Source organism: Sphingomonas sp. JUb134 (assembly GCF_004341505.2).
Taxonomy (GTDB): domain Bacteria; phylum Pseudomonadota; class Alphaproteobacteria; order Sphingomonadales; family Sphingomonadaceae; genus Sphingomonas.
Map to the genome: position 1 here is coordinate 866,220 of NZ_SLYP02000001.1, position 57,052 is coordinate 923,271.

At 66.5% G+C, this 57,052-nt stretch carries 47 protein-coding genes, 1 tRNA gene and 7 pseudogenes (2 of these 55 only partly in view); 21 read left to right on the top strand and 34 right to left on the bottom strand.

The annotated features are described in order from the left end of the window. The 4 genes and pseudogenes from EDF69_RS04050 to EDF69_RS04065 form a co-directional block, all read right to left on the bottom strand. A protein-coding gene (locus EDF69_RS04050; protein ID WP_204991309.1) for an IS110 family transposase crosses the window boundary here: on the bottom strand, nucleotides 1–1,183 show its 5' portion. The gene continues 419 nt to the left of window position 1, outside the view; 1,183 of the gene's 1,602 nt are visible here — the first part of the coding sequence; the start codon lies at nucleotides 1,181–1,183; the stop codon falls past the left edge of the window. A 67-nt stretch (nucleotides 1,184–1,250) separates the two neighbouring features. Continuing rightward, a pseudogene (locus EDF69_RS04055) lies at nucleotides 1,251–1,762 on the bottom strand (transposase); the annotation flags it as partial. 60 nt (nucleotides 1,763–1,822) lie between these two features. After that, the gene (locus EDF69_RS04060) at nucleotides 1,823–2,221 is read right to left on the bottom strand and encodes a hypothetical protein (protein ID WP_204991310.1); all 399 of its coding nucleotides are present in this window, start codon (nucleotides 2,219–2,221) and stop codon (nucleotides 1,823–1,825) included. Nucleotides 2,222–2,339: 118 nt separating this feature from the next. Continuing rightward, nucleotides 2,340–2,678: pseudogene (locus EDF69_RS04065) on the bottom strand (integrase core domain-containing protein); the annotation flags it as partial. 154 nt (nucleotides 2,679–2,832) lie between these two features. On the opposite strand from EDF69_RS04065, the pseudogene EDF69_RS04070 reads away from it, so the two are divergent. Beyond that, nucleotides 2,833–4,129, top strand: a pseudogene (locus tag EDF69_RS04070) (IS110 family transposase). 214 nt (nucleotides 4,130–4,343) lie between these two features. Here EDF69_RS04070 and EDF69_RS04075 read toward each other — a convergent pair. From EDF69_RS04075 to istA, 12 genes and pseudogenes are all read right to left on the bottom strand, one after another. Then, nucleotides 4,344–4,670: pseudogene (locus EDF69_RS04075) on the bottom strand (DDE-type integrase/transposase/recombinase); the annotation flags it as partial. Between the two features lie 204 nt (nucleotides 4,671–4,874). Further along, the gene (locus EDF69_RS04080; RefSeq protein ID WP_204991311.1) at nucleotides 4,875–5,903 is read right to left on the bottom strand and encodes an IS110 family transposase; all 1,029 of its coding nucleotides are present in this window, start codon (nucleotides 5,901–5,903) and stop codon (nucleotides 4,875–4,877) included. A gap of 67 nt (nucleotides 5,904–5,970) precedes the next feature. Then, nucleotides 5,971–6,482: pseudogene (locus EDF69_RS04085) on the bottom strand (transposase); the annotation flags it as partial. Nucleotides 6,483–6,797: 315 nt separating this feature from the next. Next, on the bottom strand, nucleotides 6,798–8,168 hold the full coding sequence (locus EDF69_RS04090) for a carbohydrate porin (protein ID WP_132884592.1): 1,371 nt from the start codon (nucleotides 8,166–8,168) through the stop codon (nucleotides 6,798–6,800). A 65-nt stretch (nucleotides 8,169–8,233) separates the two neighbouring features. Continuing rightward, on the bottom strand, nucleotides 8,234–9,199 hold the full coding sequence (locus EDF69_RS04095; RefSeq protein WP_132884593.1) for a D-2-hydroxyacid dehydrogenase: 966 nt from the start codon (nucleotides 9,197–9,199) through the stop codon (nucleotides 8,234–8,236). Nucleotides 9,200–9,213: 14 nt separating this feature from the next. Next, nucleotides 9,214–10,827 carry a GMC family oxidoreductase gene (locus tag EDF69_RS04100; protein ID WP_132884594.1) on the bottom strand — a complete coding sequence of 538 codons (1,614 nt, stop codon included), beginning with the start codon at nucleotides 10,825–10,827 and terminating at the stop codon, nucleotides 9,214–9,216. Beyond that, nucleotides 10,824–12,059: a CaiB/BaiF CoA transferase family protein gene (locus EDF69_RS04105; RefSeq protein WP_132884595.1), complete on the bottom strand. Its 1,236-nt coding sequence runs from the start codon at nucleotides 12,057–12,059 to the stop codon at nucleotides 10,824–10,826. Before EDF69_RS04105 ends, EDF69_RS04100 begins: the two co-directional genes overlap by 4 nt. A 24-nt stretch (nucleotides 12,060–12,083) precedes the next feature. Beyond that, nucleotides 12,084–13,937, bottom strand: a complete 1,854-nt coding sequence (locus EDF69_RS04110; RefSeq protein ID WP_204991312.1) for an FAD-binding protein — start codon at nucleotides 13,935–13,937, stop codon at nucleotides 12,084–12,086. Then, nucleotides 13,826–14,995 carry an acyl-CoA dehydrogenase family protein gene (locus EDF69_RS04115; protein WP_132884596.1) on the bottom strand — a complete coding sequence of 390 codons (1,170 nt, stop codon included), beginning with the start codon at nucleotides 14,993–14,995 and terminating at the stop codon, nucleotides 13,826–13,828. Before EDF69_RS04115 ends, EDF69_RS04110 begins: the two co-directional genes overlap by 112 nt. Nucleotides 14,996–15,019: 24 nt before the next feature. Continuing rightward, the gene (locus tag EDF69_RS04120) at nucleotides 15,020–15,685 is read right to left on the bottom strand and encodes an enoyl-CoA hydratase-related protein (protein ID WP_132884597.1); all 666 of its coding nucleotides are present in this window, start codon (nucleotides 15,683–15,685) and stop codon (nucleotides 15,020–15,022) included. Nucleotides 15,686–15,762: 77 nt separating this feature from the next. Next, nucleotides 15,763–16,596, bottom strand: a complete 834-nt coding sequence (gene istB / locus EDF69_RS04125) for an IS21-like element helper ATPase IstB (RefSeq protein WP_204991410.1) — start codon at nucleotides 16,594–16,596, stop codon at nucleotides 15,763–15,765. 14 nt (nucleotides 16,597–16,610) lie between these two features. Beyond that, the gene (gene istA / locus EDF69_RS04130) at nucleotides 16,611–18,098 is read right to left on the bottom strand and encodes an IS21 family transposase (RefSeq protein WP_132884630.1); all 1,488 of its coding nucleotides are present in this window, start codon (nucleotides 18,096–18,098) and stop codon (nucleotides 16,611–16,613) included. A 64-nt stretch (nucleotides 18,099–18,162) separates the two neighbouring features. On the opposite strand from istA, the pseudogene EDF69_RS04135 reads away from it, so the two are divergent. Continuing rightward, nucleotides 18,163–18,498 (top strand): annotated as a pseudogene (locus EDF69_RS04135) (transposase); the annotation flags it as partial. 240 nt (nucleotides 18,499–18,738) lie between these two features. On the opposite strand, the gene EDF69_RS04140 reads toward EDF69_RS04135, so the two are convergent. Then, nucleotides 18,739–19,764, bottom strand: a complete 1,026-nt coding sequence (locus EDF69_RS04140; RefSeq protein ID WP_132884636.1) for an IS110 family transposase — start codon at nucleotides 19,762–19,764, stop codon at nucleotides 18,739–18,741. Nucleotides 19,765–19,814: 50 nt separating this feature from the next. Here EDF69_RS04140 and EDF69_RS04145 point away from each other — a divergent pair. Both EDF69_RS04145 and EDF69_RS04150 read left to right on the top strand, forming a co-directional pair. Continuing rightward, nucleotides 19,815–20,270, top strand: a pseudogene (locus EDF69_RS04145) (IS5 family transposase); the annotation flags it as partial. 78 nt (nucleotides 20,271–20,348) lie between these two features. Next, nucleotides 20,349–21,452 carry an IS630 family transposase gene (locus EDF69_RS04150; RefSeq protein ID WP_132884640.1) on the top strand — a complete coding sequence of 368 codons (1,104 nt, stop codon included), beginning with the start codon at nucleotides 20,349–20,351 and terminating at the stop codon, nucleotides 21,450–21,452. On the opposite strand, the gene EDF69_RS04155 is transcribed toward EDF69_RS04150, so the two are convergent. From EDF69_RS04155 to EDF69_RS04165, 3 genes are read right to left on the bottom strand one after another with little or no spacing between them, the layout of a single operon-like run. Beyond that, nucleotides 21,435–22,103: a tetratricopeptide repeat protein gene (locus EDF69_RS04155; RefSeq protein WP_132882312.1), complete on the bottom strand. Its 669-nt coding sequence runs from the start codon at nucleotides 22,101–22,103 to the stop codon at nucleotides 21,435–21,437. The genes EDF69_RS04150 and EDF69_RS04155 overlap by 18 nt on opposite strands. Then, a complete protein-coding gene (locus EDF69_RS04160) occupies nucleotides 22,104–24,152 on the bottom strand; it encodes an HNH endonuclease signature motif containing protein (protein ID WP_132882313.1) in 2,049 nt (682 codons plus the stop codon). 18 nt (nucleotides 24,153–24,170) lie between these two features. Continuing rightward, complete coding sequence (locus tag EDF69_RS04165) at nucleotides 24,171–24,428, bottom strand: hypothetical protein (protein ID WP_132882314.1); 258 nt, start codon at nucleotides 24,426–24,428, stop codon at nucleotides 24,171–24,173. Nucleotides 24,429–24,653: 225 nt separating this feature from the next. Between EDF69_RS04165 and EDF69_RS04170 the strand changes: the two genes are divergently transcribed. After that, nucleotides 24,654–25,400, top strand: a complete 747-nt coding sequence (locus EDF69_RS04170) for a type IV toxin-antitoxin system AbiEi family antitoxin domain-containing protein (RefSeq protein ID WP_239555284.1) — start codon at nucleotides 24,654–24,656, stop codon at nucleotides 25,398–25,400. Further along, nucleotides 25,393–26,313, top strand: coding sequence for a nucleotidyl transferase AbiEii/AbiGii toxin family protein (locus tag EDF69_RS04175; RefSeq protein ID WP_239555286.1), 921 nt, complete (start codon nucleotides 25,393–25,395; stop codon nucleotides 26,311–26,313). The genes EDF69_RS04170 and EDF69_RS04175 overlap by 8 nt, the downstream gene beginning before the upstream one ends. A gap of 302 nt (nucleotides 26,314–26,615) precedes the next feature. Here the strand turns inward: EDF69_RS04175 and EDF69_RS04180 are convergent, their stop codons facing one another. Beyond that, entirely contained in the window at nucleotides 26,616–27,455 is an 840-nt protein-coding gene (locus EDF69_RS04180; protein ID WP_132882316.1) for a transporter, read from the bottom strand. 329 nt (nucleotides 27,456–27,784) lie between these two features. Here EDF69_RS04180 and EDF69_RS04185 point away from each other — a divergent pair, with 329 nt between their 5' ends. From EDF69_RS04185 to EDF69_RS04210, 6 genes are all read left to right on the top strand, one after another. Then, the gene (locus EDF69_RS04185; protein ID WP_132882317.1) at nucleotides 27,785–29,461 is read left to right on the top strand and encodes a sulfatase-like hydrolase/transferase; all 1,677 of its coding nucleotides are present in this window, start codon (nucleotides 27,785–27,787) and stop codon (nucleotides 29,459–29,461) included. A 100-nt stretch (nucleotides 29,462–29,561) separates the two neighbouring features. Further along, nucleotides 29,562–30,059, top strand: a complete 498-nt coding sequence (locus tag EDF69_RS04190; RefSeq protein WP_132882318.1) for a DUF892 family protein — start codon at nucleotides 29,562–29,564, stop codon at nucleotides 30,057–30,059. A gap of 87 nt (nucleotides 30,060–30,146) precedes the next feature. Continuing rightward, nucleotides 30,147–30,614, top strand: coding sequence for a (2Fe-2S)-binding protein (locus tag EDF69_RS04195; protein WP_125961247.1), 468 nt, complete (start codon nucleotides 30,147–30,149; stop codon nucleotides 30,612–30,614). Then, the gene (locus tag EDF69_RS04200; RefSeq protein ID WP_132882319.1) at nucleotides 30,614–32,953 is read left to right on the top strand and encodes a xanthine dehydrogenase family protein molybdopterin-binding subunit; all 2,340 of its coding nucleotides are present in this window, start codon (nucleotides 30,614–30,616) and stop codon (nucleotides 32,951–32,953) included. Before EDF69_RS04195 ends, EDF69_RS04200 begins: the two co-directional genes overlap by 1 nt. Further along, a complete protein-coding gene (locus tag EDF69_RS04205) occupies nucleotides 32,950–34,272 on the top strand; it encodes a c-type cytochrome (RefSeq protein WP_132882320.1) in 1,323 nt (440 codons plus the stop codon). The genes EDF69_RS04200 and EDF69_RS04205 overlap by 4 nt, the downstream gene beginning before the upstream one ends. 207 nt (nucleotides 34,273–34,479) lie before the next feature. Continuing rightward, a complete protein-coding gene (locus tag EDF69_RS04210; protein ID WP_125961241.1) occupies nucleotides 34,480–34,908 on the top strand; it encodes a hypothetical protein in 429 nt (142 codons plus the stop codon). Between the two features lie 132 nt (nucleotides 34,909–35,040). Here the strand turns inward: EDF69_RS04210 and EDF69_RS04215 are convergent, their stop codons facing one another. From EDF69_RS04215 to EDF69_RS04240, 6 genes are all read right to left on the bottom strand, one after another. Beyond that, nucleotides 35,041–35,346 carry a hypothetical protein gene (locus EDF69_RS04215; protein WP_125961239.1) on the bottom strand — a complete coding sequence of 102 codons (306 nt, stop codon included), beginning with the start codon at nucleotides 35,344–35,346 and terminating at the stop codon, nucleotides 35,041–35,043. 81 nt (nucleotides 35,347–35,427) lie between these two features. Continuing rightward, nucleotides 35,428–35,967, bottom strand: coding sequence for a hypothetical protein (locus tag EDF69_RS04220; RefSeq protein ID WP_132882321.1), 540 nt, complete (start codon nucleotides 35,965–35,967; stop codon nucleotides 35,428–35,430). Between the two features lie 13 nt (nucleotides 35,968–35,980). Beyond that, entirely contained in the window at nucleotides 35,981–36,778 is a 798-nt protein-coding gene (locus tag EDF69_RS04225) for an SDR family NAD(P)-dependent oxidoreductase (RefSeq protein WP_132882322.1), read from the bottom strand. A 76-nt stretch (nucleotides 36,779–36,854) separates the two neighbouring features. Then, nucleotides 36,855–37,031, bottom strand: a complete 177-nt coding sequence (locus tag EDF69_RS04230; RefSeq protein ID WP_165284571.1) for a hypothetical protein — start codon at nucleotides 37,029–37,031, stop codon at nucleotides 36,855–36,857. An 82-nt stretch (nucleotides 37,032–37,113) separates the two neighbouring features. Next, a tRNA-Val gene (locus tag EDF69_RS04235) sits at nucleotides 37,114–37,189 on the bottom strand. 42 nt (nucleotides 37,190–37,231) lie between these two features. Next, nucleotides 37,232–38,230 carry an LLM class flavin-dependent oxidoreductase gene (locus EDF69_RS04240; protein WP_125961342.1) on the bottom strand — a complete coding sequence of 333 codons (999 nt, stop codon included), beginning with the start codon at nucleotides 38,228–38,230 and terminating at the stop codon, nucleotides 37,232–37,234. 95 nt (nucleotides 38,231–38,325) lie between these two features. Here EDF69_RS04240 and EDF69_RS04245 point away from each other — a divergent pair, with 95 nt between their 5' ends. Both EDF69_RS04245 and dapD read left to right on the top strand, forming a co-directional pair. Next, nucleotides 38,326–38,991, top strand: coding sequence for a pyrimidine 5'-nucleotidase (locus tag EDF69_RS04245; RefSeq protein WP_132882324.1), 666 nt, complete (start codon nucleotides 38,326–38,328; stop codon nucleotides 38,989–38,991). Beyond that, nucleotides 38,988–39,809, top strand: coding sequence for a 2,3,4,5-tetrahydropyridine-2,6-dicarboxylate N-succinyltransferase (dapD, locus tag EDF69_RS04250; protein WP_132882325.1), 822 nt, complete (start codon nucleotides 38,988–38,990; stop codon nucleotides 39,807–39,809). The genes EDF69_RS04245 and dapD overlap by 4 nt, the downstream gene beginning before the upstream one ends. A gap of 99 nt (nucleotides 39,810–39,908) precedes the next feature. On the opposite strand, the gene EDF69_RS04255 is transcribed toward dapD, so the two are convergent. Continuing rightward, nucleotides 39,909–40,337, bottom strand: coding sequence for a CoA-binding protein (locus tag EDF69_RS04255; protein WP_132882326.1), 429 nt, complete (start codon nucleotides 40,335–40,337; stop codon nucleotides 39,909–39,911). A 4-nt stretch (nucleotides 40,338–40,341) separates the two neighbouring features. Continuing rightward, nucleotides 40,342–41,307 (bottom strand): Mrp/NBP35 family ATP-binding protein, encoded by a 966-nt coding sequence (locus tag EDF69_RS04260; RefSeq protein WP_125961229.1) that lies wholly within the window; start codon nucleotides 41,305–41,307, stop codon nucleotides 40,342–40,344. A gap of 70 nt (nucleotides 41,308–41,377) precedes the next feature. Here EDF69_RS04260 and hflK point away from each other — a divergent pair, with 70 nt between their 5' ends. The 3 genes from hflK (at nucleotide 41,378) to EDF69_RS04275 (ending at nucleotide 44,980) form a co-directional block, all read left to right on the top strand. Then, entirely contained in the window at nucleotides 41,378–42,517 is a 1,140-nt protein-coding gene (gene hflK / locus EDF69_RS04265; RefSeq protein WP_132882327.1) for a protease modulator HflK, read from the top strand. Then, the gene (hflC, locus tag EDF69_RS04270; RefSeq protein WP_125961841.1) at nucleotides 42,514–43,371 is read left to right on the top strand and encodes a protease modulator HflC; all 858 of its coding nucleotides are present in this window, start codon (nucleotides 42,514–42,516) and stop codon (nucleotides 43,369–43,371) included. The genes hflK and hflC overlap by 4 nt, the downstream gene beginning before the upstream one ends. A 94-nt stretch (nucleotides 43,372–43,465) precedes the next feature. Then, nucleotides 43,466–44,980 carry a Do family serine endopeptidase gene (locus EDF69_RS04275; RefSeq protein ID WP_132882328.1) on the top strand — a complete coding sequence of 505 codons (1,515 nt, stop codon included), beginning with the start codon at nucleotides 43,466–43,468 and terminating at the stop codon, nucleotides 44,978–44,980. 333 nt (nucleotides 44,981–45,313) lie between these two features. Here the strand turns inward: EDF69_RS04275 and EDF69_RS04280 are convergent, their stop codons facing one another. From EDF69_RS04280 to queF, 3 genes are all read right to left on the bottom strand, one after another. Further along, nucleotides 45,314–46,594 (bottom strand): glycoside hydrolase family 130 protein, encoded by a 1,281-nt coding sequence (locus EDF69_RS04280; RefSeq protein ID WP_132882329.1) that lies wholly within the window; start codon nucleotides 46,592–46,594, stop codon nucleotides 45,314–45,316. A gap of 43 nt (nucleotides 46,595–46,637) precedes the next feature. Then, entirely contained in the window at nucleotides 46,638–48,905 is a 2,268-nt protein-coding gene (locus tag EDF69_RS04285; protein ID WP_132882330.1) for a glycosyltransferase family 4 protein, read from the bottom strand. Nucleotides 48,906–49,065: 160 nt separating this feature from the next. Beyond that, nucleotides 49,066–49,512 carry a preQ(1) synthase gene (gene queF, locus EDF69_RS04290; protein ID WP_125961835.1) on the bottom strand — a complete coding sequence of 149 codons (447 nt, stop codon included), beginning with the start codon at nucleotides 49,510–49,512 and terminating at the stop codon, nucleotides 49,066–49,068. Nucleotides 49,513–49,628: 116 nt separating this feature from the next. Between queF and EDF69_RS04295 the strand changes: the two genes are divergently transcribed. From EDF69_RS04295 to EDF69_RS04310, 4 genes are all read left to right on the top strand, one after another. Next, the gene (locus EDF69_RS04295; protein ID WP_132882331.1) at nucleotides 49,629–50,453 is read left to right on the top strand and encodes a sulfurtransferase; all 825 of its coding nucleotides are present in this window, start codon (nucleotides 49,629–49,631) and stop codon (nucleotides 50,451–50,453) included. Beyond that, the gene (gene metC / locus EDF69_RS04300; RefSeq protein ID WP_132882332.1) at nucleotides 50,450–51,658 is read left to right on the top strand and encodes a cystathionine beta-lyase; all 1,209 of its coding nucleotides are present in this window, start codon (nucleotides 50,450–50,452) and stop codon (nucleotides 51,656–51,658) included. The genes EDF69_RS04295 and metC overlap by 4 nt, the downstream gene beginning before the upstream one ends. A 4-nt stretch (nucleotides 51,659–51,662) precedes the next feature. Further along, nucleotides 51,663–52,997: a mechanosensitive ion channel family protein gene (locus EDF69_RS04305; protein WP_425336585.1), complete on the top strand. Its 1,335-nt coding sequence runs from the start codon at nucleotides 51,663–51,665 to the stop codon at nucleotides 52,995–52,997. Nucleotides 52,998–53,059: 62 nt separating this feature from the next. Then, nucleotides 53,060–54,193, top strand: coding sequence for a GNAT family N-acetyltransferase (locus EDF69_RS04310; RefSeq protein ID WP_132882333.1), 1,134 nt, complete (start codon nucleotides 53,060–53,062; stop codon nucleotides 54,191–54,193). 92 nt (nucleotides 54,194–54,285) lie between these two features. On the opposite strand, the gene EDF69_RS04315 is transcribed toward EDF69_RS04310, so the two are convergent. After that, nucleotides 54,286–55,899 (bottom strand): hypothetical protein, encoded by a 1,614-nt coding sequence (locus EDF69_RS04315; protein ID WP_239555663.1) that lies wholly within the window; start codon nucleotides 55,897–55,899, stop codon nucleotides 54,286–54,288. A 146-nt stretch (nucleotides 55,900–56,045) separates the two neighbouring features. Then, nucleotides 56,046–57,052: the 3' portion of an argininosuccinate synthase gene (locus tag EDF69_RS04320; protein ID WP_132882334.1), read on the bottom strand. It continues 211 nt past the right edge of the window; the window shows 1,007 of its 1,218 coding nt (coding positions 212–1,218); the start codon falls outside the window, past its right edge; it ends in the stop codon at nucleotides 56,046–56,048.

The following is a 57,052-nucleotide window of genomic DNA, read 5'->3' on the forward strand; positions in this document are numbered from 1 at the left end:
CGTGAGGGACGCCGAACACCTGCCCGTTGGCGGCGATGAGCGTCGCCGGGTTGGCATAATCCTGCCGATAGTCGGGCCCGCCGAATGCGCGCAGGTCCTCGGTCGCATAAGCGCGGTCGGCCGAGCCAAGCCGGCCCCGGCGATAATATTCGTAGGCAGCGATGAGCCGGCCGCCGGTCCAGTGGAAGCCGGCGAGCTGGCTCGCCTGGACCTCGTCGAGCCCGTCGGCGAAGCCATAGCGCAACCGCGTCTCCGCGCCGTCGAGGTCGCGGCGCAGGCGGACGTTGACCACGCCCGCGACCGCGTCGGACCCGTAGATCGCCGAAGCGCCGTCGGCGAGCACTTCGATCCGCTCGATCACGCTCGAAGGAATCAGCGTCAGGTCGACGAAGCTGATGTCGACCTCGCCCGACTGGTAGCGACGCGGAGTGAGACCGAGATAGGCGCCGACATCCTGCGAGCGTCGGAACCGGTGAGGATCCTCGATGGTGGTCATGAAGCTGACGGCCGTCAGCGGTCCGACGCCGGGCATCGTCATCATCAAGCGGCAGGCGCCGCTTTGCCGGGCAACCCGGCCGAGCTGCTTGGCAATGGCAAGCTGTTGCTCCCGCAATGTGCTCAGCATCGCCAGTAGGCTCTCGAACAGTGCGGCGACCACCGGATCGTCCGGCAGCGTTGCCCGGACCTGACGTTCGAAGGTGCCACCCTTTCCGGGTCCGACCAGAATGCCGAAAGTCTTCGCCAGGCCGCGTATCTTGTTGATGAGCGCGGTGCTCATGCCGACCAGCTGGTCTCGCGTGATCAGGAGCGCACGCAACCGGTGCGTATCCATCGAGCGAACAGCGACCGGCCGGTACCAGCCCGAGCGGACCAGCCGTGCCAACCCAAACGCGTCGTTGCGGTCCGTCTTGTTCATCTGCAGCTTCAGCGCTGCCGCAGCATGCCTGGCATGAAGACACACCACCGGCAGCTCTCGCTCGGTCAATGCGTGCCACAACCACACGGTCATCGGGCCCGTCTCGATACCGATCCTCACGGCTCCTGCGGCCCTCCGCGCCAGCACGGCCGCAATAGCGTCCGGGTCCGTTCGCGACTTACCGTCCCATATGCGATCGCCCGTTTCGTCCACGACGCAGATCGCGGTCTCCTTCATCGACACATCTAGGCCAACATAGCAGGTCATCTTCCGTCCTCCTCTTCAGGGGACGACAGGCTATCCCAACGAGCACCGCTCCTGATTACGCCATGTGGTTCACCGACCAACCCGCCGCATGCAGCAGCGCCGTCACCCGGCGATAGCCGTAGCGCCCGTACTGCCTGGCAAGGGCGATGATATCCTCGGTGAGAGCCAGCTCGTCATCTGCCCCGAACGGCACCTTGCGCTGCGTCGACCGGTGCTGGCCGAGCACGCGGCACACCCGGCGCTCGGATACATCCAGCACCTCCCGGACCTGGTCGATGCAGCGCCGACGCCGTGCGGGGCTCAGAAGTTTCCCTTGGCTGCCTCCTGCAGGATGAGCTTGTCCAGCGTCAGGTCCGAGATTGCCCGGCGCAGCCGCAGGTTCTCCTTTTCCAGATCCTTCATCCGCCGAGCCTGATCGGTCTTCAGGCCACCATATTCCTTGCGCCAGCGGTAGTAGGTCTGCTCGCTGACCGCGATCCGCCGGCACGCCTCGGCGGTCGTGCCGCCCTGGCCCAGCATGATCTCAACCTCGCGCAGCTTCCCGATGATCTCCTCGGGCTTGTGCTTCTTCGCAGGCATTCGTCGTCCCTTCCTTGGTCCAGACTGTCATAGTCGATGGACCACTCAGAAGGGGGCAGCTCAAGGCCGAGCCCAGCCTTCAGCGAGCTTCTCGATCACTTTCTCGAACCAGCCTTCATACCAGTACCAGGTGTTGGCGATGGCGACGCCATAGCCCTTCGCCGGGGCTCGCGCCTCCAGCTGCTGTGCGAGCTTGGTGTGATCGTACATATTGAAGTGCGGATAGCCCGCTTCTCGCACCTTGGCGACGATCTGCGAGGGCAGGTACTTCTGCCGCTCGACCTCCTTGAGCAGGACGCGCTCGACCGCCTGCGCCTCGGGCGATCCGGGCCGGACGAAGTCGATCGCGAGGTCGGCATTTGTGGCCCGGCCTGTAACCTTGGGAACGAAGGCGACGCGATAGCGAAAGCGCGGATCCTTTTGCTCGTCCTCAGTTAGCGCGTTGTGGAAGTTGTCCATTGCGGTCGCAATGTGCGCTGGTAGGCTCTCGCCGGCGAGGAGCGCACGCTGCCTCCCGTCGAACGTCACGAACTGCAACGCGATTGAGCAGCCCCCATCGGGTGGTCCGGATTGTTAGTTAGTGCATTGTCGTCTCCGCCGCCATTGCCGGTCGGAGGTGGAGCGAAGCGGAGCCGGAGACCGGCAATGGCGGTGTCGCCGCTTCCGGAGCCGGTGGTCGGTAGCCGAGGCTGCTGTGCGGCCGGACGGTGTTGTAGTGGCGCCGCCAAGCCTCGATCAGGACCTTGGCCTCGGCGAGGCTGTAGAAGATTTCGCCATTTAGGAGCTCGTCTCGCAGGGAGCCGTTGAAGCTCTCGTTGTAGCCGTTCTCCCATGGTGAGCCCGGTGCGATGTAGAGCGTCTTCACGCCGATCTGCCCGAGCCAGGCCTGGACGGCGGTAGCGATGAACTCGCTGCCATAGCACATTGGGAAGCGCTGGTTTGGGAGCCGCTATGGCCCTGATGAAGACAAGGCCGCGTAGCGGCCGCAGGCTTCATCAGGGCAAGCCATGACCGGTCAGCAGGTATCTAAAGTGAGGTTGTCGAGACAACACTTTGGAGGCTGACCGACCATGACCAAGCTCACCTCTACGCCTGCCGGCGCCGTGCTGGTAGCTATCGATATGTCCAAGAGCCGGCAGGAGGTTCTCATCGAGCGACCGGAAGGCGGCCGGCGCCGGCGGATGACCGTCATGGCAACCAGGCAGGACTATGACGGCTTTGCCGAAAAACTCGCTGCCATCGGGCGCCCTATCATTGTCGGGTTCGAGGCGACGGGTAATTACCATCGCACGCTGGCACATCGGCTGCTGACGGCAGGGTTCGAGCTGCGCCTCATCTCGTCGGTCGCGCTCGCCAGAACGCGCGAGGCGCTGCACAATGGCTGGGACAAGAACGACCCCAAGGACGCGCAGGTCATCCTGCACATGCTGCGGATCGGTGCGACGCAGCGCTACGTCGATCCTCTCGCCGCGGGCATCAATGACCTGCAGGAACTCTCGAAGACCCACGAAACGATCTCTAGGATGAAGACGCAGACCTGGCACCGCATCCTGACCCACTACCTGCCGCTGTACTTCCCCGAGATCGCCCGCTTCGCAGGCAACAGCCGGTCCGACTGGTTTCTCGCGCTCATCGAGCGGTTCCCCACTCCTGCCAGCATCACCGCGCTCGACGCTGGGGCATTCTCGGCAGCTGCCTGGCCTCTCATCGGCCGCAAGGTTTCCAAGGCCCGTCTTGTCAATGACATATACGAAACGGCCTGCGCTTCGGTGGCTCTGCCGGTCCCGGAGGATTCGGCAGCAATTACCATGTTCCGCATGGTCATCGCGCAGGGACGCAGCCTCATCCACCAGCGTGACGAGATAGAGCGGCTTGCCCATGACAGGCTGGCCGAGCATGTTGATTATAAGCTGCTGCGCAACATTCCGGGCATTGGTCCGATTAACGCGCTGACCATTCTGGCCGAGGCCGGTGATTTGCGTCGCTTCAACCATCATCGACAGTTCCTGAAGTTCTGCGGCCTCGATCTCGCAACGTGCCAGTCAGGCACGTTTCGTGGCCGCACCAAGCTGTCCAAGTACGGCAACGCGCGTCTGCGCCGCACCTTCTGGATGGCTGCCCAGGTCGCCGCGCGTCAGCGCGACAACAGTTTCCGTGACAAGCTCGGACGGTACACCGCCGGGCACGCGGACGATGCCGACCGTCGCCGCAAGGCGATGACGGCGCTCACCGCCAAGATGGCGCGCGTGGCTCACGCCGTCGTCAAGACGGGGACAGAGTACCGGCCGTTCCTCGAACGGTCGGATGCCAGGTGGAAGGACCCCTCTCTGCAAGTGCCGTGAGGGCGCTCGTCGAGCGACCCTGTAGATAATGTTCGGGCCTTCCACCTGGGTGCGTATCTCGTTTTAAGGATGGTGAGGACCACGGCCGCCCCGGCGCCGCTGGATCCTGTGTTTGCTATGGCAGGGAGCGATCCCGTTGACGGTGGAAGCCATCTGGCTCAGATTGCATGCCGCGCCGATGGTTGTCGGCGCATGGATATCTGCTGGCCAAAACCCGCCGCTGCTTCCAGACATAGGACGTTATCGGACCTGATATGCGCTGGCGGACCCCGCTCGATGAACAGCTCGGCAAGTGCCGCAAGCACATCCTCGTGGCGGAGCCGACGTGCCACAACCAGCGCCAGACATTCCCTGCTCGCCTCGTCGATGATGGTCAGAATGCGGAACTTGCGTCCGTCGTGCGTCCGCGCCTCGACAAAGTCGTAGGCCCAGACGTGCCCCGGATACTCCGGCCGCAGCCGGATGCAGGACCCATCGTTGAGCCATAACCGGCCTCGTTTCGGTTGCCGCTGCGGCACCTTCAACCCCTCGCGTCGCCAGATCCGCTCCACACGCTTATCGTCTAATCGGTCAAGCCGTTTGCCAAGGTGCTCGTAGTCGATCTTCTTTTGCGCATCGTTGTCGTCTTCGAGGTCAGGACGGGTCCAGCCTCAGCATGGCGCCAGATCGCCGGCCTCTCGATGTGGTTCCCGTGTTCCAGATGGTCACGAAGCGGGTCACGAGATGGCCGTGGCCGCACCCTGGCGGGGCGGCAGCTCGGAAAGCAGATATCAGGCCATGGCAGTCACCTTTGGGTCAAAGCCTCGCCCGTCGATCCACATCCGGTGCAGGATCACCGCCAGCTTGCGGGCCAGCGCAACGCGCGCCTTCCAGAAGCCCGATCTCCGGCCGATGGCGGCAGCCCAGTCCTTCAGCGCCGACGCCTGCGAGGTCCGCGACAGCATGACATTGGCCGCTTCGAACAGCAGCTTGCGGGTGAGACGATCTCCGCACTTGGAGATGCGGCCGTTGATGTCGACCTCGCCCGACTGGTAGCGACGCGGAGTGAGACCGAGATAGGCGCCGACATCCTGCGAGCGTCGGAACCGGTGAGGATCCTCGATGGTGGTCATGAAGCTGACGGCCGTCAGCGGTCCGACGCCGGGCATCGTCATCATCAAGCGGCAGGCGCCGCTTTGCCGGGCAACCCGGCCGAGCTGCTTGGCAATGGCAAGCTGTTGCTCCCGCAATGTGCTCAGCATCGCCAGTAGGCTCTCGAACAGTGCGGCGACCACCGGATCGTCCGGCAGCGTTGCCCGGACCTGACGTTCGAAGGTGCCACCCTTTCCGGGTCCGACCAGAATGCCGAAAGTCTTCGCCAGGCCGCGTATCTTGTTGATGAGCGCGGTGCTCATGCCGACCAGCTGGTCTCGCGTGATCAGGAGCGCACGCAACCGGTGCGTATCCATCGAGCGAACAGCGACCGGCCGGTACCAGCCCGAGCGGACCAGCCGTGCCAACCCAAACGCGTCGTTGCGGTCCGTCTTGTTCATCTGCAGCTTCAGCGCTGCCGCAGCATGCCTGGCATGAAGACACACCACCGGCAGCTCTCGCTCGGTCAATGCGTGCCACAACCACACGGTCATCGGGCCCGTCTCGATACCGATCCTCACGGCTCCTGCGGCCCTCCGCGCCAGCACGGCCGCAATAGCGTCCGGGTCCGTTCGCGACTTACCGTCCCATATGCGATCGCCCGTTTCGTCCACGACGCAGATCGCGGTCTCCTTCATCGACACATCTAGGCCAACATAGCAGGTCATCTTCCGTCCTCCTCTTCAGGGGACGACAGGCTATCCCAACGAGCACCGCTCCTGATTACGCCATGTGGTTCACCGACCAGCCGGCCGCATGCAGCAGTGCCGTCACCCGGCGATAGCCGTAACGGCCGTACTGCCTGGCCAAAGCGATGATGTCCTCGGTCAGCGCCTCTTCGTCATCTGCCCCGCACGGCACCTTGCGCTGCGTCGACCGGTGCTGGCCGAGCACGCGGCACACCCGCCGCTCGGATACATCCAGCACGTCCCGGACATGATCGATGCAGCGCCGGCGCCGTGCGGGGCTCAGAAGTTTCCCTTTGCCGCCTCCTGCAAGATCAGCTTGTCGAGCGTCAGATCCGAAATCGCACGCCGAAGCCGGGCGTTCTCCTTCTCCAGATCCTTCATCCGCCGAGCCTGATCCGTCTTCAGGCCACCATATTCCTTGCGCCAGCGGTAATAGGTCTGCTCGCTGACCGCGATCCGCCGGCACGCCTCAGCCGTCGTCCCGCCCTGGCCCAGCATGATCTCAACCTCACGCAGCTTCCCGATAATCTCCTCGGGCTTGTGCTTCTTCGAAGGCATTCGTCGTCCCTTCCTTGATCCAGACTGTCATAGTCGATGGACCACTCAGAAGGCGGCAGCTCAGGGTCGAGCATGTCAGTGACGTTAGGACAACTCGGTCGTACCAGCGTCACGCCTTTCAGGCATCCTCTCCCACCTAACGGCTGCCTCGTTGAGGCGGCCGCTTTCTTTTATCGGCGGTCGACCGGTCTTCCGAGGCCGCGTACTTACAGCTAGCCCTAATTATTTTCGACGACTATATCGGGCCGCAAGAACGGCTTACTCTACAGTGCTTGACCTAGCCGTTACATTAAGTGGCAAGCGTCGAAGCGTGGCTTAGAAGGTCGCAACCGTCTTCAGACCGAGAACGGTCAGAGGTGAGCGATGAGCGTCACCGGTTGGCTGAATCGTGTATTGCACATTAGGACGAATGACTAGGCCTTCGACGATGTTGATGCCGTAATATAGCTCTACGGTGTATTCCGTGGACTGTACCACGGTGCCCGCAAACCCGCGGTATTTTAGCAACTGCTGCAATCGTGAGAGCCGGTCGTTAACCTTGCCCATGCCAATACCGATCCCGAGCTCATCGATCGGCCGGCCTCGTACGAGGCCGGTGTATTGGAGCCCACCAGCAACTTTGCCTGCGAGGGTCTCGGTTTGATTACTAATCCAGGTCCCATTTGCAAAAAGGCTCAGTCGATGAGAGCCATCGGGTCGGGGGGACTGAAGCTGCTGCTTGATATTGCCGAACAGGCCCCACTGCTCGCGTCGAATGAGCGCTGCGGCGCCGGTGAGGGCGCGATAGTCGCCATTCGTGTCGAGTACCACGTCCGGCCTTCTGGCATTGCTGAAGAAAAAACCCGCCTTATAAAGACCTGGTTGGCCGCCGGGCTTCGGCGTAAAAGCGATCTCAACCGGCGCAAGTACACCTGTGCCTCTGGAAAAGTTTAGGTTGAATCCCCGCCCGCTCGGGTCGATGTTGAGCGGATTGACCTGATAGAGCCCAGCCTGCAATGTGAGATCCGACCGCAGCGCATATTTGATCCGACCGCCCCAGCTGCTCGATGGATAGTTATACCAGTAATCCGCAGCGATGTGTCCGCTGGCAGTTCCGCAAAGATAGAGACTTTGGAAGTCGCAGGCCGCGGAATTAAAATCCTCGTTGGGCGCGGTGCGTCCAGCCTTTAGAGTCCATTTACCTAGGCTGACCTGATACCATGCCTGCGCAAGCCGCCAGATCCGCCCACGCCCCCAGGTCTCCTGCGAGAATTGCAGAAGGTGAACGCCGGTAAGGTCATCCAGGCGAGGGCCGCTTCGCTTGTTGATCGCGAATTGGAACGTACCGGGAAGATCAGCGAGCTTTTGCAGGTCCGCCGTGAAGCCGAAGGCGAACTGCGTCGCATTGGCCGCGTCGCGGCGGCTGACACCGTCTAGAGCTGCCGCGGTCTCGCTGAGGTAAACAACCCGCGGCGTGATCCCGTGATCGATCAAAGCCGGCCGTATACCGCCCCATGACCCCAGAAGATGAGGATCATCGCGAGTAGGCCTGACGGGTTGGGTCGGTATCTCCGGCACCTTCGTTGGCTTGGGAACAGCTGGTTCTGCGGCCCGCTCATTCTTCTGAACGGAACCCGCCCGGTCGGCGGCTGGACGCACGTCTCCTTCCGCTTGCGCCGTCAGCGCAAGCGCCATGCTAAAGAACATTGATCCCCTCCTTTGTTTTTACCCTGGCGCTTCGCTACTGATGTCGCGCTGGCCTCCGACGATCGTCAGGGTGGCGACGAGACAAGGTTCGCGGGCGCTCCGGCCTCGTAGGCTTCGATGTTGTCGATGACCTGATCGGCGAGATACTGGATCGCCTGATGGCCGGCCCATGCGATGTGAGGCGTCAGGATGAAGTTTGGTCTGTCGAGCAGCGCCATATAGGGGTGGTCGGCGGGCGGTGGCTCGACCGCGCAGACATCGATTCCGGCTCCGGCGATCAGGCCTTCTGTTATGGCTCGAACGAGCGCCTGTTCGTCGATCAGCCCGCCGCGCGCGGTGTTGATGACAATCGGATGGCGCTGCATGAGCCCAAACTCCCGGTCCGAGAGCAGGTTGCGGGTCGCCTCGATCAGTGGGCAATGCAGGGTGAGGACATCGCTCCGGGCGAGAACCTCGTCGAAAGGCGTGAAGGGATCGCCCATGTCGTTGCGGCCCTTGTGGGCTGCATAGAGGACCTGCATGCCGAATGCCTCAGCCAGATGCCCGACAGCCTGGCCCAATGCGCCTTCGCCAATGATGCCGATGGTCTGACCCTGGAGGTTGGCGATCGGATAGTCGAAGAAGCAGAAATTGCCCGATTGCTGCCAGCGTCCGTCGCGAACCGCCTCCCGATAGCCGATCAGGCTGCGCCGCAGTGCCAGGATGAGTGCGAAGCAATGCTCGGGAACGGTCGCGGTGGCATAGCCCCGGATGTTGGAAACGACGATCCCGTGCGCCGAGCAATAATCGAGATCGACATTGTCGGTGCCGGTCGCCGCGATTGCAATCATACGCAGGTCAGGCAGCTGCGCCAGCGTATCCGCGTCGAGACTCACCTTGTTCGTGATCGCGATCGTGGCGCCGGCCAGCCGATCACGAACAAGCCCAGGCGGCGTATGCGGATGCTCGATCCACTCATGCTCGAGAGCCGGCGGACGCATGGTGACGTCTGGGGCGATCGTCTCGCGATCGAGAAAAACGATCTTTTGCATTCAGGCCTCTCGGTTCATGCGGCGAGCGAAAAAGTGCCGCGGTTCGAAAGCACCAGCCGTGCCGCCTTGTCGGCGATCATGAGCGTGCTCGCATTGGTGTTGGTGGATGTGATCGTCGGCATGATCGACGCGTCGATCACCCTGAGATTGGCCAGGCCGCGGACACACAAGCTCGGGTCGACCACCGCAAGGTCGTCGGTTCCCATCTTGCAGGTCCCGGCGGCATGGTAGACCGTCGTCCCGTTGCTGCGGGCGTAATCGAGGAATTCGTCGTCGCTTTGCACCCGATCGCCCGGCAGCATCTCCCGCTGGAGATGTCCCGCGAGCGCTGGCGCACGTGACAGCCGCCGCGCGAACTTCAGGGCGTCGACCACTACCTTGCGATCGAAAGCGTCCGACAGATAGCGGGGCTGGATCACCGGCGCGTCGCGATGATCGCTGGAACGCAGCCTGACCATACCGCGACTGCGCGGTCGCATCTGCCACGTTCCGCACGTCATGCCGGGGAAGTCGTCCAGCGCGCCGAGCTGTCCCGCGCGGAAGCTGCCGGGCGCGATCACATATTGGACGTCGGGGGTCGCAGAAGTCTCCTGCGTCCGCACGAAGGCGCCCATGAGGGCCGCGCTGTAGGTTAGGATACCCGATGCCGTCCCCACATATTTTGCAATCTCGTACAGGAGCCTCAAACCCCGCGCTCGCTCGTTCAATGTGCTCAGACCCTGCAGTTCATAAGTCGAACGGACGACATAATGATCCTGCAGATTGTCGCCGACGCCCGGAAGCGCATGCTGCACGGTGATGCCATGCTCCTGAAGATGCTCCGGATCGCCAATCCCCGACAGCATCAGGATCTGCGGGGATCCGACGACACCCGCGCTCAGCAGCACTTCGCCGGAAGCCTCGATCCTTTCCGTCTGGCCCGAATCATGACGCAGCTCGATGCCGGTTGCTCGCTTGCCGTCGAGCAGGATGCGAAGGACGCTCGCACCGGTCAGGATGCGCAGGTTGGACCGTCCGCGCGCGCGGGCGAGAAATGTTCGCGCGGCGCTGGCGCGAAAGCGGCCACGGCGGGTCTGCTGGTAATAGCCGAAGCCCTCGCGGGGATGGAGGTTGATGTCTTCGAGGAACGGCAGCCCGGTCTCGCGGGCAGCCTGGGCGATCACCTCGCAGGTCTGCGGTATCTCGGTCAGGTGATCGACCCAGAGCGGTCCCTCGTGGCCGCGTTCCTCGCTCGCGCCGCCCAGCCATGTCTCGCAGCGCCTGAAATGCGGCTCGACATCCGACCAGGACCAGCCGCTGTTGCCAAGCTGCGCCCAGTGATCATAATCCTCGGGCTGCCCACGGACATAGAGCAGGCCGTTGATCGAGCTCGATCCTCCTAGCACCCGCCCCCTTGGAAAGTTCATCTCGCGATTGCCGGTGTCGCCATCGGGCGCCGTCTTGTAGCGCCATGTGATCCGCGGATGCTCGAGCAGCTTGAGGAAGCCTGCGGGGACATGGATCATCGGGTGGGTGTCGCGGCCGCCCGCCTCGATGAGAAGGACCCTGGAGCGACCGTCCTCGGTCAGGCGGTCGGCAAGCACGCAACCCGCCGACCCGGCGCCGACGATGATATAGTCGTAGGTCATGCGACTTTATCTTTCTCGAGCGGAACATGGCCATGGACGACGCCGGAGCGTTCGAGCGTCGCGATCGCGGCGGCGTCGAGGCCGAACTCGGTCAGGATCTCCGCGCTGTGCTCGCCCAGCAAGGGCGCCGCACGGCGGTAATTGGCCGGCGTGCCTTTGAAATCGACCGGATGCGCGAGCATTTCGATGGCACCGGCGGTCGGATGCTGAACTGTGACGACCGTACCGTTGTGCGCGACCTGCGGATCCTTGCGCAGAGCGTCGTGGAGATCCTGGATCGGGGCGGCGGGCACCTCATGCTCGGCGAGCAGCGCGAGCCACTCCGCGACCGGGCGGGTCGCAAAGATCGCCTCAAGCTCGGCGTCGAGCGCGGCGCGATGTACGCAGCGCGCCACGTTCGTGGCGAAGCGGGTGTCGCTCGCCAGATCAGGACGCTTGATCGCCTTGCAGAGCGCGCTCCAGAATTTCTCGGTGAAGCACGCCAAAAAAAAGAAGTGCCCGTCGGCGGCGCGATAGTTGCGATACGGCACGAACGTCGGATGCGCGCTGCCGAGGCGCGGCGGCGCTTCGCCCGTTCGCAGTGTTTCGCCATCACGCGGGATCGCGCTGAAGATGGTTCCGGAGAGGAGAGAGAGTTCCAGCTTCTGCCCCTCGCCGGTCCGCTCACGATGCAGCAGCGCCGCGCAGACGCTATAGGCCAGGAGGGCGGCTGCCCCGAAATCCGGATACGGCGTCCCGATCCGCACCGGTGGTCCGTTCGCCTCTCCGGTCATCGCCATGACGCCGCTCAGCGCCTGGACGACGGGATCGTTGGCGGGGAGATGGGCATAAGGGCCGGTCTGGCCGAAGGCGGACACGCTGGCATAGATGATCCGCGGATTGACCGCCTTGACCGCCTCGTAACCGATACCGAGACGGTCGACCGTGCCGGGCCGGAAATTCTCCGTGATGACATCGGCATGGCGTGCCATGGCGAGAAAGGCATCCCGGCCGGCGGGCTGTTTGAGGTCGAGTCGGATGCTGCGCTTGTTGCGGTTCTGCGACAGGAACATGCTGCTCTCGCCGGCCGCGAAGACAGTGCCCATGTTGCGGGACAGTTCGCCCTTTTCGATCTCCTCGACCTTGATCACGTCGGCGCCGATATCACCGAGAAGCATGGTGCCGACGGGCCCGGCGGTCATGACGGTGAGATCGAGGATCTTGTATCCCGACAGCGGGAGCTGCGAAGCCATTGCGATTTCCTCTCCAGATTTTTGTTAGAAGCGCTTCCAGTCGCGCTCGACGGCATCCCCTTCCTGCTTCCATACGAAGCAGCCGAGGTAATGCTCGTCATCGGTTTCGGGATAGTCGGTGCGATAATGGCCGCTTCTCGTTTCCGTGCGGGCAAGGCACGCGTCGAGAACGAGATCGCTGATCTGCGCCATATTGCGCAGGCTCAGCCCTTTCAGCAGGGTCTGCGGGCCGAAGCGCGCATCTCGCAGAGCGTCTCTCGCCGATGCGATGATCGATCTGGCCTTCTCGAGGCCGGCGGCATCCTTCTCGACCAGGCAATGACGCTGCATCGCCGTGCGGATCGATCCTTCAATCGCATCGAGGTCCGGGTTTGAGGTGCCGCCGTCGAGCGATGCGGCAATGCCTTCCAGGCTAGCATCGAGCGTCGCCGCGTCCGAAGCCTTGGCGGCGGCCGCGCGGCGCCCGGCGGCGGCGCCGGCGCGGTGGCCGAAGACCTGGCCCTCGGCCAGCGAGTTGCCACCCGGCCGGTCGGGCCCGCGGACCCCGCCGGCAAGCTCGCCGATCACGTAGAGGCCCGGAATCGTGCTCTGGGCATCGGTATCGACCATCCGCACGCCGCCATTCATGCACTGGAAAGCGATGCCGACCTCGAACTGGCCGGTGCGAACATCGAGGCCGCGCTCACGCATCCAATTGGCGGTGTTGGGGATCACGGCAGTGATCCGCTCCTCGGGGATATGGGCGAATGACAGGGAAACACCGCCATGCGGCCCGGCCCGGCCCTCGTTGATCTCTCGCGCGATCGCGATGTCGAGATAGCGAGATGCGTTGGTGGTGGTGAAGGGAAACACCTTCTCGTCGAGGACCTCCTCGACCGACAGGTCGGCGGGAACATAATCGCGCAAGAACGCGTGCCCTTCGCTGTTGGTGATCTCGGGGTGGAGGATGAAGCAGGACTTGCTGAAGAGCTGGACGTAAGGATGGATGAGCGCCGGTCCGAACTGATGAAATTCGAGATTGACCAATTCGGCGCCGTGCCGGAGACAGATGGCCTGACCGTCGCCGCTCATTTCGGCGGTCGAAACCTGCTGCTGGAAGGCCCCATGCATGCCGCCGGTGCCGAGCACCACGGCCGGCGCGATATAGTGGATCAGCCGCTGTCGTTCGCCGTCGAAGGCGAGCACACCGCTGATCGCGCCGTCCCGATCGCGGACAAGATCGATCAGCATCACGGGCGCGTCGACATGCACGCCGGTCCGCACCAGTTCGTCGCTGATCGCGTCGACAAAGGCCTTGCCGGTGCGGCCGCCCACGCCCATTGCGCGACCATAGGTTCCGAAGTCGCTGCGGATCAGTTTGTAATCGGTGGATTGCTCTTCGGGTTGCGCCGGCAACCGATCGAACTGGACGCCGAGGTCGATGAGGTCCTGAATGCGCTTGGGCGCATCTTCCGCCAATACCTGAACCAGCGCGGGATCGATGAAACCCTGCCCCGCCCGCATGGTGTCGTTGAAATGCACCTCCGCGCTGTCCTTGCGGTCGCCATATCCGGCGGCCCCCATGGACATGATCTCGCTGGCGCCATGAACCGTACTGCCGCCGGTTCGTAAGGGCGCCTTGGCGAGGAGGTGGACGTCGGCGCCCGCCTGGCGCGCCGAGAGCGCGGCGCGCGAAGCCGCACCGCCCCCGCCGACGACGACGACGTCGGTCTTGATCGTGATGAGTTCAAGTGGAAGCTGGGTCATGTCGCTCTCTGCGATAAAGGTCAGGAGAAGAGGTCTCGCGCGACGATGTTGCGCTGGATCTCGTTGGTGCCGCCGAAGATCTGGAAAAGCTTGGATTCGCGGAAGTGACGCTGCATCGCGAATTCCATGCAATAGCCGTTGGCGCCCATCACCTGCAGGCCGTTGGTGGCGATCTGGACATAGGCGTCCGATGCGAACGTCTTGGCCTGCGACGCCTGCGCCGAACAGGGCTCGCCATCAGCCAGGAGGCGCGCAGCCCGCAGCACCAGCAACCGGCTGGCATCGACCAGCGTCTTGGCATCCACGAGCTTGTGCGAAATCGCCTGGAACTGGGTGATCGAACGGCCGAACTGGTGGCGATCCACCGCATATCCGCTCGCCAGATCGTAGGCCGCCTGCGCTGCCCCGGTGCAGATCGCGCCGAGCGCCACGCGCTCCTTGGCGAGCACGGTGCTGAGCTGGCGCCACCCCTTGTGGAGTGGGCCGACCATCATGTCGGCAGCGACACGGACATCGCTGAAGACCACCTCGCAGGTGCGAATGGCATGGCCGCCGAGCATGTCGATCGGATTGATGGTGATGCCGCCCGCATCCTTGGGCACGAGGAACAGGGAAATCCCGTCATGCGGCTTGGCATCCGGGTCAGTGCGACAGGCGACGAGGAAATAGTCGGCCTGCAGCGCGCCGGTGATCCACATCTTGGTGCCGTTGATGACATAGGCGTCGCCGTCTGGGCGGGCCGACGTGGTCAGGCTGGCGGCATCCGAGCCCGAACCGTTCTCGCTGAGCGCGAAGGCGAAGAAGGCCTTGCCCTGGGCGAGCAGCGGCAGGGTCTTGCGCTGGATCTCGTCCGACGCGAACCGGGCCAGCGCCCCGCCGACCATGTTCACGTTCATGTTCCAGTAGCGCGCGAGAGCGACCGAATGATAACCGAGCACCTCGAGCATCGCGACCATGTCGAGATATCCGCCGACGCCGCCATGCTCCTCGGGCAGCGTGACGGCGAAATAGCCCTGTTCGGCCATGCCGTCGACGAGTTGCTGGGGAAAGCGTTTATGCTCGTCGCACTCGCGAACATAATCCGGCGTCGCATGCCGGCTCAGGAAGCCATCGACACTGGTGCGAAAGGCGATCTGGTCGTCGCCCAGATAAGGCCGCAAATCGGCTTGTATTTCCTGCTCCCGGTGCATGTTCTTGTCCTTTTAAGATTTAGCCTAGATGTGGCGCCACTGCGGGGGGCGCTTCTCGAGGAAGGAGTTCCACCCCTCTGCGGCATCCTGGGTTTGATAGATGGCGACGTAGAGCGCGCGTTCTCTTTCGAGATACGCGCGGAACTCTCGACGGAAATCGTCGTGCAGGAGCTTGGTCACCGCGCGCATCGAATGTACCGGACGCGCGGCCAGTTCGTTTGCAATGCGAAGTGACACATCGAGCGCAGCGCCGGTCGGAACGACCTCGTCCACTATGCCCTGGGTTTCCGCAGCTCCGATCGGATAGATCTCACCGCGGGCCAGCCAGCGATAGGCGCGCGCTGCGCCAAGCAACCGCTCGAGCAGCGGGATCCCGCCAGTCCCGGGAAAACCACCGCGATTGATTTCCGGCAAGCCCAGACGCGCGCCCTCGGCGATGATGCGCATCTGGCAACACAAAGCGATCTCGAAGCCACCCCCAAGGCATGCGCCTTCGATGGCCGCGATCAGCGGCTTGTCGAGTTCGACGAGGGCGAGCGCCATGGCATGGCCGTTGCGGCAATGCGCCTCGGCCACGGCCGGATCGCTGCGGCGTCCGAATTCCTTGAGGTCAGCGCCCGCGCAGAAATTTTCGCCGCTGTCAACGGCGGAGCAAAACCAGGCCAGCGGGGCGGAGTAAAAGCAGGCCACTTGAGGCGCGCGCTGACGATATGAAAAGGGCCCCGATCGGGGCCCTTTTCATATCGTTGCCGTCCTCGGCCTGATGGTCAGGAAGATAATATCTCACCGGTGTCCGGGTCGGACAGGGCACTGGCCTGGTTTTGCTCCGCCCCGCGACGTTTGCGTCCGGTGGACTGCTTGAGGCGATAGCTGTCGCCGTTCATGGTCAGGATGGTGGCATGGTGGGTGAGCCGGTCGAGCAGTGCGCCGGTCAGCCGCTCGGAGGCGAGCACCTGCGTCCAGTCCTCGAACGGCAGGTTGGAGGTGATGATGGTCGAGCCGCGCTCGTAGCGCTGCGACAGCACCTCGAAGAGCAGTTCGGCGCCGGTCGGGGACAACGGGACGTAGCCGAGTTCATCGACGACGAGCAGCTTCACGGCCGCCATCTCGCGTTGGAGCTTGAGCAGCCGTCGCTCGTCTCGCGCCTCCATCAACTGGTTCACCAGCGAGGCCGCGGTAGTGAAGGCGACTGTGAAGCCCTTCTGGCAAGCCGCCAGGCCGAGCGCGAGGGCTACATGCGTCTTGCCTGTCCCGCTGTTGCCGAGCGCAATGACGTTCTCGCGGCGCAGGATATATTCGCACCGTGCGAGCTCGACCACCATCATCTTGTTCAGGCTGGGGATGGCGGTGAACTCGAAGGTGTCGAAGCTCTTCACAGCCGGGAAACGGGCTGCGCGGATCCGTCGCTCGATGGTCCGGCGCTCGCGGTCGATGAGCTCCAACTCGATAAGCCGCAACAGGTAGCGCGTGTGGTCGACCCCGCCTTGCGCGCATTCGCGCGCGACCTTTTCGTACTCGCGCAGAACGGTTGGCAGTTTGAGTTGTTTGAGATGATGGGCGAGCAGCACCTGTGGCGTACCTGCGGTCGTGCCCACCGGCATGGCGTCCTTGTCCGTCATGCTGCCAGCACCGCATAGTCGGCCGCGCACGTCGTTTTGACGTCCATCTTGGGCACGTGCGGATACGCCGCTAAATCCAGGCGCGGCGGACGGCGCTCGATACGCGCCAGCGCGATGAGTTTTACCGCGTCAAAACCAGGTGCGCCCAACTGGACTGCCTCGGTCACGGCATCCGTGACGATGGGAAGCGGCATCGCCTCGAGCAGCCGCAGCACCTGGATGAACTCGCGTTTACCCTTGTTGCCCATCCGGGCCTCGAGCAGGTGGCGCAGATGCTGGAAGATGTCCGGCAGGTTCCAGTCCTGAAGGGCTGCCGCCTGGTCGAGCGCACCGGGCTTGGTCTCGATGAGCGCGAGATAGTGCAGTGGGTTGGAGACGAATACGCCTTCGTCGTAGCAACGCGCGTGCCGGGCAATCTCTTCGCCCGCGCATATGATGACGACCTCGTCGACGAACCCCTTCACCATCACGTCGCGGTAGCCGTACGCGGTCGGCACCGAATAGTCGTTGGTCCGGTAGCGCACCATCGCGGTCGACGACACGCGCGCCGCGCGTTTCTCGCATGGCTCCAGTGGTACGGACGGCAGCGTGCGCAATGCCGATACGTCTGCCGCCAGCCGCTCGGCAATGGTCTGCGCGTGCTGACCGGCATGCTCGCCCTGGCGCGTACGGCAGGACTCCTCGAACCTGGCGTTCAGGACATCGAAATTGGCAGCGACCGGCACGGGCACCATGAAGTTGTTGCGCGCAAACTTCACCAGCCCCTCGACCTTGCCTTTGTCGTTGCCTCGCGCTGGACGCGCAAAACGGTCCTGAAACAGGTAGTGGCTGACCAACTCGGTGAAGGCGCGTGTGCGCTCGCGCGTTCCATCGCCGCAGATCTTTGCCACGGCGATGGTTGTGTTGTCGTAGAGGATGGACAGCGGCACGCCCCCGAAGAACGCGAATGCCGACACGTGCCCGTCAAGAAACGCCTCGGTCGTCTCGCGCGGATACGCCTTGAAGAAGCAGGCATCCGACTGCGGCAGCGACATGCAGAAATAGTGGATCTTCATCCGCTCCCCGCCGACGACCGCGACCGCCTCGCCAAAGTCGACCTGTGCATGCCCCGGCGGGTGCGCCAGCGGCACGAAGGTCTCGCGCCCGCGGGCCCTGCACAGCCGCACATGGTCCTTCACCATCGTGTAGCCGCCCGTATAGCCATGCTCGTCGCGCAGCCGCTCAAAGATCCGCTTGGCCGTGTGCTGCTGCTTGCCCGGCGCCTCGCGGTCGGCTGCCAGGATTGCGTCGATAACCGGTAGCAGCGTCCCGAGCTTCGGCTTGGTCGGAGGTTTCGTCCGGCGGTATCCAGGAGGCGCCGAATACAGGCACATCTTGCGTACCGTATCCCGGTTCAGCCCGAACACCTCCGCCGCTTCCCGGCGACTATGCCCCTCGACAAATACAAACCGTCTGACCGCTGCGTAGCTCTCCACGACAAACATCCCCGCCGCTCCGCAAAGGGAGCAGCTTACCAACTGGCCGGATTTTACTCCGCCCCCGACGGCACTGCGCCGGCGGTCCTGTGGCCTGGTTTGTCACCGCCCTTCACAGCCGTTCTTTCCCAAGAGCCACGGCCGGCCGCGGGTGGATGACCGACGGGTTCTGAGCGGCATCGTCTTCGTCAACCGCAATGGGCTGCGCTGGCGAGATGCGCCCAGCGCCTATGGGCCACACAAGACGCTCTACAACCGATGGAAGCGCTGGGGTGAGGCAGGCGTGTTCACGCGGATGATGGAAGGGTTGGCGGCGGCAGGCGCCGAGCCGAAGACGGTTATGATCGACGCCACCTACCTGAAGGCGCACCGCACGGCATCGAGCCTGCGGGTAAAACGTATGGCTCGCCCCGTCGGCAAGCGGTTTGTGTCTGATGTTCTGAGCAGTCTGCGAAAACGTATCCGGCCTTCCAACACGAGGTTGTTGGCCAAGATGGAGATCCGCGCGTCCTGGTCCTCATAAAGGGGCCGGCATCGAGTGCCATTTTTAGCCATAGGGTTCCGGGACACCGGTCGACTGTCAGGCCATCTTTCACTCACCTCCCGCAGACATCATTTAGCTGGCGCAAGGCGCGCCGGCCGAGCTTGTTCAGGCTGCTTGTGCAACCGGATCGTAGGTGCGCTCGTGTCGCAGCAGCGCCCACACGATACGCGCCATCTTGGCGGCCAATGCCACCACGACGGTGTTGTGATGAGAACGTGAGAGGAGACCGCGCAGCCAGGCGCCAAGTCGCGTATCGCTCTTGCTCATGACCGGCAGGGACGCACGCGCACCTTGGATCAGGTTCTTGCGCAGGTAACGGCTCCCACGTTTGGTGATACCGAGCAACCGCGGCTTGCCTCCGGTCGTTGCCTGCCGCGGCACCAAGCCCAGCCATGCGGCAAGGTCGCGCCCGCGCCCGAAGGTCCGGGCATCCCCGATCGCTGCCACCAGCGCAGTGGCATTAAGCGCACCGATGCCGGGAATGGTCAGCAATCGCCGTGTCCGTTCATCCGCCCGAGCCGCATCGGTGAACTCGGCATCGAGATCTGCGATCCGTTCGTCGAGCGCGCTCCAGCGCAGGCGCATGTCGCTCACCAGCCGGTGAATGCGGGAGCCGAGTACCGGTTCGTCACCATCCAGCATCTCACCCAGCCGAAGGGCAAGCTTTGCACGCCCCTGTGGGACGATGTAACCGCGTTCGAGGAGGAGGCTCCTGATCTGGTTCATCAGGGAGGTGCGGTCTCCGACAAGCTGGTCACGGATACGATGGAGCGTCTGCATGTCGAGTTGCTCCTCGGTCTTTAGCTCGACAAACCGCATAGTCGGCCGTGTCGCCGCCTCGGCGATCGCCTCGGCATCACGATCATCGTTTTTCTGCGCCTTGACGTAAGGGCGGACGTATTCCGGCGACATCAATCGTACCGCATGGCCTTGTCGCGCCAAGGCACGTCCCATGTGATGCGCACCGCAGCAGGCCTCCATCGCCACAACGCAGGCCGGCAAGGTCGCCGCGTAGGTGATGACTGTCTCGCGCCGCATTCGTCGGCGGACGACAACCTTGCCAATTGCGTCCAGCCCAACCACGCTGCAGCTGTTCTTGCCAAGATCGATCCCGAGCACAGAAATGTCCATGACCTTCGCTCCTTCCGCAAACGACCCGCTGTCGTGAAGCAACAACGGTTCAGATAAGGGGCGAGCCATCCATAAAGGGGGGCCTTGGCCGCCTGATCGGACGCACCAAGGGCGGCATGAACACCAAGCTCCATGCCGTAGCCGATGCGAACGGACGCCCCTTGAGCTTCTTTATGACCGCCGGGCAGGTCAGCGATTACACCGGGGCGGCCGCGTTGCTGGACGACCTGCCGAAGGCTCAGTGGCTGCTAGGTGACCGCGGCTACGACGCCGACTGGTTCAGGGATGCGCTCCAGGCCAAGGGCATCCAACCCTGCATCCCAGGGCGGCGGTCCCGCAACGAGCCGGTCAGGTACGACAAGCGCCGCTATCGACGCCGCAGCCGCATCGAGATCATGTTCGGCCGCCTCAAGGACTGGCGACGCGTCGCAACCCGCTACGACCGCTGCCCGACCGCCTTCTTCTCCGCCATCGCCCTCGCTGCCACCGTCATCTTCTGGCTGTAATCAACGAGTCCTGACCCTAGTCACCTGGAACTGAAGTAAGTCGCATTGTATGCTGGCTCCGCTGATGAGGAGCTTGGCATGGCGAACGCGGGCGGCCGACCGACGATGCCTCTGGTGTTGGAGGCGGAGGAGCGGGACTATCTGGAGCGGCAGGTTCGCCGGCGGCGGGTGTCTCGCTCGATGTCGGAGCGGTGCCGTATTATCCTTCGCTGTGCGGACGGTATTCAGAGCAAGGTTGTCGCTGCTGAGTTGGGCGTGCACGAGCACACAGTCGGTAAGTGGCGACGGCGCTTCCTGAAGGACCGAGTTGAGGGACTGATGGACGAGGCTCGGCCCGGACGACCGAGAACGATCGACGATGATCAGGTTGCTGCCGTGATCGAGCGCACACTCCGCTCCACGCCAACTGACGCGACCCACTGGTCGATACGCTCGATGGCGGGTGCGACCGGCTTCTCCCACACGACGATCCGGCGCATCTGGTCGGCCTTTGGGCTGCAACCGCATCGGTCGGAGACGTTCAAGCTGTCGAGCGATCCCCTGTTCGTGGAAAAGGTCCGCGACATTGTCGGGCTCTATCTCTCCCCGCCTAACCGCGCGTTGGTGCTCAGCGTCGACGAGAAGAGCCAGATCCAGGCGCTCGATCGAGAGCAGCCGGTCCTGCCGATGATGCCAGGAGTACCCGAGCGGCGCACTCACAGTTACGTCCGTCACGGCACGACCTCGCTGTTCGCAGCGCTCGACATCGCTTCGGGGTTCGTGATCGGCAAATGCTACAAGCGTCATCGCGCCGCCGAGTTTCTGGACTTCCTTAAGCAGATCGACGCCCAGGTGCCGCCCGATCTCGATGTCCACATCATCATGGACAATTACGCGACCCACAAAACCGCGCTCGTCCGGGCCTGGCTCGCCCGCAGGCCGCACTATCATGTGCATTTCACGCCGACTTCGGCTTCGTGGATCAACCAGGTCGAGCGCTGGTTTGCCGAACTTACCCGCAAGCAACTGCGCCGCGGCGTCCATACCTCCACCAATCAGCTCGAGCAGGACATCCGTGCCTTCATCGAGCGCCACAACGAGAACCCGAAGCCCTACCGATGGACCAAGTCCGCCGACGAGATACTCGCCTCCGTAAAGCGCTTCTGCCAAGCCGCAGACCGTACGTTATGCGGCGAACTTTAGATTCAGGTGACTAGCGAGTTGTGCCAGAACGAAGAATTCGCTTGGCGAGAGCGAGCGCTCGCGGTCGACACCGAATGATAGGAACTGGAGGAAACGGATCATCCACTGGATATGGAAGATCAGAATCTGGAACCAGTCTGGTCTGTCATCAATATTCTTGTCCAACGGCTGTATGAACCGATGGTACATCTCGTCGGCCGTGCTGCGCAGCAAATCGCGATTGCCGGTGTGAAGCGCGAGGGAGATGATGCCCCCGAACTTTCGAAACGTCACACGCGGATTCCTGCCACCGAACATCTCCTTCGACAGGAGAAGTCCGATCTGCTCGACGATATCGTCGAGACCCGCGATAATGATCGTCTGGCCGGGGAGTCCGATCAGTGGATCGAGCTGCGGGACAAGCGTACCGGCCTCGCCGAGCGCGTTGCTGATGAACTCCACAGCTTCCAGTTCGACGAATTGCTCCGCAGCCTTCCGATAAGCATGCATCGCGGCCTGCCATCGTCCGGCATAAGCCTCGCAATTTCCGATATGATGGAGGATGGAACCGCGATTGATCGGATCGCCTTCCGCTTCCACGATTTCCAATGCGCTGACGTAAAACGGAAGCGCTTCTGCAGGCCGACCGCTGAACTCCAGCGCCCTGGCCAATTAAAAACCGGCACTCCGAACCCATTCGCCTTCCGGTCCGTTCAGCCTTTGGAGCGTGTCGTAGCTTTCGCGCGCGAGCGTGATGGCCCGCTGGTGGTCGCCATCGACTTCCGCAGCCGACGCTTGAAGCAGGCGTAGCAGCGCGAGCGGCTCTCCCTCGGCACCACGGCCAATCCTCTCCGCCTCTGCCAGAGCGAACGCTGCTGCTTCCCGATTGAAGGCTCTCTCGGCGAGGACCTGCATCTGATGCAGGAACTGGATCGAGTCGCTGAGCGACCCGAGCCTAGCTGCGGTCGCACTCGCGCGCTTCATGATCAACTGTCCGGCCTCGAACCGGCCCGAAGTAAAGAAGATCATCATGGTGGCATTCGCGAGGCCCATAACCACGTCCAGGAACTGGGGGTGGTTTCCGACATAGTCGGCAGCCAAGTCGAACGCTGCGATCGCATTCGGAAGTTCCCGCTCCATCAGAGCTTTGCCAGCTTCGACTTCGCCCCCTTTCAGGAGTTCGTTCTGAATGAACCACACCAGAACTGTCACATTCTCGCAGAACGCGATTTGCAGGTCCGCCATTCCTTCCAGCGGCTCACGCTGGACCGCGAACATGACGAAAGCGCGGCTCGGTGCCAGCATGGAAAGGACGACGCGTGCCGGCGAGCCCGGCTCAAAGGCATCATCGAAGACCATGTCGATCAGATTCCAGGCGTGGAGTTCCGCCGCGGCCTCCACCGGTTCACTGCCGACGAGTCGACTCATATCGTGGAAGCCGGGGCGCAAACCGCCTGGACTCATAGCCACTAGCCACAGCAACCGACGCTCCGCGACACTCAGGAGTGAATAGGCCAGGTCGAGACAGTGAACCAACGATGTCCGTTCCGAATGCTGTCGGCGCCGCGGCACGGAAACGGCCTCGGCGCCGAGACGCTCCAGCCGTTCGACAACGCCGTGGGTGCCGCCGAAGTGACGGATCAGAGCAGCCAGGATGCGAAGCGTCAGAGGATGCCCGTCGGCAAACTGCAGCAATTTCCTCGTGGCCGGCTGAAGCGAGCTGCCGCCGGCATCGGCGTCAAGCAGGTCAATCGATGCTTCCTCATCCAGCGGACCGAGCCGTAACTCCCGATCGAACCGTAACCAAGGAACACTCACCTGCGAGGTGACGAGGATCAGTTTATCGGTGCAGTCCGCGAGCAAGCGTTCAAGCAGATCGGCTACCTCGTCCTGGTCTCGGCCCAGACGCTCGATCCCATCGAACACCACGCACGCACGAGCCTCGTCGAGGAGAGGCCTTCCATTCTCGAACTCGATGCCGGCTCCTCGGGCTTGGGCGACGAGCGCATCTGCCACGGTGGACGAGCCGCCGAGGATATCCACGCCGATCCAGACGATGGGGCGCTCATCAACGGCAGTCCGCAGAGCATGCAGGGCGAGCTGGGTCTTCCCAATGCCGCCCATGCCCAAGATCGACAAGCTTTCACCCGAGCGGAGAGCGTCGACCGCTTCCGACAGTTCCGCGTCGCGACCAAGGAACTGCGGCGTCATCGGCGGCGCGGCAGCAATGGGCCAATAGGATCGGCGGGTCCCGGCTATGCGTCTTTGCACGCGAGCGATCGCGTCAGCCTTAATGCGCTCGATCTCGCTGCGTAGGATGGCGCCGGTATCGTATTTTCCATGGCAGTTGCCGCACAACCGAAGCAGATTGTGATGATGGTTCGATCGACTGGTTTCCCAGTCGACAATATGCGCGTCGTGGAGCGGTGCACCTTCTCCGCAGCGCGCGCACATTCCGCCAGCTTCGATCTTGAGATAATCACGCACACCCTTGGGTATCGGCGCCCGAGTGCCGTCAGGTGAGGGCCATGGCTCCCGGAGGTAGGCGTCGTAAGCTTCGAGCGCGTCCTTGCTGAATCGCGAGGCGGCCAAACCGTCGGCAGTCGGAAGCTTTCCGCCATCACGTCCCTTCGCGCCGTATCTGACGTAATGGAACAGCAATTCGGGCGTGATCTTGAGGTGGAGGCTTGCCTCCCTGACATCCAAGATGGACGAACTCATCACGCAGCCGATAGCCAGCTAGACGCGGCAGCGGACACGATTTTGTTCAGCCGTCGCATACTCCATGAGCCGATCGATGACCGTATCGAGCTGCGCGGCGGTCTTCGGCCAGATTGGCTCTGCGTGATTCAGCTGGATGTAGCGGCCCATCTCTTCAGGAGAAAAGTCTGAAAGATGCACGACGTCACTGAGAGCAGCCCGGAATCGCCGCTCATCGAGTGCGTGCGATGTGTCCCAGGTCGGCAATTTGCAGAAACTGTCGAAAACTTCGTACATTTGTGTTCTCCATCGAGCTCACATAGTAGAACATAAATTGAACGAAATGAAGGGGGAAGGGCCCACAAGCCCGTTTTTCAGTCGACAATTCTCGTAGCGCCAACATTGAAATATATGTTTGTGATATATCACGAATTTGGATGAGGCATAGATTTCGAGGCCAGCCTTGGCTTTCAGTGAAAAATGTGCCATTAATATACCGTGAGCTTATCACGATCAGAAAAATTGAGGTCGCTGCTCGACGCGTGGGAGCCGCACAGCGTCGCGACCACCGCCCATCTCAAGACCCTCGGAATAACGCCTCAGGATCTTCAGAACTACACCTCGTCGCGCTGGCTGGTGTCGCTCGGCCGCGGCGCTTTCAAGCGCCCGATGGAGACGGTGACCTGGCGAGGCGCGCTGTACAGCCTGCAGGCCCAGTTGCGACTACCCGTCCACGTAGGGGCGCTGACCGCACTCGAGATGTCGGGGAACAGCCATTATGTCCGGTTCGCCAACACCAAGGCTTATCTGTTCTCCCCGCTCAACGTCGCGCTGCCGCTCTGGTTCAGAACCCATTGGGGAGATGGCGTGCGGCATGTCCAGACCAAGCTCCTGCCTCCGGACCTAGGGCTGACAGAGCAGCAGACGCCCGAAGGCTTTGGGTTGCAGACATCCGGCGTGGAACGCGCCGCCCTGGAACTGCTGCATCTCGCCCCGAAGGAGTTCGACCTCGTCGAGGCCGGAATGATCATCGAAAGCATGACCTCGATACGGCCAAAGCTCATGCAGAGCCTGCTGGAGCAATGCACCTCGATCAAGGTGCGAAGGCTGTTCCTCTACCTTGCGGAGCGCGCCAACCTGCCGGTGATGCGTCATCTCAACCTTGACGGAATCGATCTCGGGACCGGCGATCGCAGCCTCGTACCGAACGGTCGCTATGTCGCAAAATATCAGCTGCTGCTCCCTAGGGAGTTGGTCGATCATGGCTGAGCCTTATCGCGACCAAGTTCGGCTGCTCCTCGATATCCTGCCGCTGGTGATGGCGGAGCCAGTCTTCGCGCTCAAGGGCGGCACCGCCATCAACCTCTTCGAATGGGATCTGCCGCGCCTGTCGGTCGATATCGACCTTACCTATCTGCCAAACCACGACCGAAAAGAGTCGCTCGCCGCAATCGGCGAGGCGTTGGCGCGGGTAGGTGGCGAGATCGAGCGGCGACTGGCACCGACCCGTGTCACTCAGGCGCGACAGGGCGGTGAGGGCATGGAGGTGAAGCTCAATTGCCAGCGCGTCCGCACCCAGGTGAAGATTGAGGTCAATCCTTCCCTCCGCGGCCATCTGTTGCCTGTGCGCGACTTGGCCTGCTCCGACCAGGTGCAGGAGCAATTCGAAGCCTTCGTGGAGGCGCGATGCGTGTCACACGGCGAGTTGTTCGGCGGAAAGATCTGCGCCGCGCTCGACCGCCAGCATCCCCGCGACCTGTTCGACGTCAAGCGCCTGCTCGATCAGGAAGGCCTGAGCGAGGAGGTTCGCCTTGGCGCGATCGCCGGTTTTGTCAGCCACGGCCGCCCGATCGCCGAACTCGTCGATCCAGCGCGAAAGGATCAGCGCGAGACCTTTCGGTCCCAGTTCGAAGGGATGCCCTTCGAGCCTTTCAGCTATGACGATCACCAGGCAACGCTCGAGCGCCTGGTCAGCGCGCTTCGCGGCTCGATCACCGACGATGACCGTGCCTTTCTCCTGTCCTTCGAGGCTGGCGATCCCGACTGGAGCCGTTTCCCCATCGCAGTGCTGGCCGAGTTGCCCGCGCCGCAGTTCAAACTGATGAACATCCGCAAATTTCGTGAGGTGAGTCCGGAGCGCCACGAGGCGGTTCTCAACGCCCTGAAGAAGTCGCTGTCATAACGCTCCGCGCGCCCCCCGAATCATCTTGCTGATCGCACTATCTCTCCCCTCAAACTCTTCGAAGGACTCGAACCGCATCGACAAAAAATGGGTAAGGGTATCGGCGATGGTATCACCTCGTTGCGGCTATCAAAAAAATGGCGGTTTTCTGCGGGAAATATGCGAGTTTTCGAGTCCTCTTCTGGCACCACTTTCTGGCGCTACGTGCGTCCGGGAAGGTCCGGCTTCGGGCCCCTCACATACTCGCCGGACGACCGGCTGTTCTTCTGGCCGCGTCCTGCTCAGCGAGTGGCCGGCCTGACTCAGCGCTTCTGCGGAAACAGCAGGACGGCGCCGATCCTCAGGCCGAAATCGGATCCGCCCGTCGGGCTTTCCAGCCAGTATTTTCCGCCGATCGACATGCTCAGCGCCTGCTGGCCGATCTTCAGCACCTTGGAATAGGAAAGCGAGACCGGCAGCTCCCACTGCTTGTGTTTCCAGTCGTAGCCGACGTCGACGTTGGTCGAAATCGTGCGGCCTTGCCCGATGTGCCAGGCGACGAAGGGCTGCACTTCGGTGGCGCTGATATCCTCGCGGTCGTCCTTGCCCGCGACCGACCAGAGGTGATCGGCGGAGAGGCCGAAGGTCATCGTCGCGCTCTGCCTCAGCAGCAATACCGACGGCCCCATCGCAAGCTTGCCCGAGCCGAGCTTGCTGCTGGTGGCGGTGGGCAGGCTGACCTGCGGGCCGACCGCCCAGATGAATCCCTTGTGGTTCGCCGGCGTGAAGGAGATCGTCTGGTTGATGTCGCCGAGCCCGAAGACGCCCCCGCGCGGCCCCGCCGGATCGGCATAGGCGAGCGGGAAGTCGGTGTGCGAGATGAGGTTCCAGTCCGCAGTCAGCCGGAACGGCAGCACCGGCTCCACGTCCAGCAGATAGTGCTGGGAGTTGCCGGTCTCGTCGCCGCCGATGCTGAGTTCCGAATGGACCGGAACGCTGATCATGAAGGACGCGGGATTCGAGACCCTGCGGGCCAGTTCGTCGATGTCGGTGGAGGGGTGGTCCTGGTCCTGATCCTGCGCGTGGGCGGCGGTGCAGCCCAGCGTCGCCAGCGCCGCGGCGGCGACCATCGAACCGAGCCAGGATGCGCAATGCAGCGTCACGATGCAACTCCACCCGCAGGGTCGAAGAGGCGCGGCGCAGGTCGCCGGCCCGGACGGCATCGGGTGTATCGCGGCGCGTTCCGGCCTGGCTAGCTGGGGGTTGCTCGCCCGACATTTGGTGAAAACACCCGATAACCGGGGCCGCCCGGCTGCTTCAGCTTCGCACCGCCCCCGTCGCGCGGGGCAGCCGCCTCGGCTGGCCGGGGCGTGCGTCGTACACAAAAAACCACCGGCGAGGCGGCGGAAGGAAGACGTCGGGTTGCGGTGGATCTTCTTCCCCCGGGCGCCGCTCCGCCAGCCGGGAGCGCGCCCCTGGCATCGGAGCGCTCATGACGATCCATCCGCCCGCCTCCCCTCCCAGCGGCTACAACATCCTGCTGGTGGTGGTCGATCAGGAGCGGCATTTCGGCCGCTATCCGTTCCCGGTGCCGGCGCGCGAGCGGCTGATCCGCGCGGGCACCAGCTTCAACCGGCACCAGAACTGCTCCAACGTCTGCACGTCCTCCCGCTCAGTGCTCTACACGGGGTGGCACATGCCGGCGACGGGCATGTTCGACAACTTCGGCCTGCCATGGATGACCAACGACCTCGATCCGGCGCTCGGCACGCTGGGGTCGATGATGCGGCAGGCGGGCTATTACGCCGTCTACAAGGGCAAATGGCACCTGACCGCCGCGTTCGAAGGGGGCATCCACACCGAACCCAAGCTCGCCCAGGTGATGGAGCGGTACGGGTTCAGCGACTATCACGGCATCGGCGATGCGATCGGCTGGTCGCAGGGCGGCTATCTGTACGACGAGATCATCGCCGCCCAGACGGTGAACTGGCTTCGCGGCACCGGCCAGACGCTGCGCCGGGCGGGGCGCAACTGGTTCCTCGCGCTCAACCTGGTCAATCCGCACGACGTCATGTTCATCGACACCGATCGGCCGGACGAGCAGGTCCAGTGGACGGGCGCGATCAACGAGGGCGGCGTCTCGATGAACCCGGCGCAACCGCCGGAGAACGAGCTTTACAAGGCGGAGTGGGCCGACGTCCCGCTGCCCGCCAGCCGCCACCAGCGGTTCGACGAGCCGGGGCGTCCGCAGGCCCATGCGGAGTACCAGCGCGCCCGCGCGGCGCTGGTCGGCGACTTCGCGGACGAGGACCGCCGCTGGCGCAAGCTGCAGGATTATTATTTCAACTGCATCCGCGACAGCGACCGTCATGTCGCGCGCGTGCTGGACGAGCTCGACAGCCTGGGACTCACGGAGAGCACCATCGTGGTCTTCACCTCCGACCACGGTGAACTCGGCGGCTCGCATGGCATGCATGGCAAGGGATCGTCGGTCTACCGCGAGCAGATCAACGTGCCGATGATCGTGGCGCACCCGGCCTATCCGGGCGGATCGGCATGCGAGGCGCTGACTTGCCACTTGGACGTGGCGCCGACGCTGCTGGCGCTGACCGGCCTTGCCGCCGAGCAGCGCGACGCCATCCTGGGCAAGCGGCAGGGCGTGGATTTCTCCCCGCTCCTGTCGCAACCGGAAGCCGCGCCCGTCGACGCGATCCGGGCGGACAGTCTCTATTGCTTCAGCATGTTCACCTATGCCGACGGCGATTACCTCGGGAAAGTCCAGGCGATCCGGCGAAGTGACGCGCTGACCGCAGAAGGGAAGCAGCTGGCGATCGGCAAGGTGCCGATGGACCTGACCAAGAGATCCGGCATCCGCTGCCTCTACGACGGCCGCTACAAGTTCGCGCGCTACTTCTCGCTGCGGCAGCACAACATCCCGGAGACGGTCGAGGCGCTGACGTCCTACAACGACCTGGAGCTGTTCGACACGGTCGAGGATCCGGGGGAATTGCGCAACCTGGCGGCGGACGGCGACGCGCATCTGGACCTGATCGAGGCGCTGAACGCGAAGCTGAACGCGATCATCGCGCGCGAGATCGGCCGCGACGACGGCAGTTTCCTGCCCATGAGCGGCCTGCAGAGCTGGGATGTCCGGCTGGTGATCGAGTGAGGGTTGCTGTGCCTCGCCTGCGGATCACCGCCGGGCGCGGGGGAGCAGGAACCTTCCCGGGGCCGTGCGGTTTCAGTCGGACCAGCTGGAGGACCAAGCCGTGGCGCAAAAGACCCTGGACACCCTGTTTCACGACACGCTCAAGGACATCTACTACGCCGAGCGCAAGATCCTGAAGTCGCTGCCCAAGATGAAGCGGGCGGCGCAGTCGGAGGCGCTCAAGGCCGCGTTCGAGAAGCACAAGGAGCAGACCGAAGGCCAGATCGAGCGCCTGCAGCAGGTGTTCGAAATCATCGGCAAGGCCCCGCGCGGCAAGACCTGCGACGCGATCGAGGGCATCCTGGCCGAGGGCGAGGAGATCATGGAGGAGTATAAGGATACTCCGGCGCTGGACGCGGGGCTGCTGGCGGCGGCCCAGGCCGTCGAGCATTACGAGATCACCCGCTATGGCACGCTCAAGCGTTGGGCCGGCGTGCTCGGCCTGAAGGATGCCGTGGCGCTGCTCGACGAGACGCTGCAGGAAGAATCGCAGACTGACGAGGACCTGACCGCGATCGCCGACGCCGAGATCAACGAAGAGGCGCTGCAGGAAGGCTGACCTGGGTTGTTGCACGGCGCGGAAGCGCGGGCGTAGCGCTCGCCGCATTGCGTGCCGCGGAACAGGCGGCGCGATGCGGAGACACGAGTGACGACGATCCTGATCAATGGCGAGGCACGCGAGGTCGACGTGCCGCCCGACATGCCGCTGCTGTGGGTGCTGCGCGACGTGGTTGGCCTGACCGGCACCAAGTTCGGCTGCGGCATCGCCCAGTGCGGCGCCTGCACGGTGCATGTCGACGGCAAGCCGGCGCGCAGCTGCGTGCTGCCGGTCTCCGCCGTCGGCAACCGGGCGGTCACCACCGTCGAGGCGGTGGGCGAGACCGAGATTGGCCGCAAGGTGCAGGAGGCGTGGCTGGGCGTCGAGGTCGTCCAGTGCGGCTATTGCCAGTCCGGCCAGATCATGTCGGCAGCGGCGCTGCTGGGGCGCAACCCGGCGCCGGATGATGCCGCGATCGATGCGGCCATGTCGGGCAACATCTGTCGCTGCGCCACCTATCCCCGCATCCGCGCCGCCATCAAGCGGGCGGCCGGGCTGCCGGCGGAGACCGTCTGATGCATGGCCCTGTCGGCCGGCCCGCCTATGGCGTGCTGGAGCCCGAGGACCTGAGCGTCGCCTCCCGCCGCCGGTTCCTGAAGGCGGGCACGTTCATGTTCGGGTTCGCCGTGCTGGCGCGCGCGGGCAAGGCGGCGGCGCAGAGCCAGGGCGAGGAGCCCTCGCTGCGCGCGATCACGCCCGGCGGGCCGGAAAGCGGCGCCGCCTTCGACGGCTTTGCGCCGGGCGGCTTCATCCGCATCCCGCCTGAGGGCAAGATCACCTTCATCATCCCGTCGACCGAGATGGGGCAGGGCATCTACACCGGCGAGGCGATGCTGCTGGCCGAGGAACTGGAAGTCACACTCGAGCAGGTGGAGGTGGTGCCGGCACCGCCCAACGAGCTGCTCTACAGCCAGCCGATCCTGAAGAGCCAGGCGACCGGCGGATCGACTTCCACCCGCGGCGCCTGGGGTCCGCTGCGCCAGGCGGGTGCGGCCGCGCGCACCATGTTGATCGCGGCCGCCGCCCAGCGCTGGAACGTCGCGCCCGACACCTGCTTTGCCGACCAGGGCCGCGTCTATTGCCGCGCCAACGGCCAGTCGCTGCCCTATGGCGCGCTGGTGCAGGCGGTGCGCAACCAGCCGGTGCCCAAGAACGTGCCGCTCAAGCAGCCGGGCCAGTTCAAGCTGATCGGGCGATCGCTGCAGCGGGTGGACACGCCGTCCAAGGTCAACGGAACGGCGGTGTTCGGCATCGACGTGAAGGTGCCGGACATGAAGGTGGCGGTGATGGAGATCTGCCCGGCCCAGGGAGGGCGGCTCCGATCGATGGAGGACCGCGGCGCGCGCACCGTACCGGGCGTGGTCGACGTGCTGCGCATCGACAATGCGGTGGCGGTGGTCGCCGACCATTTCTGGGCGGCCAAGAAGGGGCTGGAGCAGCTGGAGCTGCGCTGGGACTTCGCGGGCCACGAGAAGGTGTCGAGCGAGCGGATCCTCGCCGACCTGAAGCATGCGTCCGAGAACGGCAAGCCGATCCTGGGCCGCGAGCTGGGCGACGCCGACAAGGCGATGGACGACGCGCACAGCCGGGTGGAGGCGGTGTACGAGCTGCCGTTCCTGGCGCACGCCACCATGGAGCCGATGAACACCACGGTGCATGTGCGCCCGGACGGCTGCGACATCTGGGTCGGCACCCAGGCGCCGACCGCGGTGCAGGGTGCGGCCGCCAAGGTGCTGGGCATCCCGCCCGAGCGGGTGATGGTGCACAACCACCTGATCGGCGGCGGCTTCGGCCGGCGGCTGGTGGCCGAAAGCGTCACCCAGGCGGTGCAGTTCGCGCGCCAGGTGCCCTATCCGCTCAAGGTGGTGCAGACGCGCGAGCAGGACATCCGCCACGACCTGTTCCGCCCGGCCTATTACGACCGCATCGCCGCCGGGCTCGGCCCGGACGGGCTGGTGAAGGTGATGACCGACCGGATCACCGGCGGATCGGTGCTGGGCAGCTACCTGCCGACCGGGCTTCCGGACGGGACGCTCGACACCGACGCGGTCGAGGGCGCGGACCGGACGCCTTATTCGATCCCGGCGGTGCGGGTGGACTGGATCCGGCGCGACCCGCCGATCAAGGTAAACTGGTGGCGCGGCGTGGGCCCGGCCCACAACGTCCATGTGGTGGAGAGCTTCCTGGACGAATGCGCGCATTCGGTGGGGCGCGATCCGGTGGAATATCGGCTGGCGATGCTGAAGGACAATCCGCGCTCGCACCGGGTGCTGGAGATGGCGGCGCGCCGGGCCGGGTGGGGCAAGCCGCTGCCGCCGCGCACCGGGCGCGGGGTATCGCTGCACGACAGCTTCGGCAGCCACCTGGCATTGGTGTGCGAGGCGCATGTGACCCCGGCGGGCGAGGTGCGGCTGCGCCGACTGGTGGCGGTGATCGACTGCGGCCAGGTGGTGAACCCCAACAGCGTCCAGGCGCAGATCGAGGGCGGCGTGCTGTTCGGCCTTTCGGCGGCGCTCTACAATGCGATCACCATCAAGGAAGGCCAGGTCGAGCAGAGCAACTTCAACGACTATCGCCAGCTGCGGATCAACGAGACGCCGCCGTTCGAGGTGCACATCGTCCAGAGCACCGACGATCCCGGCGGCGTGGGCGAGGCGGGCACCGTGTCGGCGGCGCCCGCGCTCGCCAATGCGATCTTCGCGGCGACCGGCATCCGGCTGCGGCGGCTGCCGATCGACCGCGCGGCGCTGATGGAGAAGGACGCGCACAAGCGCGTGATCGCGCCGCCCGCGGTGGCGCTGGGGCTGGGCGCGGCAGCGCTCGCCTGGGGTAGCGACACGGGAGGCGCGGCATGAAGGGCTCTCGCCTCAGGCGTTTCGGCCTGGTCGCGCTGATCGTCGCCGGCCTGCTGCTGGTGGCTGCGATCGCCTTCTTCGCCTGGCCCGCCAAGCTGGAGGCGGTGGCGCCGAGCCCCGCCCAGCCGACCGGCCGCGCCCTGGTGGAGAAGGGGCGCTACCTCGCCACCGCCGCCGACTGCGTCGCCTGCCACTCGACACCGAACGGCGAGCCCTTTGCCGGCGGTCTGGCGTTCAAGCTGCCGTTCGGCACCATCTATTCGTCGAACATCACGCCCGATCCCAAGAACGGCATCGGCGCGTGGAGCGATGCCGAGTTCGTGCGCGCGGTACGCCACGGCGTGCGCAACGACGGGCAGCAGCTGTATCCGGCGTTTCCCTATACCGCCTATACCCACATGAGCACCGACGACGTGCTCGCGATCCGCGCGTACCTCAACACGCTGCGGCCGGTGAACCAGGCGGTGGCGGTCAACCAGCTCTCCTTCCCGTTCAACCAGCGCTATCTGATGCGCGCGTGGAAGCTGCTGTTCATGCCCAAGCAGCCGCTGCGGCCGGACCCGAACCAGTCGGCCGAATGGAACCGGGGCGCCTATCTGGTGGAGGGCGCCGGCCACTGCGCCGAGTGCCACACGCCGCGCAACCTGCTGTATGGCCTCAAGAGCGGGCAGAAGTTCGCGGGTGCGACGACCCAGGGGTGGAAGGCGTACAACCTCACCAGCGATCCCGAGACGGGGATCGGCGACTGGTCCGTGGAGGAGATCACGCGCTACCTGGCGACCGGGCACACGCCGGGCCGCGGGGCTGCGGCCGGATCGATGGGCGAGGCGGTGAGCCTGAGTCTGAGCCGGCTGACCCCGCAGGACCTGCGCGCGATGGCGGTGTATCTGAAGACCATTCCGCCCAGGCCCGGCACGCCGGGGTCCAAGGTCAACCCGAACCCGCCGCTGATGGCCGCCTCCACCCCGTTCGCGCCGGCACGCGCGGAAGTGGGTCCGGACGCCGTCGGGCTGCGCATCTTCGAAGGCGCCTGCGCCAGCTGCCACGGCTGGGACGGGTCCGGGACGCACAGCCCCTATGGCGAACTGCGCGGGGCGCAGACGGTGAACGATCCCGAGGCGACCAACCTGGTCCAGGTGATCCTCCATGGTTCGGAGATCCGCACGCCGCAGGGCGGGGCGTCGATGCCCTCGTTCGGCCGCGCCTATGACGATGCCGAGATCGCGGCGGTGGCCAACTATGTGCTGCGCCACTTTGGCGGCAAGGCCGCGACCGTGACGCCCGAGCGTGTGGCCAAGGCCCGGCGCGAAGGGGAGTAGCGACGCCACGCGGGCATCAGGGGGGCGGGGCTCGTTCCTGCCCCCTTTGGCCCTGAAGGCAGGATTCGAGCGGGGGCGCGGCTCGCTCTTGCCGAGGATGAAGCACAGCATCTGTACGGATCGACCACCCCAGGCCATAGATCAGACGGTCTGCGTGCGGTTGGGGGGAAGACGGTGCGGCGCTTGCTTCGACGATCGGACCGAGAATTGGCGGAGGAGGTCAGCCAGGAACGGCCGGCCGAGGTGTCGCCGGATCTGGCCTATGAGCTCCAGTCCAAATTGCTGGACCAGCTCGCGACCGTCAGCGTGGCCGGGGCGGGACTGGCCATCACGCTGATCGGAAGCCTGCTCCAAGGGGCGCCGGGGTCGGTGTGGATTTCGGTGGTCTTCTTCGGCTTGGCGGCATTGACCGCGGTCGGCGGCAACGTCCGGCTGATCGACGGGATCTTCCATCGCAAGGCTGTCCTGCGCCGCAGCAGGTTGGACGTTCAGGTCGCGATGGCGATGATCGGTGCCGCTGCCGGATTCCTCAGCATGGAGATCTACTCGCAGTCGAGCCGGTCCCCGGAGCGTGCGCAGGCGGCGCAGCAAGCGACCGCGCCGGCATCTGGAGATGCTTCAAGGCCGCGCCCGTAACGAACAAAGAAAAGGCCAGCGCGTCCGGGAAGAAGCGCTGGCCCGAGGGGTTCGGTGGGGGCCGAAAGGGGTACGTCGCCCGGGAAGAGCGGGGTCTTCCCCGGCATTGCGGGTTCTCCGCGGCGGCGCCGATCAGGCGATCCGGTCGGGATCGTCCTCCGGCGCTTCGGGCGGCAGGTTGCGTGCGTCCGTCTCGGGCGTGCCCGCCTCCGACGCCTGCGGCGCGCGCTGGCCGGTGCCGCGAGCCTCGGCGAAGCTGGTGCCGGAGCTTTCCTCCACCACGATCGCGCCGTCCTCGGTCGCCACGGTGCGGCGCTGTTCCGGATGCCCGGCCGAGGGATCGCCGCCGCGCTCGCCGCGGAAGCCCGAGACGCCCTGCGCCTGCTGGTCGGAATTGCCCTCGCGATCCAGGGGGATGCCGGTTCTCTTGTCGGTCACGGATGTGCGCTCCACTTCGATCGTCCGGCAGACCAACCACGCGGGGGCGGCGCTGTTCCCGCAAGCCGGACGAAATGCGTTTCAGCCGCGCCAGTCGCGGATGGCGCGATCATAGCGATCGCGTTCCTGGTCCCGCAGGCGTTCGAGCCGTGCCTGCTCGGCCGCCTGGCGCTTCTCCAGGGCGCGGCGTTCGCGCGCGAGCTCGGCTTCGCGCCGGGCGAGCGCTTCCTGCTCCTCGGCGTGGCGGGCTTCGGCGTCGGCCACGGCCTGCTCCGCCTCGCGCAGCGGCGTGCGGTCGGGCTTGGGTTTTGGCTTGGCCTTGGGCGCGCGGGCGGGCTTCTCCGCCTCGTCCGCGGGTCGTGCCCGGCGGGGCGGGTCCTTGGGAAGGGCGGCGATCTGCTCGGCGGTGGTGCCGCGCAGGCGGCGGATGACCGTGCCGGGGTTCGCCAGCGGCTCGCGGGTGAGCTCGGGATCCTCGACCCGTTCGGCGACGCCGCGCGCGAACAGGTCGTGGTCGCTGCCCCAGGCTTCCAGCGCCGCCTTCTGGCTGGGCGCGGCGACATAGGCGTCGTGGAAGCCGATGGGGGTGCGGAACACCTTGAGCTTGGCGGCGCGGGCCATGGGCGCGCCGCGGTCAGCCGGCGGAGCCCGGCTCCGACAGGCCGCGATGGGCCTGTGCGGCGGCCCGGTCGGGCAGCGCGTCGGCGATCGCGCCCAGCACCTTGTTCTTGAGCGTCGGCAGCACCTTGTCCTTGCTGGCCATCAGCGCATCGAACCCCGCCTTGGCGACGACGGCAGGATCGTCCTTGTTCGCCTGACCGGCGCGGGTGTCGTCCATGTCGGCGCGGTGGAAGAAGTTGGTTTCCGTCATGCTCGGCATCAGCACGGTGACGGTGATGCCGGTGTCCTTCAGCTCGTTGCGCAGCGCTTCCCCGAACCAGCGCAGGAAGACCTTGGTGCCGCCGTACACCGCCTCGAACGGGTCGGGCATGGTCGCGGAGATGGAGGAGGTGAAGAGCAGCTTGCCGCTGTCGCGCGCGACCATGTCCTTGAGCACGAGCTTGGTGAGCTGCACCGCGCCGCGGACGTTGAGGTCGATCATCTGGAGCTCGGTCTGGAGGTCGGTCTCCACGAACGGGCCGCCGAGCCCGATGCCGGCGTTGACGCACAGCACGTCGACCGGGCGGCCGGTGGCGGCGATGGCGCGATACAGGGCGTCGACCGCCTGCTCCTGGCCGAGATCGCCGGCGTGGATGTCGACCCGCGCACCGGTGCCGGCGAGTTCGGCCGCGGCGGCGTGCAGATGGGCTTCGTCCTGGGCGGCGATCAGCAGGTCGTAGCCGTTCTCGCCGAACTGGCGGGCGAGTTCGAGGCCGATGCCGTTGGAGCCGCCGGTCACGACGGCGAAGGGACGGGGGGCGGTGTCTGTCATCGGGCGGTGTCCTTGATGCGGGGCGCATCCAGGAACGGGCGAGGGGGCGAAAGGCTGCGCACCCCGTCGGCGGGCGCTAGCGGCGGCGGCCGATCTTCACCAGCGCATAGCCCATGACGCCGCTGATCGCGATCGCCACGACCAGCCCCGCGACCGCCCCCCAAGTTGCGCCATCCGGCCCCGCGACGAGGCCGCCGAGCACCAGCCCGAGCAGCGGCAGAACGACAAGCGACAGGCATCCGACCGCAATCATGCGCCGGGGATAGCCAGGGAAGGGAACGCGGCCAAGCCGGGCGGCGGCGCGGGGAGGTCCGGGGATGCGCCGGATCGACGCATGGTGGGCGCTGACGGGCTCGAACCGCCGACCCTCTCGGTGTAAACGAGATGCTCTACCAACTGAGCTAAGCGCCCGGTGGCCGTGCCGGTACGCGAATGGCGTGCCGGCTGCAAGGGTCAGCCGCGGGCGTTCAGGCGCTGCATCGCCTCCGCGGCGATGCGGGTGCTGCGGCGGCGGTCGGCGGGGTCGTACATGGCGCCGGTGATCATCACCTCGTCCACCTTGGTCCGCTCCAGGAAGGCAGCGAGGCCGCGCTCGACGGTGTCGGGGCCGCCGATCGCCGAGCATTCGAGCACCTGGTCGAGGATCGCGGAGCCCTGCGGGCCGATCGAGTCGCGGTAGTTGGCGACCGGCGGCGGCATCTGGATGGCGTTGCCGGTGCGGATGGCGACGAACGACTGCTCGGTCGAGCTGGCGAGGAAGCGGGCTTCCTCGTCGGTGTCGGCGGCGAGCACGTTGAACGCGGCCATGGCGTAGGGCTTGTCGAGCTGGGCCGAGGGGCGGAAGTCGCGGCGGTAGATGGCGAGCGCCTGGTCGAGGGCTGCCGGCGCGAAGTGCGAGGCAAAGGCATAGGGCAGGCCGAGTGCAGCGGCGAGCTGCGCGCCGAACAGGCTGGAGCCGAGAATCCACAGCGGCACGTTGGCACCGCCGCCGGGAACCGCCTCGATGCCGGTGCGACCGTCGGCCGCGAAGTAGCTCTGCAGCTCCATCACGTCCTGCGGGAAGGCGTTGGGATCGCTGTCGAGCGTACGGCGGAGCGCACGGGCGACGCGCTGGTCGGAGCCGGGCGCGCGGCCGAGGCCGAGGTCGATGCGGCCGGGGAACAGCGCGTCGAGGGTGCCGAACTGCTCGGCGATGGTGAGGGGCGCGTGGTTGGGAAGCATGATGCCGCCTGCGCCCACGCGGATGGTGCGGGTGGCGGCGGCGACATGGCCGATCACGACCGCGGTGGCGGCGCTGGCGATGCCGGGCATGCCATGGTGTTCGGCGACCCAGTAGCGCTTGTAGCCGAGTCCCTCGGCATGGGCGGCGAGATCGGCGGCGTTGGCGAGGGCGGTGCCCGCGTCGCCACCGGCGACGATCGGAACCAGGTCGAGCAGCGAATAATCGGTCATGGACCAGAGATGGGGACGCAGGTGCCGCACGCCAACCATGCGGCCGATGCAGCGGCTTGCCCGGCGGAGGGCCGGTGCCTAAACGGGCGCCGTCCATGACCCCCGCGCTCGCCCCCATCCGCACCTGGATCTTCGATCTGGACAACACGCTCTATCCGGCGAGCGTGAGCCTGTTCCCGGCGATCGACGCGCGGATGACGGCCTATATCGCCGAGCATCTGGGGATGGAGCCGGCCGCGGCGCGCACGCTGCAGAAGCAATACTACCATGCCCATGGCATGACGCTCGCCGGGCTGATGGCCGAGCACGGTACCGACCCGCACCATTTCCTGGACTATGTCCACGACGTGGAGATGGACGTGCTGGAGGATCTGGGGCTGGCGGCGCGGATCGGCGCGCTGCCGGGCCGCAAGCTGGTCTTCACCAACGGTGACGCCAGCTACGCGGCGCGGGTGCTGGATCGCATCGGCCTGGCCGAGACGTTCGAGGCGGTGCACGACGTGCATGCGACGCAATACCGGCCGAAGCCCGACCCGCTCGCCTATCAGGGGCTGTGCGACGCCTATGCGATCGATCCGACGACGGCGCTGTTCGTCGAGGATCTTGCCCGCAATCTCAAGCCGGCCAAGGCGATCGGCATGACCACCGTGTGGATCGACAACGGCTCCGAACAGGGGCCGGGCGCCGACCGCAGCTTCATCGACTATACGGTCGCCGACCTGGGCGACTGGCTCGACACCATCCTGGAGACATCCGCGTGACCGACCTGCAAACCACCATCGACGCCGCCTGGGACGATCGCGCGAACCTGGGCCTGTCCACCACCGGCGCGGCGCGCGAGGCGGTGACCGAGGCGCTCGCGCAGCTGGATGCCGGCACTGCGCGCGTCGCCGAGCCGGACGGGCAGGGGGGCTGGCGCGTCAACCAGTGGCTGAAGAAGGCGGTGCTGCTGTCGTTCCGGCTGAACGACAATGCGGTGATGGAGGGCCCGGGCGGCGCCAACTGGTTCGACAAGGTGCCGTCGAAGTTCCAGGGCTGGGACGAGGCGCGCTTCCGCGACGCCGGCTTCCGTGCGGTGCCGGGCAGCGTCGTGCGCCAGGGTGCGTTCGTCGGCAAGGGCGCGATCCTGATGCCGAGCTTCGTCAACATCGGCGCCTATGTCGGCGAGGGGACGATGGTCGACACCTGGGCGACGGTCGGCAGCTGCGCGCAGATCGGCAAGAACGTGCATCTGTCGGGCGGTGCGGGCATCGGCGGCGTGCTGGAGCCGCTGCAGGCGGACCCGGTGATCATCGGCGACGGCGCCTTCATCGGCGCGCGCGCGGAAGTGGCCGAGGGCGTGCGCGTGGGCGAGGGTGCGGTGCTGTCGATGGGCGTGTACCTGGGCAAGTCGACCAAGATCGTCGATCGCGCGACCGGCGAGGTGACGATGGGTGAAGTGCCGCCGTATGCGGTGGTGGTGCCCGGGTCGCTCGGCGGTGGCGAGGGCAAGCCGGCGCTGTACTGCGCGGTGATCATCAAGCGGGTGGACGAGAGCACGCGCGCGAAGACGGGGATCAACGAGCTGCTGCGGGATTGAGGTCGTTGTGCTCCTGCGCAGGCAGGAGCACAGGGTACCGGGCGTTGCGCTGTGTGGCCCTAGGCTCCTGCCTGCGCAGGAGCACGGTCGGCGCAGGTTTCAGGCGATCCGCGGCAGACCCAGCCTGGGAATTTCGATCGCCGGGCAGGCGTTCATCACCACTTGAAGCCCGGCGGCCTCGGCGCGGGCGGCGGCGGCTTCGTTGATGACGCCGAGCTGCATCCAGACTGCCTTAGCGCCGACGGCGATCGCCTCGTCCACCGCGTCGCCGGCGGCGTTCGAGTTGCGGAAGATGTCGACGATGTCGATCGGCTCGCCGATCTGGGCGAGCTCGCGGAAGACGAACTCGCCGTGGACGTGCTCGCCGGTGATCTGCGGGTTGACCGGGATCACGCGATAGCCGTGGCCCTGGAGATAGGCCATGACCCCATAGGAGGGCCGGCTGGGGCGATCGGAGGCGCCGACCAGCGCGATGGTGCGGGCGTTTTCGAGAAGCGTCCGGATGTCCTCGTCGCGGGTCAGCGGCATGCGGTTATCCCTGTTTGCGGTCCAGCCATTCGCCGACGGATGCGGCAATCTGGTGGAACGCGGTCGCCTCCGGCCCGTTCCCGGCGGCCGGCGGTGTGCCCGCGTCCGACGCCTGGCGCACTGCCATCGCGAGCGGGATGCGGCCGAGGAAGGGGATGCCGAGCTTCGCGGCCGCAGCCTCTGCGCCACCCTGCCCGAACGGCTCGGACGCCTCGCCGCAATGCGGGCAGACATAGCCGGACATGTTCTCGACCAGGCCGATCACCGGCACCTCGGCCTTGGCGAACAGGTCGATCGCGCGGGTGGCGTCGATCAGCGCCAGGTCCTGCGGCGTCGAGACGATCACCGCGCCCGCCGGCTTGTGCTTCTGGATCATGGTGAGCTGCACGTCGCCGGTGCCGGGCGGCAGATCGACCACCAGCGTGTCGTGGAGGCCCCAGTCGGCCTCGGCCAGCTGGGTGAGGGCACCGCCCGCCATCGGCCCGCGCCAGGCGATCGCCTGGCCGGCGGGGACGAGCTGGCCCATCGAGAGCAGCGGCACGCCATAGGGGGTCTCGACCGGCAGCAGCTGCTTCTCGCGCGCTTCCGGCCGGGTGCCCTCGACCGCCAGCAGCTTGGGCTGCGAGGGGCCGTAGATGTCGGCGTCGATCAGGCCGACCCGGCGGCCGGCGCGGGCGAGCGCGATCGCGAGGTTGGCGGCGACGGTCGACTTGCCGACGCCGCCCTTGCCGCTGGCAACCGCGATCAGGCGGCGGCCGACGCGCTCGCTGGTCTGGGCGACGCGCACTTCGGCGATGCCGGGCGTGGCGAGCGCTGCGGCGCGGACGTCGGCCTCCAGCGCGTCGCGCGCGGCGGTGGGAAGCCCGGTCACGTCGAGGACGATGCTGGCCCGCGAGCCCTCGACCCGCGCGGTGGCGCGGCCGGCGGCGACGGGGGCGAGGGCGGCTTGCAGGGCAGAACGGTCGGTCATCGCGTCGCAGATAGGCGCGCAGCAATGTCTTGCCACTGTAAATTGCGCTCCGTCCTCCTATAAAGAAGGGATGCGAAGCTTTTCCGGCTGGTTCGCACGCGCCGGCGTGCTCAGGAACGACAACATCAAGGGTCCCTGGGGTGGGCGCGGCGGTTCCGAAGGCGGATCCGGCGGCGGCGACGGCCCGAGCGGCCCGAGCGGCCCGCGCAACCCGTGGAACCTGCCCCCCGACGGCCGGCGCGCGCGCCCGGCGACGGCGACCTCGCTGGAGGATTTCCTGCGCCGCGCACGCGGCGGCGGGGGTGGCGGCGGCAATGGCGGCCGCGGTGGGCCGGGCCTGCCGACCAATGCCGGCAAGCTGTGGCTGATCGGCCTGATCGTGCTGGTGGGGCTGTGGCTGATCACCTGCGTCCACGTCGTGGGTCCGCAGGAACGCGGCGTCGCCACCAGCTTCGGCCGTTACACCGGCACGCTGGATCCGGGCTTCAAGCTGACGCTGCCGACGCCCTTCGCCTCCGTCCAGATGGTGGACGTGAAGGAAGTGCGGACGGAGAACTTCCCGGCGGGCAACCAGCCCAACCTGATGCTGACGGGCGACCAAAACATCGTCGACCTGGGCTATTCGGTGCGCTGGGACATCAAGACGCCGGAGAACTACGTCTTCGAGATCGCCGACCCGCGCGAGACGGTGCGCGCGGTGGCCGAGAGCGCGATGCGCGCGGAGATCGCCAACGTCGAGCTGGACCAGGCGATCGGTGCCGGCCGCATCGGCATTCAGGGCGACGTGCAGCAGCGCATGCAGGCGCTGCTCGACGAGTATAAGTCGGGCATCCGCATCCTGGGCGTGGCGATCAAGCAGGCGGCGGCCCCGGCCGCGGTCGACGACGCGTTCAAGGCGGTGACGGCAGCGCAGCAGCAGGCGCAGTCGAACCTCAACGACGCGCGCGCCTATGCCCAGCAGGTGATCGAGCGGGCGCAGGGCGATGCCGCGCAGTTCGATCGCATCTACGAACAATATCGCGCCGCCCCCGAGGTGACCCGCCGCCGGCTCTATTACGAGACCATGGAGCAGGTGCTGCGCGGCGCCGACAAGACGATCGTCGAGCCGGGCGTGCAGACCTATCTGCCGCTGCCCGAGGTGCGCCGCCGCGCCACCGCCCCGACGACGCCCGAACCGCCCACGCCCGAGGCGATGGAGACCGCACGATGAGCCGCAGCCTGTTCCGCAATCCCGTGGCGATCGGGATCGCGCTGCTGGTGCTCGCGATCCTGGCGGTGAGCTCGATCGCGATCGTGCCGGAGGCCAAGCAGGCGGTGATCCTGCGCGTCCAGCAGCCGATCGCCATCGTCAACCGCTATGAGCCGGGCCAGCCGTTCGGCCGCAGCGGTGCCGGCATCGTGCTGCGCATTCCCTTCCTGGACCGCTTGGTGTGGGTGGAGAAGCGCGTGCTGGCCGTCGAGCTCGACAACCAGCAGGTGCTCTCCAGCGACCAGCAGCGGCTGGAAGTGGACGCGTTCGCGCGCTTCCGCATCGTCAATCCGGTGCAGATGGTGGTGACGGCCGGGTCCGAGCAGAGCGTGGCCGACCAGCTGCAGCCGATCCTGGGCTCGACCCTGCGCGGCGAGCTGGGCAAGCGCCCGTTCGCGGCGCTGCTGAGCCCGGAGCGCACGCAGGTGATGGAGAATATCCAGACCGCGCTTCAGCGTACCGCCGCGCAATATGGCGCCGAGATCGTCGACGTGCGGATCAAGCACGCCGACCTGCCGGAGGGTAGCCCGCTCACCAGCGCGCTCAACCGCATGCGCTCGGCCCGGCAGCAGGAGGCGGTGACGATCCAGGCGCGCGGCCAGAAGCAGGCGCAGATCATCCGCGCCGATGCCGAGGCGCAGGCGGCGCAGATCTACGCGCAGAGCTTTGGCAAGGACGCCGACTTCTATGCGTTCTGGCGCGCAATGGAATCCTATCGCACGACCTTTGCCAAGGGGGAGGACAACGGCGATACGTCGATCGTGCTGTCGCCGAACAATGGCTATCTGCGGGAGTTCCAGGGTCGAGAACGCTGAGGAGACCGTGCCGGGGGGCATTCAAATCAAGTTCAGCATCAAGGACATAGCCTGGGATCGAACGATCCCTGTCGTTTAGAGAGGACCTATCCTAGTGCGTTACGCCTACGCCCTTACCTCTGCGCTGCTGCTCGGCGGCACCGCGGCAGCCTTCAGCTTCCAGCCCCCCGCCGGCGCGCAGACCGCGCAGAACGAGCCCGGCGCGATCGCCAGCACCGCGCCGCGCGCGGGCGCGCCGATGAGCTTCGCCGACCTGGTCGCGCGGCTCCAGCCGGCGGTGGTCAACATCTCCACCACCCAGCGCGTGACGGTGCAGCAGAGCAACCCGTTCGCCGGCACGCCGTTCGAGCAGTTCTTCGGCGGCCCGCGCGGGGGCGGCGCCAGCCCCCGCACCCAGGAAGCGCAGTCGCTGGGCTCGGGCTTCCTGATCTCGGCCGACGGCTATGTCGTCACCAACAACCACGTCGTCTCGGCCGGTACCGCCTCCGCGGTGGTCGAGTCGATCACGGTGACCTTGTCCGACCGTCGCGAGTTCAAGGCGCGGCTGGTCGGCCGCGACGCGGCATCGGACCTGGCCGTGCTCAAGATCGAGGGCGCGACCTTCCCGTTCGTGCGCTTCGGCGATTCGCGCCAGGCGCGCGTCGGCGACTGGGTAGTCGCGATCGGCAACCCGTTCGGCCTGAGCGGATCGGTGACCGCGGGTATCGTCTCCGCGATCAACCGCGTGACCGGCGGTGGCACCTATGACCGCTTCATCCAGACCGATGCCGCGATCAACCGCGGCAACTCGGGCGGCCCGATGTTCGACCTGCAGGGCAACGTCATCGGCATCAACTCGCAGATCCTGTCGCCGACCGGCGGCAACATCGGCATCGGCCTGGCGATCCCCGCCGAGCAGGCCAAGCCGATCGTCGACAAGCTGATGCGCGGCCAGGCGATCGAGCGCGGCTATCTGGGCGTCGGCATCCAGCCGATCGACGAGAACATCGGCGCGGCGCTGGGCCTGCCCAAGGACCGCGGCGAGCTGATCTCGCGCGTCGAGCCGGGCGAAGCGGCGGCCAAGGCCGGCATCCGCCAGGGCGACGTGGTGGTGGCCGTCAACGGCAAGGAAGTGACGCCGGAGCAGACGCTCAGCTACCTGGTCGCGAACACCGCGCCGGGCACCCGCATCCCGGTCGAGCTGCTGCGCGACGGCAAGCGCCAGACGGTGACCGTCACCGTCGGCAAGCGCCCGCCCGAGGAGCAGCTGGCGCAGTTCAACCCCGAAGACGACAGCGGCATGCCGCAGGAAGAGGCGCCCCAGGATACCGGCGCGGCATCGCTGGGCATCGGCGTGACCCCGCTCACCCCGTCGATCGCGCGCAGCATCGGCGTCGATCCGGCGGTGAAGGGCGTGGTGGTCACGGGCACCGACCCGTCGAGCGATGCGGCCGGCAAGGGCATCCGCCGCGGCGACGTGATCGTCTCGGTCAACCGGACCCCGGTCGCCAACGCCGCCGACGTCGCCCGCCAGGTGGCGCAGGCCAAGGCGGCCGGTCGCGACCAGGTGCTGCTGTTCGTGCAGCGCCGCGGCCAGGGCATCTACATGCCGGTGCGCATCGGCGGCTGAGCCGGTCCTTCGAATCGCATTGCGGCCCGTCGCTCGAAGGAGCGGCGGGCCGTTTGCGTTTGGGGGGAAATGGTCGAGGAGATCGTGCGCTCTCTGGTGTTCCCGCGCGGGCGGGAGCACCTTTGGTGCACCCGTATTCCTGCGGAGGCAGGAATCCAGGGCCAAGCAGACCAACGGCTTGCGGTGCTTGGAACCCTGGGCTCCTGCCTTCGCAGGAGCACTGTTCCGCTGAGGCGGGCTTAGAGACCCTCGCTGTCGCCCCCCAACTGGGCCCAGGCCTTCGCCGGGGTACGAAGAGGATAGGAAGAGAGAGGAGGCGGGGCCTCCCCCCGCTTACATCACCGAAAGCAGCGACTGGATCTCGACAAAGGCGAAGGCGACCGAGCTGTCGGCGACGCCATAGGGGATGAAGAGCTTGTCGCCGTGGCGCAGCGCGCCGCAGGAATAGACGACGTTGGGGACATAGCCCTCGCGGTCCTCGTTGGCGGCGGCGAGGATCGGCTCGCGGGTGCGTCCGATCACCTTGGACGGATCGTGCTTGTCGAGCAGCACCGCGCCGATCGCATATTTGCGCATCGCGCCGACGCCGTGGGTCAGCACCAGCCAACCCTCGTCCAGTTCGATGGGCGGGCCGCAATTGCCGATCTGCACCAGCTCCCACGGATATTCGGGCGTGAGCAGCAGCTGCCCCTCGTCCCAATGGGTGAGGGTGTCGGACTCGATCAGGAACAGGTTCTCGCCGTCCTGGCGCCCGATCATCATGTACTTGCCGTTCACCTTGCGCGGGAACAGGCCCATGCCCTTGTTGCGCGCGGCGCTGCCGGTCATCGGCACGAGGTCGAACGCGCGGAAGTCGCGGGTGCGCAGCAGCTCCGACTGGATTTGCGAGCCGTTATAGGCGGTGTAGGTGCCCAGCCACTCCTGCTGCCCGTCGTCATGGGTGAAGTGGACGAGGCGCATGTCCTCCAGCCCCTTGGACTGGGCCTGGGTGATCGGGAAGATCACCGTGCCGGACAGCGTCGAGTCGCGGTGGCGGTAGACGGTGACCGCACCGGAGGGCGCCGTTTCCTCGTCGCCGATCGCGTCGGTTGCGGTCGCGAACGGCGGTTCGGGCGCGAGGCGCATCTCGTTCTGGTCGGTGATGATGCCTTCGCGGAAGGCGACCGAGGAGATGTGGCCCTCGCCCACCGCGCGCATCGACATCAGGATGCGCAGGCTTCCCGGCTGCATGCCGGTCTGGTCGAAGTGCGGCACGGCGCTGGGGTTCATCAGCGCGGCGGCGGCGTAGCTGTATTCGTGGCAGAAATAGGCGCCGATCAGCTGGCGCTTCTCGTCGTCGATCTGGCTGCCGTCGAGCCCGAGCTGCGCCTCGATCTCGTCATAGCGCGTCATGAACACGCGCCGCGTCTGCCAGTGGCGGGCCTCGAAGTCCTTCAGCACCACCTCGAGCTGGTGGCGGGTCTCTTCCGGCGACATCGCCAGCACGGCGTTGACCATCCGCTCGGTGCGGCTGGGCGTGGTGCCGTTCGACTGCCAGGCGATATGGAAGGGTCGAACCACCACCCGCGAGGGATCGGCGTGCAGCCGCAGCGGGTGCGTGACCAGATTCAGCATGCGAAACCTCTGGGAAGCCTTCGAATTGCGCGCGTTCGCCCGTTCAGGCGACGGCGCGGCCCTCTGCCACGACCGGGGGGCGCAGTGAAAGACGGGAAATCGCACAGGAGGCGAGTTGCAGGGCGAGAATCGATTCCGCGCCCTGGTTCTGGTTCAGCCCGTGCGGCATCAGCCCGTCGAAGCAGCCGCCATCCGCGCCGGAGGCGAGCGGCAGATCGAGGTCGTTGACCCCGAGGTACCAGCGATAGGCCTTCATCGCCTCGGCCGCCCAGCGCTCGTCGCCGGTGACTTCGTGCGCTGCGATGCAGGCGTCGATGGTGGCCTGCGCCTCCAGCGGCTGCTGATCGAAGGGCAGCGGGTCCGCATAGGGGCGGTGGAAGCTCTCGGTACCGACTGCGCGGAAGCGCCCCTCGGGCGAGGTCTGGCGCGCGACGATCCAGTCGAGCGTCTCCAGCCCCACCTGGAGGAGGTCCGGACGCTCCAGCGTCTGGCCGGCGCGGATCATCGCTTCGGGCAGGCGGGCGTTGTCATAGGCCAGCACGATCTCGAACCACTGCCACTCGGGGCGGCGCGCCTCGTGCAGCAGCTCCACCAGTTCGCCGCCGAAGCGGGTGAGGATGTCGCGCGCGAGCGGGTGGCCCGGATAGACGTCGAGCATCGCGGCGGCGCCGAGCATGGCAAAGGCGCGCGCCCGCGGGCTGCCGAGTTCCAGTGCGATGCCGGCGGTGGCGTCGAACAGCGCGATCGCCCAGTCGCGATGCTTGCGCGCCCGCGCCTCGCGCGCGGTGACGCCCAGCGCCCAGATCGCGCGGCCGTTCGAATCCTCCGAGCCCTCGTCCTCGCACCAGCTGCGGTCGAAGTTCATGAAGTTGCGGAAGCGCCGCGTGTCCGGATTCCAGGCGTGCTGGAGGAAGGCTGCGTAGACGCTGGTCCACTTGTCGCGCGTCGTCTCGTCGAGCTCGTCGATGCGGTGCATCAGGATCAGCGCGCGGGCATTGTCGTCGATGCAATAGCCGTGGCGCCGATCGGGAATCGAGAAGATCGAATGCTGGAGCATGCCGGTGGCATCGCTCATCCGCTCGACCGCGGCGATGGTGGGCTTGAGCGGGGCGAGCTCGTTGGTGCGCGGGATGCGGTGGGGGAGGGCCGCGACCGCATCGGCGACCTCCGCCATCGCGCGCTCCGCCAGGCGCGGCCACAGCATGGAGCGGCCATGCGCATAGGCGCGCCCGGCGAGCGAATGGCGAGCGGTGGCGTCGCCGAGCAGGCGGTTGATCTCGCGCGCAAAGGCGCCGCTGTCCCCGAACGGCACCAGCACGCCGTGGTCGTCGGCGAGAATCTCGCTGGCGTGCACATAGGGCGTGGAGATCACGACCTTGCCCATGCCCACGGCATAGGAAAGCGTGCCCGAGGTGATCTGCGCGGGATTGCTGTAGGGGGTGACGTAGAGGTCGGCCGCCTGGAGATAGTCGAGCAGTTCCTCATGCTCGACGAATGCGTCGACGAAGACGACGTTGTCGGCGACGCCGCGGTCGCCGGCGAGCGCCTTCAGCCGGTCGCGATAGGCCTCTCCCTCATGCTCGACGAGGTGCGGGTGGGTGGCGCCGAGCACCACGTAGAGCGCGCGCGGGTGCGCGCCGACCACCGCCGGCAGGGCCTCGATCATCGTCTCGATGCCCTTGTTGGGCGCGAGCAGGCCGAAGGTCAGGATCACGTCGCGATCGGCCCAGCCGAAGCGGCCCTTCATGGCGGCGGGCTCGACATAGGCACGATTGGGCACGCCGTGGGGGATCATCACGAGCTTGCGCGGATCGACGCCGTGGACGCGGGTCAGGATCTCGCGACCCTTGTCGGCCATGACGATCACGCGCGCGGCACGGCGGAGCAGGGCATCCATCACCCGACGCTCGTCCGCGCTCGGCTTCTCCAGGATGGTGTGGAGGGTGACGATGACGGGAACGGTGACCCGGTCGAGCAGCGCCAGCAGATAGTCGCCGGCCGCACCGCCGTAGATGCCATATTCGTGCTGGACCCACAGCGCCTTGGCGCCGCTCTCCGCGATCCGGCGCGCAGCCTCGCTATAGGCGGCGCGGTCGTTCTGCGGGATGCTGTGCGTGACCGCCGGCGGATAGGCGTGCAGCCCCGGCCGGTCGTCCATCGCATAGACGTCGACCTTGAGGTCCGGGAAGCGCTGCTTGAGCGCGTTGTAGGTGTCGGTGGTGAAGGTCGCCAGCCCGCACTTGCGCGGCAGGAAGTTGCCGATCAGGGCGATGTGATCCATGCCACCCGGTGCGGCGATACTCGGCGCCATCCACGTTCCTCACGCTGGAATGGCCGGCGAAACACTCGCCGGCTACAACAGGCAAATGCGTGAGGGGGAAGTTAGTTTCACGAATGGTGCGGCGCAATATCGGAAAACTGACGCAGCAGGCCAGATCGCGCTTCTTTCCTGCTGCGCCGCGTCAGGAACGTCAGCCCCGCCCGCGATAGCCGGGGACGTCCTGCGACGGGATCCAGACGCCTGCCGGCGGCTCGCCCGACTGCCAGAACACGTCGATCGGAATGCCGCCGCGCGGGTACCAATAGCCGCCGATGCGCAGCCACAAGGGCTTCATCTCGGCGAACAGCCGCTCGCCGATGCCGACCGTGCAATCCTCGTGAAAGGCCGCGTGGTTGCGGAACGAGCCGAGGAACAGCTTCAGCGACTTGGATTCGACGATGGTGGCGTCGGGCACATAGTCGAGGACCAGATGCGCGAAATCGGGCTGGCCCGTGACCGGGCACAGCGAGGTGAATTCGGGCACGGTGAAGCGCACGCAATAGCGCGAGCCCTCCCGCGGATTGGGGACATAATCGAGTTCGGCCTGTTCCGGCGATGCGGGAAGCCCGCTGCTCTGGCCCAGATGCTTTGGTGTCATGCGCGCGCATGTAGGATGCCGACCCCGGAAAGGGAACGGGCGATCCGCGGTTCCGATGCCTCGACGGGGCCCGCGACGATGCGTAGAGCACGAGGGGACGCAGCGAAGGAGACGGCATGGACGCGCTGGTGACGACAGACGAACTGGCGACGCAGCTGGGGAGCCCCGGGCTTCACCTGCTGGATGCGACCTGGTTCGGGACGCTCGGCGCCGAGGGGCGCGACGCGGCGGCGGAGTTCGCCGCCGGGCATATTCCGGGTGCGGCCTTTCTCGACCTCGGCCATCTCTCCCAGGCGGCGGCCGAAGGTGCGACCGCCGGCGTCGCCCGGTTGCTGGGTGCGCTGGGGATCGACGACGGCGCGACGATCGTCCTTTATGACGACTCCCCCTATCATAGCGCGGCGCGCGCCTGGTGGCTGCTCAAGCGCTATGGCGTGGCGGCGAGCCTGCTCGACGGCGGGATTCAGAAGTGGCGTGCGGAAGGCCGCCCGCTCCAGACCGGCCATGGCGCGGCCCATACGGTGACGCGCCACCTGCACTTCGATCCCAGCCGGATGCGGACCAAGGCGGACGTGCGCGCGAACCTGGACAGCGGGGCCGAGCAGCTGCTCGACGCGCGTTCGGCTGCGCGCTTCACCGGTGCCGAGCTCGACCCGCGCGGGCTGCCGACCGGGCACATCCCGGGTTCCTTCAACCTGCCCTATGGCAAGCTGTTCGCCCCCGACGGCACGTGGAAGCGGGGCGAGGCGCTGCGCGCGGCATTCGAGGATTCGGGCGTCGATCTCAACCGGCCGATCGTCACCACCTGCGGCTCGGGCGTGACGGCGGCGGTGCTGGCGTTCGGGCTCCACCTGCTCGGCCGCGACGCCGCGCTCTACGACGGCAGCTGGACCGACTGGGCATCGGACCCGACCACGCCCAAGGCGACGGTGACGCTGTGAGCGGAGCGGGCGAGGGCCGAGGCGGGGACAAGGGCGCCGGTACGCGCGTCGTCGGCGCGGGGCGCCGGCCGGAATGGACCCAGCGCATCGTCAACCCGCCGGTGTGGCGGGCGTCGACCATCCTCTACGATACGGTCGAGGAACTGCGCGCGACTGCCGGCCGGGATACCCACCACAAGCTGTTCTACGGCAGGCGCGGCACGCCGACCCAATGGTCGCTCGCCGATGCGCTGACCCAGCTGGAGCCGGGTGCCGAGGCGACGTTGCTCTATCCCTCGGGCGTGGCGGCGATCTCGACCGCGCTGCTGGCGGTGCTGTCGCCGGGCGACGAGCTGCTGCTGGTCGACAGCGCCTATGACCCGACCCGCCACCTGGCCGACGGGCTGCTCAAGCGCTTCGGCATCACCACGCGCTATTACGACCCCATGGTGGGCGCGGGCATCGCCGAGCTGATCGGGCCGACGACGCGCGCGATCTTCATGGAAAGCCCCGGGAGCCTGACCTTCGAGGTGCAGGACGTGCCGGCGATCGTCGCCGCCGCCAAGGCGCGCGGCGTCACGACGCTGCTCGACAACACCTGGGCGACGCCGCTGTTGTTCCCGGCGATCGAACTGGGCGTCGACTATACGATCATGGCCTGCACCAAATATGTCGTCGGCCATTCGGACGCGATGCTGGGATCGGTGACGGCGGCGCCCGGCAAGTTCGCGGCGCTGCGTCACGCCAGCTACCAGCTGGGCCAGCATGTCTCGCCCGACGATGCCTATCTGGGCTCGCGGGGGCTTCGCACCATGGCGGTGCGGCTCGACCGGCATGGCGAGAGTGCGCTGGCCATCGCGCGCTGGCTGGGCGCGCAGCCGGGGGTCGCCCGCGTGCTGCACCCGGCCCTGCCGGGAACGCCGGGGCACGATATTTTCGCGCGCGACTTCCGCGGGTCTTCCGGCCTGTTCTCGTTCGTGCTCGACGGCGGGGACGAGGCGGCGCGGGCGGCGCTGATCGACGGGCTGGAGCTGTTCGCGATCGGCTATAGCTGGGGCGGGTTCGAGAGCCTGGCGGTGCCGATCGATCCCGAGCGCTATCGCAGCGCCACCCCCTGGCAGGCGGAGGGGCCGATGGTGCGGCTGCAGATCGGGCTGGAGGACGTGGACGACCTGATCGCCGACCTCGACGCCGGGCTCGCCCGCTTCCGGGCGGCGCGGGGGTGACGGCGTGGTGAGCCGGCTCGCCGAATTCGGCATCACCATCCCCGGCACGCCGGCGCTGATCGAGGCGCTTTTCGCGGCGGCGCTGGTGTTGCTGGCGCTGACGCTCGGATGGGTCGCGGGCCGGCGGCTCGGGCCGGGGATTGCCGGCTTCTGGCGCAAGCACTTCGACGGGCAGGGCGAGGGGATCGCCCCCCGCCTGTGCCAGATCGCGCGCCATGCGGTTGCCGCGGCGCTGCTGGCGATCGTGGCGGGCAGCTATGGCTGGCACCCGCTGTCGGCGTTCGGCATCGGCCTGGTGCTCGGCTGGACCACCGCGCGGCTCGCGGTCGACGTCTTGCGCGGGCTGCACCTGCCGCGCTGGGCCGCCTGGACGATCGGCGCGGTGCTCTTCGTGGGCGTGCTGAGCAATGCGCTCGGCGGATTCGACAATGTCACCGGTGCGCTGGAGCGGGTCGGCTTCGACGTCGGGCGGCGGCGTCTGTCGCTGCTGTCGCTGGTGTCGGTCGCGGTGGTGGCGGTCGGCCTCTATGCGCTGGTGCGGCTCGCCAACCGGCTGGTCAGCCATTCGATCGGACGCGCCAAGAGCCTGGACGCGACGCAGAAGCTGCTGGCGCAGAAGCTGGCGGCGATCGGCGCGGTAGTGGTCGCCTTCTTCTTCGGCATCGACCTGCTGGGGATCGACCTCACCACCTTTGCGGTGTTTTCGGGCGGGCTCGGCCTAGCGATCGGCTTTGGTCTCCAGAAGACCGTGGGCAACCTGATCGCGGGCATCATCCTGCTGATGGACCGGTCGATCAAGCCGGGCGACGTGATCGTGGTGGGGGAGAGCTTCGGCTGGGTGAACAAGATCGGCGTGCGCGCCGTCTCCGTCATCACCCGCGACGGCAAGGAGCACCTGATCCCCAACGAGAACCTGATGACGCAGGAGGTGGAGAACTGGTCCTTCACCGACCGTAACGTGCGCGTGCGCATCCAGGTGAAGGTGGGCTATGAAAGCGACCTGAAGCTCGCCCAGGCGCTGATGCTGCGCGCGGCGAGCGAAAGTCCGCGGGTGTTGAAGAGCCCCAAGCCCAATGTGTGGCTCACCAGCTATGGCGACTATGCCGCCGAGCACGACATCCTGGTGTGGATTAGCGATCCCGAAAGCGGCGTCGGCAACGTGCGTTCGGACGTGCTCAACCGGCTGTGGCTGCTGTTCAAGGAGCACGGCATCGTCATCCCGGTGCCCAGGCGCGAGATGATCCTGCGCGATCCTGCGGGCGCTGCCGCCTTTGCCGTGCAGGGGGCTGCCGATCCGGATACGGCCGCCCCACAGCCTCCCTCCGGTCCCGACGCCTGAGCGTGGCAAATACGGCCCGGCCGGTGCTTGGATGGAGCCGGGCGCGTGCCTAGATTGCGGGGGTGAGCACCCCCATCACCGCGCGCATCGCCGAGGGCGTGCTGTCCATCCCCGCCGCCGACTGGGACGCCTGTGCCGGCCCGGGCAATCCGTTCCTGAGCTACGGCTTCCTGGCCGCGCTGGAGCGGTCCGGCTCGGTCGGCGGGCGGAGCGGCTGGCAGCCGCTGCCGGTGGTGGTGGACGGGGCCGACGGGCGCCCGGCGGCGATCGCCCCCGCCTATGCCAAGGCGCACAGCCAGGGCGAATATGTGTTCGACCATGCCTGGGCCGACGCCTGGGAGCGCGCGGGCGGCGACTATTACCCCAAGCTGCAGGTGGCGGTGCCCTTCACGCCGGTGCCGGGACCACGGCTGCTGCTGCGCGATCCTGCCCAGGGGCCGGCGCTGATCGCCGCGCTCGAGACGCTCACCCGCCAGAACGGGCTGTCCTCTGCGCATGCGACCTTCGTCGATCCCGAGGAACTGCCGCGCTGGCAGGCGGCGGGCTGGCTGATGCGGGCGGGGACGCAGTTCCACTGGGAGAACCAGGGCTATGCCGGCTTCGACGACTTCCTGGGGGCGCTGGCCAGCCGCAAGCGCAAGGCGATCCGCAAGGAGCGCGCGGCCGCGGTCGAGGGGCTGACGATCCGCCACCTGGCCGGTGCCGAGATCACCGAGGCGCATTGGGACGCGTTCTGGGCATTCTACCAGGACACCGGCAGCCGGAAATGGGGACAGCCGTATCTGACGCGGTCGTTCTTCCCGCTGCTGTCGGAGGCGCTGGGCGACCGGGTCCTGCTGATCCTGGCCTATCGCGGCGACCGGCCGATCGCCGGGGCGCTCAACCTGGTGGGGGCGGATGCGCTCTACGGGCGCTACTGGGGCGCGGTGGAGGAGGTGCCGTTCCTGCACTTCGAGCTATGCTATTACCAGGCGATCGAGGCGGCGATCGCGCGCGGGCTCCAGCGCGTCGAGGCGGGCGCGCAGGGCGAGCACAAGCTGGCGCGCGGCTATGCGCCGGTCACGACCTGGTCGGCGCATTATCTGCCGGACCCGAACTTCCGCCGCGCCGTCGCCGAGTATCTCGAGCGCGAGCGCGAGGCGGTGGTGCATGAGCAGGAGTATCTGGGCGAGCTGACGCCATTCCGGCGGGGGTAGGGCGGCTGAGGCGCCGGTCGGCCTCGCGCGCCCTTATTGCCGCTATCTCAACCGGGCCACGGCCCTCGCCGGGGTACAGTCGCCTCGTGGCGTCAGGACTCGCGGGTGGGGCGGTCGATGCGGCGGCCGGCCGGGCCGTAGAGGTCGGTCGGCATCAGCGTCGCGGCGCGCTGGCGATGATCGATGCGGAACACCGCGCTGGTGCCGTTGCGCCAGAGCGGAATCAGGCCCTGTTCCAGCCGCCGGTCATATTTGGGCGGGCGGATCATCCAGACATAGTCGAACTTGTCGCGCGGGAAGCGGTGGAGGGCACCGGCGACCGGGCGCCACCATTCGCGCGGGCACTGGACGTCCGTCACGATCTGCGACGGATCGTGCGAGAAGCCGCGTGCCGGATAGCGGGTGGTGAGCAGCTGCGCGCCGACCATCGACCATTGATCGTTGGCATAGGCGAGGCGGCGTTCGAGGGCGATGCCGGGCAGGTGCTGCAGCCGGGTCATCGTCCACTCGTTGTGGCACGTCTCCCCGATGAAGGTGATGAGGCGGGCGCCGACCGGCACGTGCGGGAGCCCGGCGAGCTCCCGGTCATAGTCGCGGTCGTAGAGCCAGTAGCTGGCCGTCGTCGCGCCGATGCGGCCGACGAAGATGGCGAGGCCGATCGCCGCGACGGTCGCGGCATGGCGGATCGACATGCCGGGCTTGGGCCGGAGCGCGATCAGCGCGATGCCGAACAAATAGGGCACCAGCCGCATGTCGGCATAGGCGGAGCCGAACACGATGCGCGGCAGCAGGAGGTAGACCGCGAGCAGGAACAGCGCCGACAGGCCCAGGTTGCGCGAATACTGGATGTTGGGATCGCGCACGCCCTTGAACAGCACCAGGTAGAGCACCGCGAGCGAGGCGATGTCGTAGAGCTGCCAGCGGTCGCGCAGCACCATGGTGACCCACTGCATCTTGAGCCGCCAGTTGAACCAGTCGGCGGTCTGGCCGCTGACATGGCCCGAGCGCCACAGCAGCATGAGGAGCGCAGGGGGCGCGAGTACCAGGCAGTGCAGCCCGGCGTGGAAGAGGGCGGCGAACCAGTTGCGGCGGCGGTCGTGCTCGCGGATCAGCTCGGCCGAGGCGGCAAGCACGCCCAGCGTCCCCCAGCCGAAGGTGTGGGTGAGCCAGATCAGCGCCGCCAGCGGCACAAAGATCACCCCGCGCAGCTTGAGCTTACCCAGCCGTCCCAGCCGCAGCCACAGCGCAAAGGCGTTGAGGGCCAGCGCCATCGATAGTGCGAAGTTCACGAAACCGAAGTGGAAAGGGTAGCTGTAGACCAGGGGCAGCGCGAACAGCGCCGTCGCCGGGATGCGGCCGTGCACCTCGCGCGCGATCCACAACAGGCCGACCGCGGTCAGCACGGGGATCGCCATCACGATCAGCTTGACCGCGAGTTCCAGGCCCAGGAGCGGCTGGAGCGGCACGATCAGCAGATCGACCCCCAGATTGCCCATCAGGCTCCAGTGGAAGTTGTACCAGTCGGTGAGCCAGGGCGCAGCGCCGGTGCCGATGGTCTGCTGCACGCGGTAGCGGCCCATGTGGCCGGGCAGGTCGACGAGCGGGGGGATCTCCGGCCACATCAGCGGCACGGCGGCCAGCACCGCCATCGCGAACACGAACCATCGCGTCTGCCACCAGTGTGGCGTTGCCCCATTCCCCTGCATGGGCCCGCTTTTACCCGGCATCTGCCCGGCGGCAAGCGAATGCGCGTCGGCGTGCCGCCCGGCGCGCGGCGAGGAGGGGGGCAGAAGCTGCGACATGGGGAGGAAAGGAGCGGGGCCGGCGCGGCTGCACCGGCCCCACGAAGCCTTTAGCGGTCGCGGCGGCCGAGCAGGCGCAGGCGCAGCGCGTTCAGCTTGATGAAGCCGGCGGCGTCGCGCTGGTCATAGGCGCCTTGGTCGTCCTCGAAGGTGACGACCTTTTCCGAATAGAGCGAATAGGGCGACTTGCGGCCGATGACGTGGACGCCGCCCTTGTAGAGCTTCAGCCGGACGGTGCCGGTGACCTTGGTCTGGCTGTGGTCGATCGCGGCCTGGAGCATCTCGCGCTCCGGCGAGAACCAGAAGCCGTTGTAGAGCAGCTCCGCATAACGCGGCATCAGCTCGTCCTTGAGGTGGGCGGCGCCGCGGTCGAGCGTGACCTGCTCGATCGCGCGGTGCGCGGCGTGCAGGATGGTACCGCCCGGGGTCTCGTACATGCCGCGGCTCTTCATGCCGACGAAGCGGTTCTCGACCAGGTCGAGGCGGCCGATGCCGTGGGTGCGGCCGAGGTCGTTGAGCTTGGCGAGCAGGGTCGCGGGCGAAAGCCCCTCGCCGTTGATCGCCACTGCGTCGCCGCCTTCGAAATCGACGGTGATGATCTCGGGCTGGTCGGGCGCGTCCTCAGGGTTGACGGTGCGCGAGAAGACATAGTCCGGCACCTCTTCCCACGGATCCTCGAGCACCTTGCCCTCGGACGAGGTGTGGAGGAGGTTCGCGTCGGTGGAGAAGGGGCTCTCGCCGCGCTTGTCCTTGGGGACCGGGATCTGGTTCTTTTCGGCGAAGTCGATCAGCGCGGTGCGGCTGGTGAGGTCCCATTCGCGCCAAGGCGCGATCACCTTGATGTCGGGCTGGAGCGCGTAATAGCCGAGCTCGAAGCGGACCTGGTCGTTGCCCTTGCCGGTCGCGCCGTGGCTGACAGCGTCGGCGCCGACCATCTTGGCGATCTCGATCTGGCGCTTGGCGATCAGCGGGCGCGCGATGGAGGTGCCGAGCAGGTACAGCCCCTCGTAGAGCGCGTTGGCGCGCATCATCGGGAAGACATAGTCCTTCACGAACT

What these genes read in the sequence shown, in the direction of transcription:
- EDF69_RS04280 (WP_132882329.1), bottom strand. Translation starts at nt 46,594, where the DNA reads ATGCTGAATCTGGTCACGCACCCGCTGCGGCTGCACGCCGATCCCTCG.
- EDF69_RS04160 (WP_132882313.1), bottom strand. Translation starts at nt 24,152, where the DNA reads ATGAGTTCGTCCATCTTGGATGTCAGGGAGGCAAGCCTCCACCTCAAG.
- istB (WP_204991410.1), bottom strand. Translation starts at nt 16,596, where the DNA reads ATGCCGGTGGGCACGACCGCAGGTACGCCACAGGTGCTGCTCGCCCAT.
- EDF69_RS04205 (WP_132882320.1), top strand. Translation starts at nt 32,950, where the DNA reads ATGAAGGGCTCTCGCCTCAGGCGTTTCGGCCTGGTCGCGCTGATCGTC.
- EDF69_RS04245 (WP_132882324.1), top strand. Translation starts at nt 38,326, where the DNA reads ATGACCCCCGCGCTCGCCCCCATCCGCACCTGGATCTTCGATCTGGAC.
- EDF69_RS04230 (WP_165284571.1), bottom strand. Translation starts at nt 37,031, where the DNA reads ATGATTGCGGTCGGATGCCTGTCGCTTGTCGTTCTGCCGCTGCTCGGG.
- EDF69_RS04260 (WP_125961229.1), bottom strand. Translation starts at nt 41,307, where the DNA reads ATGACCGACCGTTCTGCCCTGCAAGCCGCCCTCGCCCCCGTCGCCGCC.
- EDF69_RS04105 (WP_132884595.1), bottom strand. Translation starts at nt 12,059, where the DNA reads ATGGCTTCGCAGCTCCCGCTGTCGGGATACAAGATCCTCGATCTCACC.
- EDF69_RS04240 (WP_125961342.1), bottom strand. Translation starts at nt 38,230, where the DNA reads ATGACCGATTATTCGCTGCTCGACCTGGTTCCGATCGTCGCCGGTGGC.
- EDF69_RS04140 (WP_132884636.1), bottom strand. Translation starts at nt 19,764, where the DNA reads ATGGACATTTCTGTGCTCGGGATCGATCTTGGCAAGAACAGCTGCAGC.
- hflK (WP_132882327.1), top strand. Translation starts at nt 41,378, where the DNA reads ATGCGAAGCTTTTCCGGCTGGTTCGCACGCGCCGGCGTGCTCAGGAAC.
- EDF69_RS04200 (WP_132882319.1), top strand. Translation starts at nt 30,614, where the DNA reads ATGCATGGCCCTGTCGGCCGGCCCGCCTATGGCGTGCTGGAGCCCGAG.
- EDF69_RS04150 (WP_132884640.1), top strand. Translation starts at nt 20,349, where the DNA reads ATGGCGAACGCGGGCGGCCGACCGACGATGCCTCTGGTGTTGGAGGCG.
- EDF69_RS04220 (WP_132882321.1), bottom strand. Translation starts at nt 35,967, where the DNA reads ATGGCCCGCGCCGCCAAGCTCAAGGTGTTCCGCACCCCCATCGGCTTC.
- EDF69_RS04295 (WP_132882331.1), top strand. Translation starts at nt 49,629, where the DNA reads ATGGACGCGCTGGTGACGACAGACGAACTGGCGACGCAGCTGGGGAGC.
- EDF69_RS04185 (WP_132882317.1), top strand. Translation starts at nt 27,785, where the DNA reads ATGACGATCCATCCGCCCGCCTCCCCTCCCAGCGGCTACAACATCCTG.
- EDF69_RS04090 (WP_132884592.1), bottom strand. Translation starts at nt 8,168, where the DNA reads ATGTTCTTTAGCATGGCGCTTGCGCTGACGGCGCAAGCGGAAGGAGAC.
- EDF69_RS04095 (WP_132884593.1), bottom strand. Translation starts at nt 9,199, where the DNA reads ATGCAAAAGATCGTTTTTCTCGATCGCGAGACGATCGCCCCAGACGTC.
- EDF69_RS04100 (WP_132884594.1), bottom strand. Translation starts at nt 10,827, where the DNA reads ATGACCTACGACTATATCATCGTCGGCGCCGGGTCGGCGGGTTGCGTG.
- EDF69_RS04285 (WP_132882330.1), bottom strand. Translation starts at nt 48,905, where the DNA reads ATGGCGCCGAGTATCGCCGCACCGGGTGGCATGGATCACATCGCCCTG.
- EDF69_RS04165 (WP_132882314.1), bottom strand. Translation starts at nt 24,428, where the DNA reads ATGTACGAAGTTTTCGACAGTTTCTGCAAATTGCCGACCTGGGACACA.
- hflC (WP_125961841.1), top strand. Translation starts at nt 42,514, where the DNA reads ATGAGCCGCAGCCTGTTCCGCAATCCCGTGGCGATCGGGATCGCGCTG.
- queF (WP_125961835.1), bottom strand. Translation starts at nt 49,512, where the DNA reads ATGACACCAAAGCATCTGGGCCAGAGCAGCGGGCTTCCCGCATCGCCG.
- EDF69_RS04225 (WP_132882322.1), bottom strand. Translation starts at nt 36,778, where the DNA reads ATGACAGACACCGCCCCCCGTCCCTTCGCCGTCGTGACCGGCGGCTCC.
- EDF69_RS04255 (WP_132882326.1), bottom strand. Translation starts at nt 40,337, where the DNA reads ATGCCGCTGACCCGCGACGAGGACATCCGGACGCTTCTCGAAAACGCC.
- istA (WP_132884630.1), bottom strand. Translation starts at nt 18,098, where the DNA reads ATGTTTGTCGTGGAGAGCTACGCAGCGGTCAGACGGTTTGTATTTGTC.
- EDF69_RS04315 (WP_239555663.1), bottom strand. Translation starts at nt 55,899, where the DNA reads ATGCAGGGGAATGGGGCAACGCCACACTGGTGGCAGACGCGATGGTTC.
- EDF69_RS04060 (WP_204991310.1), bottom strand. Translation starts at nt 2,221, where the DNA reads ATGGACAACTTCCACAACGCGCTAACTGAGGACGAGCAAAAGGATCCG.
- EDF69_RS04080 (WP_204991311.1), bottom strand. Translation starts at nt 5,903, where the DNA reads ATGACCTGCTATGTTGGCCTAGATGTGTCGATGAAGGAGACCGCGATC.
- EDF69_RS04115 (WP_132884596.1), bottom strand. Translation starts at nt 14,995, where the DNA reads ATGCACCGGGAGCAGGAAATACAAGCCGATTTGCGGCCTTATCTGGGC.
- EDF69_RS04175 (WP_239555286.1), top strand. Translation starts at nt 25,393, where the DNA reads ATGGCTGAGCCTTATCGCGACCAAGTTCGGCTGCTCCTCGATATCCTG.